Origin of the sequence: Thioalkalivibrio sp. ALE16, assembly GCF_000381305.1 — a bacterium.
Lineage (GTDB): Bacteria > Pseudomonadota > Gammaproteobacteria > Ectothiorhodospirales > Ectothiorhodospiraceae > Thioalkalivibrio.
On record NZ_KB906362.1, the window covers coordinates 56,016 to 113,103 of the forward strand.

Sequence of the window (57,088 nt, forward strand, 5' to 3'; positions counted from 1 at the left end):
GACTGCCGTGCAGTCACTCTGCACAAGGGAACCGCAACGCCGTTCCCACGCCAAAGCGGCCGAGCCCCTGCTTTCAATAGCTTGTGGGGTTGGAGCCCCCTGTTCCCCGATCCTGCGTTGCGCCGCTTGCGGGTAGAACCACTACCCGCTGCACGACGCGCCTTGTCTCGGAAAACAGGGGGCACCAACGCGGACGTGCGATTCAATCAGCGTCTCCCTAGGTCAGCCGCGCCAGGCGGCAATGGCCAACCCCGCCCAGCCGAGGATAAAGGCCGTCCCGCCGAGTGGCGCGATCGCCCCGAGGATGCGGGGCGCCCCGAGTGCGAGGGCGTACAGGCTGCCCGAGAACAGGAGGATGCCGATCACGAAGGCCACCGCGCTGGCGGCGGCCCAGCCGTTGGCCAGCTGCGCCCACAGGGCGGCGACCAGCAGCAGGGCCAGGGCGTGGATGAAGTGGTACTGAACGCCGGTGTGCCAGGTCGTCAGGGCGTGTTCCGAAAGGCGTTCCTGGAGGGCGTGGGCGCCGAAGGCGCCGAGCACGACCGCGATCCCGCCCAGCAGACTGGCGATGACGATCAGGGGGCGAATCAGGGGCTCGCCGGCGACCATCAGGCGTCGTCGCCCATCTCGCTATCGATGTCCTGTCCGGCGACCCAGCCGTGTTCCCGAGCGCGCTCGATCGCTTCCTGATGGATGCGTTCATGACGTTCACGAAGTTCCGGCGGGAGATTGCTGATACGCAGGTCGTACTTGTCCCATTCGGCATTGACCTGGTCGTGCAGCATCTGGATGCGCGAGACATCCCAGCCGTCGCAGGTTTCGGTCTCCGGGAGGATGCCGAACACCCAGGCATCACGGATGAAATTGCCGATGGGGGTCATGCCGCCGTACATGTCGTTGTACAGGCCGACGTAGGTGCGGTTGGAACGGTTGGGTCCTTTCATGCCGCATAGTGTAGGGGCGACTAGGGCTCAGGCAAAGCGTTTTCGCCGGTGGGCGAGAAAAACGGAGATCAGGGTGCAAACCGGGAACGATTCACTGACGCGGGTGCGGATCCGCGCGCTCATGAAGCTGATGGTGCTGGGGGCCGCATTGCTGCTGGTGGGGGTTATGCTGCGGTACGCATTTTCCGGATCGGTGGACACCCGTGGCGACACCCTTCGGGTGGACCTTGCGGAGATCGCGCCGGGCGAGGCGGGACGCTTTGTCCACGGGAACCGGCATGTCCTGGTGGTCCACCGGGATGCGGCCTGGCAGGGTGCGCTGGCGAGCGACGAGGAACTGGTCGATCCCGCTGCGCGCCGCGGTCAGCAGCCGGACGGGCTGGACCTGCCGCTGCGCAGCTTTCGCCCCGAATGGCTGGTGGTGATCGGTGAGGGGACGGACCTGGGCTGCGAGCTGGATCTGGTGCACCCGGACGAAGCCGATGGCTGGAGTGGCGGGTTCGTCGATCGTTGCCGGGGCGGACGCTATGACGGGGCGGGGCGGGTCTACGCGGATCAGAACGCCCGCCGTAACCTGCCCATCCCGGACTACCGGTTCGCGGGGGAGGACCGGCTGATCCTGGGCAGCCCCTGAAACGGGCGAGGAGCGATATCAGCCGGACGCCGCGGTCGCTTCGGCGGGCCCCGTGGCCGAATAGAGGTCGAAGCGCACGCTCTTGCCCTTGACGCTGGCCTGCGGGGCGTCCGGTCCGAGAGCCGGGGCGTGCAGCGGGCGTTTTACGATCACCCGGCGTTCCACGTGGCCGCGCAGGGCGGCCAGGGTCTGTTCGGCGTCGGCGTCGGGGTCGGCGTCGGCCGTATCCGCCATCAGCGCCTGGATCAGTTGCATGTCCTTCTTGACCGCGGCGCGTTTGGCGCGCTCCGGGAACATGGGGTCCAAGACCGCGGCCATCGCGGGTGTGCTCACGGCGGTGGGGTCGGCGACGCCCTCGAGCAGGGTAATGCGCTGGATGACCGGGGCCAGATCCGGGTGAGTTGCAGCGCGCGCCAGGGCATCGGCGAGCAGACGGTATACCACGGGGTGACGTTCCCAGGCGGTCACGCGAAAGCCGTGCGCGGCCAGCAGCAGGGTGTCGCGCCCGAGACCGGCGGAGGCATCCAGTACGTGGCCGTCGCGCGGGAGTTTGCCGAAGGCGCGCATCAGCCCCTCGCGCTGATGGCCGGCATGGGCCAGTCGATAGCCCTGGCGTCCGGCCGCGAAGTCGAGGTGCAGTCGCAGCGCCGGCTGGACGTCCTCGCGGATGAGCTGCAGGCCGTGATCGCCCGTTTCCAGGACCAGCCGAGCCGCGCCGCCGTGCCGGTAGCCGCGCGCCTCGAGGGCCTTGCGCAGTGCGTCGGCAGCGCTGTCGTAGCCGGGAGCCGCGCGTACGGTCAGCGCCATGGGGTCAGTAGTGCGGCGGGGGTGGTTCGGCGTCTTCTCGCCCGCCCCCGCGTTCCTCAAGCTCACGCAGGCGGTCGCGCAGCCACTGGACCTGCTGGCGCAGGTCGGCATTGGCCTGCTGCAGTTCCATCTGGATGCGGGCCTGCTCCTCCTGGGTGTATTCCTGGTGGGCCAGGCGGATCTCCAGGTCCTCGATTCGCTGTTGCAGGGGGTCGGTGTCCATGCGCGTCATTCCACCACGTTGCGCGGTGAACCGCATGCGAAGCTGCGGATGTTGTGCGTGACTTCGTCGATCACCCGCTGACGGGCGCTGCGCGCCGCCCAGGCGGTATGGGGGGTCAGCACGAGGCGCGGGATGTCGTCGGCCAGCAGCGGATGACCCGGTGGCGGGGGTTCCGGTTCCAGGACGTCGATGCCCGCGCCGCCGAGATGACCGCTGTGCAGGTGACGCGCCAGGGCCTCGGGGTCAACGAGACCGCCGCGGGCCGTGTTCAGCAGAATGCTTCCCGGCCGCATTCGGCGCAGTGCGTCGTCGTCGATGAGGTGGCGCGTGGCGGGCGTGAGCGGGCAATGCAGGCTGATCACATCGCACTCCGCAAGCAGGCGCTCCAGGGGCAGGCGATCCGCGTGCGTCCGCTGCGCGGGATCGTGACTCTGCGCAACCCGAACCTCCATGCCGAAGGCCTCGGCAACACGGGCGGTGGCCCGGCCCAGCACCCCCCACCCGATGATCCCGATGCGCATCCCGGCCAGGGTGCCGATCGGGTGGTCGAGGAGGCAGAACTGATCCGAGGCGCTCCAGCGTCCGGCGCGGATGTCGGCTCGGTAGTCATCCAGCCGCGTGACCAGCGTCAGGAGCAGGGCGAAGACATGCTGCACCACGGAGTCTGTGGCGTAGTCGCGCGCGTTGCTGACGACGATGCCTTGTCGGCGGGCGGCGGCCACGTCGATATTGTTGAAGCCGGTCGCGGCGGCGCAGATCAGTCGCAGGCGGGGCGCTACGGCCAGCAGATCGGCATCCAGTTCGACCTTGTTCGTGATCACGACATCGGCGTCCGCGATCCGTTCGGCGCACTGGTCGGGTCGCGTGCGGTCGTGGAAGGCCCACTCGGGCAGGCAGGCGCGGAGCTCGGTGAGGTCGAGGTCGTCCCGGTCAACCGTGTTCAGGTCGAGAAAGACACCGCGCTGGAGCTGGGTCATGGGCCGAAGTCCCCGAGAGTCTGTGTAAGCGGTGTCCAACGAAAAGGGCCCCGCGCGGCGGGGCCCTTGAACGAGTTCCTGCGGTTGGTGCTGGACCCTTAGTTGTCACCCATAAAGGCGTGGAACAGGTTCAGCAGGTGCAGGAACATCACGTAGAGGTTCGCGTACAGCGAGACGGTCATCACGATGTAGTTGGCCTCGGGGTCGTGAATCATCCGACTGGTGTCGAACAGGATGGCCGCGGACAGCAGCAGGACGACCGCGGCCGAGATGGCCAGCGAGAGCGCCGGGATCGCCAGGAACAGGTTGGCGACGATGGCCAGCAGGGCCACGATCAGGCCGACGACCAGGAAGCCGCCGAGGAAGCTGAAGTCCTTCTTGGTGGCGAGGGCGTAGCCGGAGAGCGTGACGAATGCGATGGCCGTGGCGGCGAAGGCGTTGCCGACGATCTGCGGGCCGTTGGGCAGGCCCAGATACATGCTCAGGATCGGGCCGAGGAAGAAGCCCAGCACGCCGGTGAAGGCGAAGGTCAGGACGATGCCCAGTGCCGAATTGCGCGCGGCGTGGATGGCGAACGGGCCGCCGATCAGCACGCCCAGCATGATGATCCAGTGTACCGGCGGCGCATTGACCGCCATGGCGATGAACGCGGTAACCGCGCTGAACGCCAGGGTGAGCGACAGCAGCATGTAGGTCTGCCGGATCACCTTGTTGGTGGAGATGGTCTCGCTGATGGAGCCAGTGCTGGACGGGTTGCGACTCGAGCGGACGATCTGGTCTCGGGACACGGGTCAACTCCTCAATGCATTCGAATAAGCCACAGTGTAGCGATAAGCGCGCCCGGTTGCAGTGTTTCCACAGCCGGTCCGGGAGATCCGGCCGGCCGTGGGGCAACGGGCGCTGGCGTCCCCTACTTGATGGGTTCGCCGACCTTTTCGGAGATCGTCTTCACGGCGTGATCGGTGGACTTGAAGATGTTGTCCTCGCCGATGATCTCGTCCAGCCCGGTGCGCTGCATCACCTCCATGACCTGCGCCTTCACCCCGGCGAACACCAGCGTGATCCCGCGCGCCTTGAGGCGATGCACCAGCTGATGGATGACCTCTTCGCCGGAGGCATCGATCTCGTTGATGCCCTTGCCGACCACGATCAGGTACTTGGCCTGCGGGTGCCGTGCTACCAGGTCGAGCACTGCGTCTTCAAAGTACGGCACGTTGGCGAAGTAGAGCGAGCCGTCGAAGCGCATCATGCCGACCTTCTCATTGGTCTCCAGGCCATAGCGCTGGGCCTCGCGCAGGGTGCCGTCCTCGTAGCGGGCCAGCTCCGATACGCGCGGCTGCATAGTGCGGTACAGGTAGAGCACGATGGCCAGGCCGGCACCGGTCAGGATGCCGTAGTCCAGGTTCGGGGCCATGGCGAGCGTGGCGATGAAGGTCACGATCGCGGCGGCGCCGTCGTGCTTGTTGGCCACCCACGCGTGCTTGATCGCCTTGAAGTTCACCAGGCCGGCCACTGCCATCATGATGATGGCTGCGAGGACCGCCTGCGGCAGGTGATAGATCAACGGAGTCAGGAACAGCAGCGCCAGGCCAATGATCACGGCGGTGAAGACCGACGAGAGTCCGGTCTTCGCGCCGGAATTAAGGTTCACGGCCGAGCGGGAGAACGAGCCGCTGACCGGGTACCCCTGGGTGAAGCCACCCGCGATATTCGCCAGGCCCTGACCCATCAGTTCCTTGCTGGGGTCCAGCCGCTGGCCGGTCCGGGCCGCCATGGCCTTGGCAATCGCGATGGCTTCGGTAAAGCCCACCAGGGCAATGACGAAGGCGGTGGTCAGGAGTGTCGTGAACGTGCCGAAGCTGATCTCCGGAATCGAGAAGCCGGGAAGGCCCTGAGGCACATTCCCGACCACGGCTCCGCCCCCGTTCAGGTGCACGGTGTCGTCGCCCACACGCTCGATGCGCCAGGCAGCCCGGTCGGCGCGCTCGCGTTCAGCGTCGGTCAGGTGTTCGTCGGCAATGAAGCGGGCGGGTTCGTCATCGGTGCCGGGCACCCGTCGCAGAGTGAGGTCGCGGATCTCGTCGCGCATGGTCGCCAGTTCTGGGCGCAGTTCCTCGCGCTCCAGGCGCAGCTGGTCGGCCTCGTGGCGCAGGCGGACGGCCTCGGCGCCTTCCTGTTGTTGCAGTTCGGCCTCCAGGCGTCGGATCTGGTCGTCGAGTTCGGCCAGGCGGGCACTTTCGCGCTCGATGTTCTGGGCAAGGGTCAGGACCTCGGCCGGGGCGATCTGCTCGATGGAGGTCTCGGCCTTTTGTTCGTAGCCGATCGCCCAGCTGGCGACGATCGCCACGACCACCGCGACCAGCACGCCGGGGATCTTGGGCGTGAAACGCTTCATCGCGACCATCAGGGCGATCGCGCCTATCCCGAACGCAAGGGTTGGCCAGTGCACGCTGCCCAGTTCCATGAGCACGCCCCAGAGACCGAGCATGAAATGGCCGCTGGTATCGATCGGCACGCCCAGAATCTTGTTTACCTGGGACAGGGCGATGATGATCGCGGCCGCATTCGTGAATCCGACGATCACCGGGTGCGAGATGAAGCTGACCAGCGCACCCAGCTTGAACAGCCCCAGCATCAACTGGATCACGCCAACGATGAACGCCAGGGCGATGGCGAGCATGATGAATTCGGAAGAGCCTTCGGCCGCCAGCGGTATCAGTGCCGAGGCTGTCAGCAGGGAAACTACCGCCACCGGACCGGTCGCCAGCTGATTCGAAGAGCCCCACAGGGCCGCCACCATGACAGGAAGCAGAGAAGCGTACAGCCCGTAGACCGGCGGGAGCCCCGCCAGTTGGGCATAGGCCATGGATTGCGGGATCAGGACCAGGGCGACCGAGATCCCGGCGATGAGATCCGCGTTGAGGGTTTGCTTGGTCGGGCGCCAGCCGAGAAAGGGAAACACTCGCAGCAGGATCGGATTCATCGGGTCACTCGCTTGGCCAGTTCGTGAGAAACGACGACGGCCGAAACCAGGGCTGGGGCGCCGGAAGGCATTCCGGGCCAGGGCGTGCCAGGGCCGTCGTCACAGAACTGGCAGCCGGAGCTGGGCCCGCTGGAGGTTCGCGGGCGCAAGCGGGAAAACGGCGCCGATTATAGTGCCTTCAGTCATTTTCTTCTATCTAACTTGTTCTATGTGAAACATGTTAGATGGGCTATGTGTGGGGTGCGGGGAGGGTGCGGCGAGTGGGGTGGGGGAATGGCGGAGAGGGAGGGATTACGGTGCCGCGGGCGCCGCCCTTCGGGCCGCCACCTCGCGGCGGCGTTCCGGCGTCGCTGTGCGTCGCCGGTCGAACCCGAGCGTTGGATCTCGAGGGTTCGAATCCCGGATTGGCGGGGTTGGCCATGCGTTAGATAGCATTTGGATTTCTTGCTGGAATCTGGCGGAGAGGGAGGGATTCGAACCCTCGAGGGGCTTTCACCCCTGCCGGTTTTCAAGACCGGTGCAATCAACCGCTCTGCCACCTCTCCGAGGTTGGGCATTGTCTGGTACGGGGCTCGGGCTGGCAACCGGTGGGCGCGCTGCGTGGCCTGGCGGCCACGAGAGGGAGGGATGGATTCGGCCCTGTGGGCCTCACCCTTCGGGCGTTACCTGACGGCAACGCCCGAAGGCGGCTGCGCCGCCCGATGGAGCCGAGGATCACGGGGAAATGCGGCACACAATGCTTGACGTTCGCTCGCGCGAACCCTAATCTTGTTCGCGCTCCGGGCGGTTAGCTCAGCGGTAGAGCACTGCCTTCACACGGCAGGGGTCACTAGTTCGAACCTAGTACCGCCCACCAGATTCGGATCAAAGAAAAGCGGCCTCGGGAAACCGGGCCGCTTTTTTTGTGCGCGTGGAGAGCCTGGCCGGACCGCCGGGTTGGAGGGTGCGGTTACCCGGCATGCCATGCCGCGCGTGAAATTCTCACCTGCGGTGAGGTTCCTGCATCGCTGCGCGCTGCCAGTCGAACCATCGTTTTCGATTCCTCGGGTTCGAATCCTGAAACCTCAGGGGCCAGACATGCGAAAGGGGCCACTCGGGCCCCTTTGCTTTGATCTGGCGGAGAGGTAGGGATTACGGCGACGTGGTCGCCGCCCTCCGGGCCGCCTTCGATGCGCTGCGGCGTTCCGGTGTCGCTGCGCGCCACCGGTCGAACCATCTTCTCGAATCCCTCGGGTTCGAATCCCAGAACGCTGGGGCTGTACATGCAAAAGGGGCCACGCGGGCCCCTTTGCTTTGATCTGGCGGAGAGGGAGGGATTCGAACCCTCGGTACTCGCGAGAGTACAACGGTTTTCGAGACCGCCCCGTTCGACCGCTCCGGCACCTCTCCGTACTTGCTGAACCGGGCGGGGTCGAGCCGCCACGGCGGAGCGAATCCTAGCAGATTCGGCCGGGGGAACGGTAGCGGCTGCCGGGGATGTCTATGGCATCAGGCGGGTGATCTCCCACTCGCTCCCTACGCGGTGGTACTGGAACCGGTCGTGCAGGCGATTGGCGCGCCCCTGCCAGAACTCGAACAGCTCCGGTTGCAGGCGATAGCCGATCCAGGCGGGGTCGCGCGGGATGTCGCCATCCGGATACTGCTGTTCCAGCGCGCGTACGCGCTGCTCCAGTTCATCGCGGTTCGCGACCGGGTGGCTCTGGGTGGAGGCGGCGGCGGCGAGCTGGCTGCCGCGTGGACGCTGGTGAAAATACTCGTCGGCGAGATCGGCGGGCAGGGCGGCGACAGGGCCCTCGACGCGGATCTGGCGTTCCGTTTCCGGCCAGTAGAACAGGAGCGCGGCGCGCGGGTTCTCGTTGAGGTCCTGGCCCTTGCGGCTGCGCGAGTCGGTGTACCAGGCAAGCCCGTCGGCATCCACATGCTTCAGGAGCACCGTGCGTGCGGACGGCTGGCCATCGGCATCGGCGGTGGCGAGGATCATGGCGGTCGGGTCGGGGTTGCCGGCCTCGCGCGCGGCCTCCAGCCAGTCGTTGAGCAGGCCGAGCGGGTTGGCCTGAAGGTCGCTGCGACGCAGTTCCGCGCGGGTGTAGTCGCGGCGGGTGTGGCGGTGGTCGGCGGTCGTCATGAGGGGCCTCGTGCTTGAGCGAGAGGCGCCCATCATACGGCGGCGCGCCGGATTCGGAAATTTGTCGCGGTTTCGCTGTCACACTGGGGGACGATCACAGAACGCAAGGAGCATACGATGGCCGAGCCGATTATCGCCGCAGTGGAACCCCGGGGTGTGGAGCTGAAAAAGGGCGAGGAGTACGCCTTCTGCCGCTGCGGGCGTTCGCAGGATCAGCCGTTCTGCGACGGTTCGCACCAGGGGACGGGCATCGAGCCTCTGGTATTCACCGCACAAGAGGATGGCGAGGCCTACCTGTGTCAGTGCAAGCAGTCCGGGAACCTGCCGTACTGTGACGGGACCCATGCGCAGTTCGAGGCCGATGCTGTCGGCGGGCCGGCGAGTGCCGCGGATGCTGACACCGAGGGCGAAGCACGTGACGCCGAGCCCGGGGATCGGGCGCCGAGCCCGCGCAACAGTGAGACGGAGCCGCATGTCGAGTGGATCCACGCGCTGGCGCGGGATGGACTGGAGGGTGTGGGACGACACGGGACCACGGTCGCCATGGGGGTCCCGCGGGACCGGCTGCCGAGCTGGGACGGGATGCAGTTGCTGGCGGCACAACTGGCCACGCGGCCGCTGGACGAGGGGGCCGAGATCGGGACATCGCTGGTGATCGGGCCGGAGGCGAAGCGGCCGCTGGAGCTGAAGATCCCGTTGCTGGTGTCCGACATGAGCTTTGGCGCGTTGTCGCGGGAGGCGAAGATCGCCCTGGCGCGCGGGGCCGAGCGCGCAGGGACGGGCATCTGCTCTGGCGAGGGCGGCATGCTGGATGCGGAGCAGGCGGAGAATTCCCGCTACCTGTTCGAGCTGGGTCCCGCCGGGTTTGGCTACTCCGACGCGGTATTGGACAAGGTCCAGGCGTTTCACTTCAAGGCCGGCCAGGCGGCGAAGACCGGTGTTGGGGGTGTCCTGCCGGGGAGCAAGGTGAGCGACGAGATCGCGCGGGTGCGCGGGATCGAGGCCGGCCAGGATGCCCATTCGCCCGCGGCGAACGCGGATCTGCAGACCCCGGCCGATTTCCGTCGGTTTGCCGATGCGGTGCGCGAGAAGACCGGCGGCGTGCCGGTGGGCTTCAAGCTCTCGGCGAACCACATCGAGGCGGACCTGGCGTTTGCCCTGGAGGCCGGGGCCGATTACCTGATCCTCGACGGCCGCGGAGGTGGCACGGGCGCGGCACCGGCCCTGCTGCGCGACCACATTAGCGTTCCGACCATCCCGGCGCTGGCCCGCGCGCGTCGATTCCTGGACGCGAACGGGGTCTCCGGTCGCGTGACACTGCTGGTGACGGGCGGCTTGCGCACCCCGGCGGACTTCGTGAAGGCCCTCGCGCTGGGGGCCGACGGTATCGCCCTGGCCAATTCGGCGATTCAGGCGGTGGGCTGCGTGGGCGCGCGGATGTGCCACACCAATCAGTGCCCCAGCGGCGTGGCCACGCAGGATCCCGCCCTGCGCGCCCGGCTGGATCCGCAGGAAGGAGCGGAACGTCTGGGTCGGTTTCTGGAGGGCTCCACGGAGTTGATGAAGGTGCTGGCGCGGGCCTGCGGGCATGCCAGCCTGGAGGACTTCGGGCCCAATGACCTGACCACGTTCGATCGCGACCTGGCGCGGCTGGCCGGTATCCAGTACGCGGGTGTGCTGGGGAGACACTGATTGAATCGCACGTCCGCGTTGGTGCCCCCTGTTTCCCGAGACAAGGCGTGTCGTGCAGCGGGTAGTGGTTCTACCCGCAAGCGGCGCAACGCAGGATCTGGGAACAGGGGGCACCAACCCCACAAGCCATTGAAAGCAGGGGCTCGGCCGCTTTTGCGCGGGAACGGCGTTGCGGTTCCTTTGTGCAGAATGACTGCACGGCAGTCACCGCGCCTTGTTCGCACGCAAAAGCGACTCGAGCGCGGACGTGTGATTCAATCAGCGTCTCCCTAGAAGGCAGTTGATAGCAGATGGTACTGCCCGGGGCTTGATCTGGATCAGCAACCGCCGGAGCAATCCCGTTACACTCGCGCATTTTCGGGACTGGGGGATCTGGATGAGCTACTCCGATGTGCACCAGAGCTACGGGCGTTGCCGGCGGGCCGGCAACTTCGTGGACCGCTTCTATGAACGCTTTCTCGCGGCGGACGAGCGGGTGGCGCAGGCCTTTACGACCACGAACTGGTCGCAGCAGAAGCGGGCCCTGGGGCAGGCGGTCTCCACCGCGATCAGCTACGCGGAGGGCGAGAGCTTTGTGGCGCCGACCATGGAGAAGATGGCCGAGGTGCACAGCCGTCATGGCCGGGTGCCGGTGGCGCCGGAGTTGTACGGGGTGTGGCTGGACTGCATGGTGGAGACGGCCCGCGAGGTGGACCCGCGCTGGGACGAATCCCTCGCGCAGCGCTGGCGCGGGGCGCTGAGCCCGGCCATCGACCTGTTCATTGAACGCTACTGACGCCAGGCGCGTACCCGGCGGGGACTGAAGGACGAAGCCCCGCCCGTGGGCATGCCCTGTTGATCTCGCTGCGCCCGGGGCGTGTAATGCGCGGATTTCCCGTTGCCGGCGCCCGCCGGAAGAAGCCTGGTGATGTCCGCAGCCCCCGAGACCCTGTTTGCCCGCAAGCCCTACTGGGCCAAGCGCTTTGGCACGGCACCGTTCTTGCCGACCACGCGCGAGGAGATGGACGCGCTCGGTTGGGACAGCTGTGACATCGTGCTGGTCACCGGCGACGCCTACGTCGATCACCCGAGCTTCGGTATGGCGATCATCGGGCGGCTGCTGGAGGCGCAGGGGTTCCGGGTCGGCATTCTCGCGCAGCCGGACTGGACGTCGGCCGAGCCCTTCCGCGCCCTGGGGCGGCCCAACCTGTTCTTTGGCGTGACCGCCGGGAACATGGACTCGATGGTCAATCACTACACCGCGGAGCGGAAGGTCCGCTCCAATGACGCCTACACCCCGGGGGACGTGCACGGCAAGCGCCCCGACCGGGCGGTGATCGTCTACGCCCAGCGGGTCCGCGAGGCGTACAGGGATGTGCCGGTGGTGGCCGGCGGTATCGAGGCCAGCCTGCGCCGGATCGCGCATTACGACTACTGGCAGGACAAGGTGCGCCGCTCCGTGCTGCTGGATTCGCGCGCGGACATCCTGCTGTTCGGCAATGCCGAACGGGCCCTGTTGGAGCTGGCGCATCGCGTGGCCGCGGGTGAGCACCCGCGCGACATCACGGATCTTCGTGGCACGGCCTTCCTGCGGGATGCGGTCCCCGCCGGCTTTGTCGAACTGGACTCCAGCGAGGTCGATACCCCGGGGCCGGTGGATGCCAACCCCGACCCCTACGCGATGGTCTCGCCGGCAACCTGTGCCGATGCCGAAGGGCAGGACAGCTCGGCGGTACAGGGCGAGCCGGGCACAAAGGTCGTGCGCTTTCAGCGGCAGATCCCGCGGGGTACGCCGCGCGACCAGACGGTGATCCGCATCCCTGCGTTTGAGCAGGTGAAGGGGGATGCAGTGCTGTATGCCCATGCCTCGCGGGTGCTGCATCTGGAGACTAATCCGGGCAACGCGCGGGCGATCGTGCAGCGCCATGGCGACAAGGAGGTCTGGCTCAACCCGCCGCCGATCCCGCTTTCCATCCCCGAGATGGACGCGGTGTTCGATCTGCCCTATGCACGGGCCCCGCATCCGTCCTATGGCGATGCCCGTATCCCGGCCTGGGAGATGATCCGCTTCTCGGTGAACATCATGCGCGGGTGCTTTGGTGGCTGTACCTTCTGTTCGATCACCGAACACGAGGGGCGGATCATCCAGAGCCGCTCCGAGGACAGCGTGCTGCGCGAGATAGAGGAGATCCGCGACAAGGTGGACGGGTTCACCGGTGTGATCTCGGACCTGGGCGGGCCGACGGCCAACATGTACCGCCTGGCCTGCAAGGACCCGAAGATCGAGCTGAGCTGCCGGCGGCTGTCCTGTGTGTACCCGGGTATCTGCAGTAACCTGGATACCGATCACGCCCCGCTCATCCGTCTCTACCGCAAGGCGCGCGCGCTACCGGGGATCAAGAAGATCCTGATCGCCTCGGGGCTGCGCTATGACCTGGCGATCGAGTCCCCGGAGTACGTGAAGGAGCTGGTCACCCACCATGTGGGTGGTTACCTGAAGATTGCGCCGGAACATACGGAAAAGGGCCCATTATCCCGGATGATGAAGCCGGGCATGGGCACCTATGACCGGTTCAAGGCCATGTTCGAGAAATACTCGAAAGCGGCAGGGAAGGAGCAGTACCTGATCCCGTATTTCATTGCCGCGCACCCGGGGACCACCGACCAGGACATGCTGCAGCTGGCGCTCTGGCTCAAGCGCAATGATTTTCGCGCCGACCAGGTGCAGGCGTTTTTGCCCAGCCCGATGGCACTCGCCACGGCCATGTGGCACTCGGGCCGGGATCCGTTGCGTGGCATCCGCCGCAAGGCGAGCGAACGGGTGCCGGTCGCCCGGGGCTTCCGCGCCCGCCGCCTGCACAAGGCCTTTCTGCGCTACCACGACCCGAACAACTGGCCGCTGCTGCGCGATGCCCTGCAGCGCATGGGGAGGGCCGATCTGATCGGGAACGGGAAGCACCATCTGGTGCCGACCTGGCAGCCGGCCGGGACGGGGCAGGGCGCGGCGCGCCCATCCACGGGCGGGCGGATGACCCGCGGCGGGAAGGCTCTGAAAAAGCGCGGCCAGACCTTCCAGACCCAGCACAACGGGGTGGAGGCCGCGGCCCGTCCGGGGGCGAAACCAAAGGCCGAGGCCGCGTCGGCGGGCAAGGCGGGCGGCCGTTCGCCGGCGCCCCACGGTGGCAAGCCGCGGGCTGGTGCCGGGAAGCTCCGCAAGAAGGGGCGCCCGGCCGGCAAGCGGCCGCGCGCCTGACGGCGCAGTGGCTCAGGCCGACGCGTCGGGCGTCGGTACCTGGCCTTCCAGGCTGAGGTTCAGGCCAGTGGTGGTGCGGTCGCCGGGGTCCAGGAAGTACAGGTAGGGGCCCACCACCGCCTCGGGTTCGGGCAGCAGTTCCGCGTTCTCACCCGGATAGTGGCCGGCCCGGAAACGGGTGCGCACGGGACCGGTGTCCACGCCATTGACGTGGATGAAGCGCGGCTCGTTGCGATGCTCATGGGACAGGATGTCGATCAGGGCGTCCTGCGCTGCCTTGGCCATCCCGAAGGCCCCCCAGAAGGCTTTGCGCGCGTTCTGGGTGGAGACCACCAGGCTTCCGGTCGGGCTGGCCTCCAGCAGGGGCAGCACAGCCTGGGTCAGGAAAAACGGGCCGTGCAGGTTGCTGTTGATGACCTTGAACCAGAGCTCCGGGTCGTAGTTCTTCATCGGCATCAGGGCCCCGGCCCAGCCGGCGTTCAGCACCAGGCCGTCGAGGCGACCCAGCGAGTCACGGATGTTCTCCGCCAGGTCGCCGTAATCCTTGACCGTAGCCCCCTCGAGATTCAGCGGGTAGATCGCGGGCTGGGGCTGGCCGGCCTGTTCGATCCGGTCGTAGACCGCCTCCAGGCCCTTCAGGTCCTTGTCCAGCAGGACCACCGTGGCGCCGGCGGCGGCGCAGGCCTCGGCGACTGCCCGGCCGATGCCGTCGGCGGCGCCGGTGACGAGGATCACGCGCTGGTCAAAGGCGCCCGGTTCGGGACGGTAGGCGAGGAGGCGAGGGATATCGAGGTCGGTCAAGGATGGTCCTCCAGGAACAGGTGCGCCGATTCTAGTCCAGATTGTATGGCCGCTTCGAGCGTCGACGGCAGTGCGTGGGTCAGGTAATCCCCTGACAGGTAGCAGTCGGGCCAGGGCGTGCGGGGCGGTGGACGGTGCCGATCCAGATCGACCCGGGCGTCCACCGTCGCGCGGCGCTCGCAGACGCAGTGACCGGCTGCGGGCTCCCCCAGCTCGGGAAAGGTCCGTGCCAGCGAGCGGGCGACGGTGCGCCATCGGGCATCCGCCGTCAACGGTTCGAGGTCGTCGGCGGCCGAGATCACGACAGCCAGCCAGTGCGGGGCGCCCGCGACGTGCCGGGGGATCAGCCACTGGCCATGCTGGCCGAGCAGCCCCTGGAGAGGGGGCCGGTCTGTCAACCGCCGCGGGTAGCGCAGGTAGACGGTGCAGATGCTGCGTGCGCCCATGGCCTTGAGCCCCTGATGCGTGGCGCCCCATCGAGCGTCCGCTGGCAACAGGCTGGCGGTGGCGGTGGGCGTGGTGGCCAGGATCAGCGCGCGGGCGTTGCTGGTGTCGCCCTGGCGATCGTGCAGTCGATAAGGGGCATCCGGGCGTGTCGCGTCGCGCTGGATCATCGTGATGCGGCGGCCAAGGTCCACGCGCGCACCCCGGGCCCGCAGCTCGCGGATGGCGGCGTCGGGGAACACCTCGCCCAGGGGCCGTGCAGGGATCAGCAGTCGGGCCGCCTCCGGCCCGTGATTCAGGGCCCGTCGCAGCACGTTCTGGAAGATCCGCGCGGAGGCCAGGCGAGTCGGGGTGTTCATCACCGCCAGGCACAGGGGGTCCCACAGCCGCTGGATCAGGGTTTCCGGCTGGTGGCGGCGCCGCAGCCAGTCGAGCACCGGGAGGTCGTGTCGCAGGGGACGGTGCAGCAGGGCCGCCGCGCCGAGCAGGGCGCGCAGCCGGATACCAGTGGCGTGGCCGGGGAGGGAACGATAGAGGGCCGTGGCCAGGGCCGGCAGCCGGGGCGAGCGGGGTTCGAGCGCGAAGGCCGGGGATGCTGGCCGGCGGTCGGGGTCGAACATCCGCAGCCCGAACGGGACGGCGTGAAAGGCCGAGTCGGGGTCGATACCGACCGCGCGGATCTGTTCCAGGGTCTGCTGGCAGGCCCCCACGAGGATGTGCTGGCCGTTGTCCAGTGGGGTGTGGTCCAGCTCCAGGCTGCGGGCGCGCCCGCCGGGGATCCGGCCGGCCTCGATCAGGTGTACGGGGTGTCCGGCGCGCGCCAGGGCGAGGGCTGCGGTCAGGCCGGCCCAGCCCGCGCCGACCACGGCGACAGGGTGCGCGGGAGGGCTGGAGGCCATGGCGTCAGGCCGCGCGGCGGCGATGCTCGCGCTTCAGGCGTCGGGCGGTGCGCCAGGCGATCCACAGCTTGCGGATCGGGGTCAGGCGTACGCGGTGTTCCAGAACACGGAAGCCGTCGTCCTCGATCTCGTCCAGCAGGGTGCGGTAGATCGCCGCCATGATCAGGCCCGGGCGCTGGGGATAGCGGTCGGCAGCGGGGAGGTGTTCCTCGGCACTGTCGTAGTAGCGCCGCGCCCGTTCGGCCTGTTCCGCGAACAGGGCGCGATGACGGTCATCGGTGATGTTGACTTGGAACTCCTCGGGTTTGACCTCGTGCTTGCGCAGCTCGTCGAGCGGGATATAGACGCGGCCGCGCATGGCGTCCTCGTGGACGTCGCGCAGGATGTTGGTGAGCTGCAGGGCCATGCCGAGGTCGTGGGCGTACTTCAGCGTGCGCCGGTCGCTGTAGCCGAAGATGTGGGCGGAGAGGATGCCGACCACGCTGGCGGCGCGATAGCAGTACAGCGACAGGGTGGTGAAATCCGGGTAGCTGTCGTAGTCGAGATCCATCTGCATGCCGTCGATGATCTCGTCGAAATATTCGCGGCCCAGATCGAAGGCGGCGATGTGGGGCTGCAGTGCCTGGGAGATGGGGTGACGGGGTTCGCCGGCGAATAGGCGCTCGATCTCCTGGCGCCACCAGTCCAGCTTGGTCCGGGCGACGCTCTCCTCACGGACCTCGTCGACGATGTCGTCCACTTCCCGGCAGAAGGCGTACAGCGCCGTGATGGCGCGGCGCCGGTCGGGCTCCAGAAAGCGAAAGGCGTAGTAGAAGCTGGAGCCGCTCTGTGCGGCCTTCTCCTCGCAATACTCGTCGGGGGACATGCGCTCTCGCGTGGCGGGTGTCGAACAGGGACGGGAAGGCTAGCACAGGCAGTGCGCGAGGCGGGAGATTGCCCCCGAAGGCGGATTGTTGACCTGTATCAAGCCCGCTACCGGGCCGTGGTCGTAGCCTGTGATGATCCGATGCCTAAAATGGGCGGTACACGCTCGAGGGGGACCCGATGGAGCAGCGCCTGGTATTTGATCCGGAGATCCTGCGTCGCTATGACGTGAGCGGACCTCGCTACACGTCGTATCCCACGGCACCCCAGTTCCACGAGGGTTTCAACGACCGCGCGTATGCCGAGGCGGCGCAGGCCACCAATGGGGCGGACCCGGCGCGTCCGCTGTCGCTTTACGTGCATGTCCCGTTCTGCGACACGGTCTGTTTCTATTGCGCCTGCAACAAGGTCATTACCGGCAACTACCAGCGGGCGCAGCGCTATCTCGCGTATCTGGAACGCGAGGCCGCGCTGCAGGGCGAGCTGTTTGACGCGGAGCGCACGGTGGGGCAGTTGCACTTCGGCGGGGGAACGCCGACCTATCTCGGGGACGAGGACCTGCGATCGGTGATGGCGTTGCTCGGGCGCCACTTCCGTCTCGATGCCAGTGCCGCGCGCGAATTCTCCATCGAGATCGACCCGCGCGCGGTGCGACCCGGGACGATACCGCTGCTGGGCGAACTGGGGTTCAACCGCATCAGCCTCGGGGTGCAGGACTTCGATCCGGATGTGCAGCGGGCGGTCAACCGCATCCAGCCCTTCGAGGTCACCGCGCGCGCCGTCGAGCAGGCCCGGGCCCATGGGTTCGAGTCCACCAACTTCGACCTGATCTACGGGCTTCCGCTGCAGACGGTGGAGACCTACACCCGCACCCTGGAACGTGCCCTCGAACTGCGCCCCGAACGCCTGGCGATCTACAACTACGCCCACCTGCCGCAGATGTTCAAGACGCAGCGCCAGATCCGCGAGGCGGACCTGCCTGATGCGGCCGAGAAGCTCGCGATCCTGGAGACGACCATCGAGCGGCTGACCGCGGCGGGCTACGTCTACATCGGGATGGATCACTTTGCCTTGCCGGACGACGAGCTGGCCGAGGCACAGAGAGCCGGGACGCTGCAGCGCAACTTCCAGGGCTATTCCACCCGTGCGGAGTACGACCTCGTGGCGCTGGGTCCCACGGCCATCGGGAAGGTCGGCGCGACCTACAGCCAGAACCTGCGCGAGCTGGATGCCTACTACGCCCGCATGGATGCGGGCCGCCTCCCGGTCTTTCGGGGGCTGGAGCTGAGTGCCGACGACCGCCTGCGGCGCGACGTGATCAGCGAGCTGATGTGCCACTCGCGGATCGACTTTGCCGCGATCGAGGCGCGCCACGGGATCGTGTTCGGCGAGGTCTTCGCGGATGCGCTGGGGCGCCTCGAGGGTATGCAGGACGACGGCTTGGTGCGGATCGAACAGGGCCGGCTGGATGTGCTGCCGCGCGGTCGCCTGCTCCTGCGCAATGTGGCCATGGCATTCGACGCCTATCTGGCGACCGAAGGCCAGCCGCGGTACAGCAAGGTGGTTTAGCGGGCTCGGGGGCGCCGACGCGGGCGCAGGCTGTGGCTCAGGATGATCCAGGCATCGCGGGTGCGCAGGCGCGGGCGGGCGAAGACGTCGTCCTGCTGGCGCAGGCGCCAGAGGATGCGGGCGCCGCCATTGATGATGGCGCGGATTTCCAGCCCCATGCGCCCGCGCAGCATCCCGCCCAGGGGCGCGCCGGCCCGTAGCAGGCGATCGGCGCGGGCGTACTGGAACTGCATCAAATTGCGTAGCTGGAACGTGGTCTTTTCGGCCGCGAGCATGGCCTCGGTGACGCCGTACTGGTCCATCTCCTCCTGCGGCAGGTAGATGCGGTTGTTCTCCTCCAGGTCCTGCTGCAGGTCCTGGTAGAAGTTGATCAGTTGCAGGGCCGAGCAGATGGCGTCGGAATGGCCCAGCATTTCCTCGGTCGGGTTCCCGTTCAGATGCAGCAGCAGCCGCCCGACCGGGTTGGCCGAACGCCGGCAGTAGTCCATCACCTCGCCAAAGGTCGCGTAGCGCGTCTGGTCGAGGTCCTGCAGGAAGGCATCGATCAGGTCGGAGAACGGTGCCGCCGGCAGGTGGAAACGGGCGCGGGCATCCGCCAGGGCGATCCATTCGGGATCGTGTTCCGCGGCCGGGTCCTCCAGGACCTGCACGCGTTCCTGCATGGCCAGCAGTGCCTGGCGGCGTTCTTCGACCGGGCGCGGGTCCTCGTCGGCCAGGTCGTCGGCGTCGCGGGCAAAGCAGTAGATCGCCGCCACCGGGTCGCGCAGGCGGCCGGGCAGCAACCAGGAGGCCACGGGGAAGTTCTCGTAGTGCGCCGCGGCACGCTGACGGCAGTGGCGATAGGCCTGGCGGATCCGGGGTTCCATCAACCATCAGCCCCCGCGGGGTGGCGGGCGTGATCAGCCGGCAAGGCTGCGCTCCGGGGCGGGGGCGCCGTTGTACCAGGCCCAGAAATCGTCGGGCTGTTCCAGGGCGCCGTCGGCGCCCCATTGATCCGGCTGCTGGTCCGCGTCGATGTAGCCCCAGTTGGCGATCAGGGTGGGCATGCCGGCGGCGCGTCCGGCCGCGATGTCGCGCTCGGCATCGCCCCAGTAGCAGTGGCGCTCCGGGGGCAGGCCGGTTTGCCGCGCCGCCAGCCACATGGGTTCGGGGTCAGGCTTGCGCTGGGGCAGGGTATCGCCGCTGACAACGGCCGCCATGCGTGCCCGCAGGCCAAGCGCCTCCAGCAGTGGATCGGTGAGCCAGCCCGGCTTGTTGGTGACCACGCCGACGGACCAGCCCCGGGCCTCGCAGCGGTCCAGGAGCTCGGCGAGCCCGGGGAACAGGGCGGTGGCCTGGCACACGTCGCGGGCGTAGATCTCCAGGTAGCGCTTCTTCAGATGTTCCGTGAAGTCGACATCAGCGTCGGGGAAGGCGAGCGCGACGAGGGCCTGCGAGCCGTGGGAGACATGGTTGCGCACCGCCTGGAAAGGGAGCGGCGCGCGGTCGTATTCGGCCATCAGGGTGACCAGTGCCGCGTGCATGTCCGGCGCGGTATCCAGCAGCGTCCCGTCGAGATCGAACAGGAGCGAACCCAGATGGCGCGTCATGCGGGGGTGTCGTCGCCCCGGCGGGCGGCCATGAGGTAGTTCACGTCGGTGCGCCCCACCAGGCGGTAGCGACCGCTGAGAGGCGAATAGGTCAGCCCGGTCATCGCGGTGACCTCGAACCCATGGCGGCGCAGCGCGGCGCCCAGTTCCGAGGGCCGGATGAAGCGGCCGTACTCGTGGGTGCCGGCGGGCAGCATGTTCAGCAGGTATTCGGCCCCGACGATCGCCTCGGCGAAGGCCCGCGGCGTGCGGTTGATCGTGGACAGGAACAGCCAGCCGCCGGGACGCACGAGCTTCACGAGCGCATCGATGACCGCTTCGGGGTCGGGCACGTGTTCCAGCATCTCCAGGCAGGTGACCACGTCGTAGTCGCCGGCGTGGTGTTCGGCATGGGCCTCGGCGGTGGTATGCAGGTAGTGGATCTCCAGCCCGGCCTCGTGGGCGTGCTCGCGGGCAACTTCCAGGTGTTCGGCACCGGCGTCCAGGGCGGTGACGTGCGCGCCGCGCACCGCCATCGCCTCGGACAGGATGCCGGCACCGCAGCCGACGTCCAGCACCTTCTTGCCGGTCAGGTCGGCCTGGGCGTCGATCCACTCCAGGCGCAGCGGATTGATCGCATGCAGCGTGGCGAAGGGGCCGTTGGGGTCCCACCATTCGCGGGCCCGGTGCGTGAACTTGTGGATCTCGGCGCTATCGACGTTGGCGTGCGTCTGCGAACGGGATTGAGTCTGCGGGCTCATGGGATCGGTTTCCCCTCAGGCAATGGGCTGCTGGGTTTCCAGCACCCGGATGCGCCAGTCATCGGCTTCGGCGCGGAGGTCCTGCACGTTCAGCGTAAGCAGTTCCCGGTCGCGCAGCAACGGGCGTCCGGCCACGTAGACGTCGCGTACGGCATCCCGCGTGGCGGCATACACGATTTGCGCGCTGGGGTCGTGCGCCGGCTGCAGCTCCAGGGCCTGCAGGTCCACCGCGACCACGTCCGCCTCCTTGCCGGGCTCCAGCGAACCGATGCGGTCGTCCAGCCCCAGGGCGCGGGCGCTGCCGAGAGTGGCCATCTCCAGGGCCGAGGCGGCGGGCAGCGCCGCGGCGTCGCCGCTGACGGCCTTGGCCAGCAGGGCGGCGGTGCGCATCTCGCCGATCATGTCCAGATCGTTGTTGGAGGCGGTGCCATCGGTGCCCAGGCCGACCGTGATCCCGGCTTCCTGCAGACGCGCGACGGGGCAGAACCCGGACGCCAGCTTCAGGTTGGATTCCGGGCAGTGGGCGACGGACACCGGCCGGTCGCGCAGCTGGTCGAGGTCGGATTCGTCCACCTGGGTCATGTGCACGGCGATGAAGGGCTGGTCCAGCATGCCGAGTCGGGCGAGGCGCGCCAAGGGCCGTTCGCCGTGGTCACGGACGGCGTCGGCGACCTCGCTGGCCGTCTCGTGGACATGCATGTGAATCGGGGCGTCGAGTTCGCGCGCGCGATCGGCCACGCGCTCCAGGCTCGCATCGCCAACGGTGTAGGGCGCGTGCGGGGCCACATTGAAGGCGATCCGTTCGTGTCGGCCCCAGGCGGTCACCACGTCGGCGCCGCGCTGGAAGTACTCGTCGGCCGTGCTCGCCCAGGGGGTGGGGAAATCGAACACGGTCAGGCCCAGGGAAGCGCGGATACCGGTCTCGTCGACCACTCGTGCCGCGTCCTCCACGAATAGGTACATGTCGCTGAAACAGGTGGTGCCGCCACGCAGCATCTCCGCGACCGAGAGGCGGGTGCCGGCGCGCACGAACTCGGGCGAGAGCAGCTTGCCTTCGGCCGGCCAGATGTAGCGCTTGAGCCAGTCCATCAAGGTGTGGTCGCTGCCGATGCCCCGCAGCAGGCTCATGCCCGAGTGGGTATGGGCATTGACCAGGCCGGGAATCAGGGCGTGCCCGGGATGGTCGCGGTACTCCGCATCGGGGTATCTGGCGCGTGCGGTCTCCGTGGGCTCGATCGCCTGGATGACGCCGTCGCGGATGATCAGGGCGTGATCCCGCAAGATGGTGTCGCGGGGGATGACCGGGAGAATCTGGGGGGCGCCGAGGATCAGCGTCTGGGTCTGGTTCATGGGACACGGTCTGCGCGGGATACAGGGTCGCGCATGGTACCCGAAAGGGGCGGCGTTGCGCCGCCCCGGGGCGTTAAGGAGACGCTGATTGAATCGCGCGTCCGCGCTCGAGTCGCTTTTGCGTGCGAACAAGGCGCGGTGACCGCCGTGCAGTCATTCTGCACAAGGGAGCCGCAACGCCGTGCGCGCGCAAAAGCGGCCGAGCCCGCTCTTTCAATCACTTGTCGGGTTGGTGCCCCCTGTTCCCCGAGCCTGCGTTGCGCCACTTGCGGGTAGAACCACTACCCGCTGCACGACGCGCCTTGTCTCGGAAAACAGGGGGCACCAACGCGGACGCGCGATTCAATCAGCGTCTCCTTTAGGGTTATTGGCGGTTGATCGCGAAACGGCCGGGGCCGGTCAGGGCCAGCGCGATGGCCGCGAACAGGAACATACCCTGCAGTTCCAGGGCCCAGCCGCCGTGGCCGGTGAGCTGGAAGACCTCGTGGGCATGCGCCAGAGCGATGGCAAAGACCATGTTGATCGCGATGAGTACGGCGCCGATGCGTGCATAGAGTCCGAGGATGACCAGGATCGGGGCCAGGATCTCGCCGACGTACACGCCGTAGGCCAGGATGGTCGGGAGTCCGGCGTCGGCCAGCATGCCTTCGATGCCGCTGATGCCACCGGTGATCTTCGCGATCCCGTGCAGCAGGATCATGATGCCGAGGGCCAGTCGCAGTATCAGCTTGCCGCTGTCGTCGAGGGTGTGGTCCATGTCGATACTCTCCTTGTAGCAGGGCGGGCCGGGCCCGCGTTAAGACCCGGGCATCTGCCCCGGGTCGGGTTCGGGGGGCATCACGATGAGGGCCCCTGGGTCGCGGACCGGTTCGGTCAGCCGGCCTCGCGCCCAAGGCGCTGGGCGCGGGCGACCTCCGCAACGTGCCGGCCCTGGGAGGCGGCCATGCCCAGTTCGCTCTCGCTCGGCTGGCGCGAGCCGTCGCCGGCGGCCAGCGTGGTGGCACCGTAGGGCGTGCCGCCGCAGACCTCGCTGACGTCGAGCATGCGCTTCTCGGTGTAGGGTAGACCAACCACGGTCATGCCGTAGTGCAGCAGATTGACGATGGTGGAGACCAGGGTCGTCTCCTGGCCGCCATGCTGCGATGCCGTGGAGCCGAACACGCTGCCGACCTTGCCGACCAGCTTGTCGCCGAACCACAGGGCGCCGGTCTGGTCGAGGAAGTTGGCCATCTGGGCGGCCATGCGGCCGTAGCGGGTCGGGGTGCCGATGATGATGGCGTCGTAGTCCGCCAGTTCCTCCGGCTTCGCGATGGGTGCGGCCTGGTCAAGCTTGGCGCCGGCGTTGCGGGCCACCTCGTCCGGCATCAGTTCCGGGACACGCTTGATCGTGACCTCGGTATCCGGGACTTCGCGGGCCCCCCGGGCCACGGCCTCCGCCATCTGCTCGATGTGGCCCCAGGTGGAGTAGTACAGGATCAGGATCTTGGTGCTCATGGTCGACGGGCCTCCGTTTGTCGGGAATCGAATATCCGTCAGCCTAGATCCGATTTATACGAAAGAAAATGCCGAAAAAAGCCCCTTAACGTTCGTTTAAATCGAACGGTTATCGGTGGGCGGCCGGTTGGTGGTTTCCCGCCTGGTGCAGGACCTGGGCCTCCAGGACGGCCAGAGTGTCGGGGTGACCGTACAGGTAGCCCTGGAAATGACGGCAGCCCAGGCCGAACAGGAAGGCGCGCTGATCGTCGTTCTCCACCCCTTCGGCGATCACGTCGAGGTCCAGGGTGTGGGCCAGATTGACCACCATCTGGGCAATCGCGGCATCGTTCGGGTCATCCAGCACATCGCGCACGAAGGACTGATCGATCTTCAGCTGGGCCAGGGGCAGGCGCTTGAGGTAGGCCAGCGACGAGTAACCGGTGCCGAAGTCGTCCAGGGAGAATTCGATCCCGAGCGTACGCAGGTCCTCGATGTGGGCAATGACCGTTTCCACGTTCTCCAGCAACATGCTTTCGGTCAGTTCCAGTTTCAGGCGTTCCCCGGGGGCGCCGGTTTCGTCCAGGATCGCCGCCAGGTCGCGGACGAAGTGGCGGTGGCGGAACTGGCGGGCGCTGACGTTGACCGACAGCGTCAGGTCACGGAAGGCCGGCTGGTGCTGCCAGGCGGCCAGTTGCTCGCAGGCCGCGCGCATGACCTTGCGTCCGATCGGGACGATCAGGCCGGTCTGTTCGGCGACCGGAATGAACTCGGCGGGGGAGATCGCGCCACGGGTTTCGTGCATCCAGCGCAGCAGGATCTCGGCGCCCATGACCGCGCCGGAGGCATCCACCTGCGGCTGGTAGTGCACGCTGAAGTGGTCCTGATCGAGCGCATGGCGCAGCTCGCTCTCGAGTTCGAAGCGGGCCTCGACCGCGCGGTGCAGGTCGGGGTCATAGAAGCGGACGGTGTTGCGCCCGGCGTTCTTGGCCCGATACATCGCCAGGTCCGCCTGTTTCAGGATCTCTTCCACGCCCAGACTGCGGCCGCTGAACAGCGTGGCGCCGATGCTCGGGGTGACATGGCGTTTCTGTCCGGCGAGCTCGAAGGGGTCGCGCAGGAGGTCGATCAGTTTGCGTCCCACCGCTTCCGCCTGGGTCGCGGCCCGCGCCGGGTCGGGGTGGAGGTCGTTGAGGATGACCACGAACTCGTCGCCCCCAAGTCGCGCCAGGGTATCGGCCTCGCGGACCGAGTCCTGCATGCGCTCGGCGACCTGCCGCAGCAGGTCGTCGCCCACGGCATGCCCCAGGGTGTCGTTGATGTCCTTGAAGTTGTCGAGGTCGATGAACAGGAGCGCGCCGTGCAAATGGCTGCGCTCGGTGTTCCCGAGCGTCTGGCTCAGTCGATCGTGCAGCAGGGTACGGTTGGGCAGATGGGTCAGGCCGTCGAAGAAGGCGAGACGGCGGATCTCGTCCTCGGCCTGCTTGCGGTCGGAGATGTCGGTCATCGTGCCGAAGGTCGCCGTGACCTCGCCGCGCTCATTGAACCGGGCACTGGCATAGACGCTGACCCAGCGGATGTCGCCTTCGCGGGTGCGCAGGCGGATCTCCTCGGACTGGGCATGGGACCCGCCCTCCAGCAGGGTGGCGCAGAAGCTGCGGGCGTCCTCGGTGTCCTCCGGGGCCACGAAGTCACACATCGGGCGGCCCAGGGTCTCCTCCACGTTGCAGCCGGTGAGGTGTTCCCAGGCGGGATTCAGGAGGGTCCAGCGACCGTCCGCATCGGTCCGGAAGATGACCTCGGAGATGTGGTCCACGACATCGCGGTAGCGATTCTCGCTTTCGGCCAGGGCATCGGTGGTGCGGCGATGGGCGGTGATATCCAGGGTCAGTCCACGCAGGCTCTCGCGGCCGTCACCGTCCGTGGCCCAGGACAGGATGTCGCGCAGCCAGATCCACTGGCCGTCGCGGTGGGCGAAGCGGTAGTCCACGGTGCGCGACTGGTTGCGGCTCTCGCGGGCGGCGTTCTGGACCCGCGGCAGGTCGCTCGGATGGATGTGGCGGGCCCGCAGTTCGCCGCGGCCCAGATTGCGCGCGGGAAAGCCGAGCAGGTGGCGGGTGTCGCCGGCGACGAACTCCCATTCGTGAGTGGCGGGGTTGGCCTCCCACAGGATGGCATTGGCCCCGCCCAGCATGGATTCCAGGCGCGCGACCGAGCGGTTGAGTTGCTGGTTTTGCTGTTCCAGCGTGGTCTGGGTTGTACCGAGATGGGCGGCGACGTCGTTGAAGGTGCGCGCGAGGTCGCCGAATTCGTCGTTCGAGCGCATCGGGATGCGATGGTCCAGGCGGCCGACCTGCAGGGCCTTCGCGCCCTGATTCAAAAGGCGCAGCCGGCGGGTGATCACCAGACTGAACACAATCGCGGCCACCATCGACAGTACCAGAACGCCCATGGCCAGCAGGACGTTGCGCTGCAGGAGGTCGGCGGACAGGGCATCAATGGCGTCCGTCGAATACCCGACCGCGAGGGTGCCCAGGGGCTGTCCGGCCAGTTCGATGTCCCGGAGGATCTCGATCTGTCCAGGGGCAGTGCGAATGCGGTCGCCGGATTCGGGGATTGCCTCCGGCGAGATGCCCACGGAGGCCATGGGCTGGTCCTGGGCATCGAGCACCACGGCGTAGAGCACGTGGGAGTCGTCCGCGACCAGGTCCAGCAGGTCCTGCAGCATCGCCGGATCGGCGTAGGCCAGCCCGGGAGTCAGCGCGCTGGACAGGAGGCGCCCCTGCTGCTCGGCAAATCGCTCCAGCATCTGCGACTGGTTCTGCTGCACCTGGGAGATGCCACTGAACATCAGCACCGCGACCATCGCCACCTGGATCGCGACGGTGCCAATGATGATCTGCCAGGCGAAATTCAGGCGCATGCGGGGCCTGGCTCGCGTACTCGCGGTGCCACCAGAAGGGTGGGGCCGAAGCTGGTTGGAGCCAGGCCGGAGCGGTTCATGGAAGGATTCCGGGTCGGGGGCTTGCCAGTGTGGGTGGTTGGTCAAAAGCCGAAAATGTCGGGCATATTCTACGGGACTGTTCCGTAGATGCCCATCGTGGCAACGTCGCCACACAGGCTCCTGGAGCCCACCTCATTCCTCCTTGGGTTCGAACGAATCGAATGCATTTTCGAACGCCTCCTGGCGAAAAGGCAGGAAGTCGGTGTCCTGAACGGCAACGAAACCTCGGTGGCGTATCGCGCGCAGGAGGTGCTGCCCCTGGGCGGTGTCTTCAAGGCTGATGAGCGAGCGGGTCAAATCACCGGCTTCCGCGACGACGGCGTTGCGTGCCAAAAGCGTCATGCCGGGGAAAGTGGGTGATGCCTCGATGACACGCACGAGAGTCCCATCCCCGAGTGACATCAGCATGGTCGTAGCACCCAGACGGGTGAGAGATTCCACCAGGTCACCATCCGTGACCAGAACCAGGGCCTCTGTTTCGCCGCGCACGAAGGTGGTTACGGCGGCGCTGTGATGGTGGTGGTGCTGGATGATCGGCCGGGATGCTCCGTCTGTCCATAGTTGCCTGGAGAGGGCGTGATCCAGGTAGGCCGATGCCAGGCTTTCCTCGAAGGGTGCGGCAATGCGTGCATTCGCCAGGTCCTCGACACTGTCGAATGGCGTTTCGGGTAGCACCGCAATCAGAATCGCCAGCCGGTCCCGGGTGGCCGCTATCGCCTGGTAGCGCGTCTCCGTTTCAAGGAATGGCACCACATGCGGCGAGGTGAACACCAGGTCGTAGCGTTCGGCAGCGAGTCTTTGGTGGAAGACGTCACGGGTTCGCGCAGATTCGATTCGAACCGGAACCTCGAGCTGCTCGCTCAGCCAGTCGCGCAACGGTGCGTATCGCTCGAAGAGGGCTGGGGGGCTGAGAAAGGGCTGGATGCCCAGGGACCGGGTCTGGGCATCGTTTGCCAGTGCTGGCAAACCGCCGAGCATCAGCAGAACCGGGATGAGCACCGCACTGGCCGGCCGCGTGATCCAGTGCGCGGCAGGAACACGTGCGGGGTTTGAGCGTGTTCTGGTCATGTCATTGCGCCCCTCTCTCGTTCATACGGCATTCCGAATATTGAGTAAAGCCCAACGCGACCGGAACGACCCGTCGTGAAACTGTTGGGGATGGCGGTGCCGGCAAGCTGACGATTTGAGCGAAGAGTTGTGTGACCCGCCTGGGAATCGTCAATAACTCGTCGGTTCTGGTGGGTGTCCAAGCGGCCTTGCCGCACCTTCGGCGAAACTGGCGCTTTTCTTGCTTGTTTGAACCGGCAGTACACAAGCGTGCCCGGGGTGCGGCAGGAGAATTCAGGATGGGAGTATTGGACAGGATCGCAGAGGCCTTGCTGGCGACACTACAGGGGCTCAGCCCGCTGACGGTGATTGGCCTGTTCGCGCTGGTGTTGTTCGCGTTGTTCCTGGTGGCCCTGGGCGCGACGGCGCTGCGGCGCGCGAAGGCCCTGCAGGGGGCCGCGCCCGCGTTGCTGACCACGCTCGGGATCCTCGGGACGTTCCTGGGGGTGGCGGTTGGCCTGCTGGACTTCGATGCGGGACGTGTGGAGGCGAGCATCCCCGCGTTGCTGGAGGGGCTCAAGCTGGCCTTTGTGACCAGTATCGTGGGCATCCTCCTCTCGGCGGTGCTGCGCATGGTGCAGGTGTTGACGCCCACCGCGGCTCTCGCGGAGCGCGAGGTTCCCGCCGAGGCGACAAACGGCATCAAAGATCCGGCGCAACTGGCCGCACAGCAGCGCGATGCCACGCTGGCGATGGTCGAGGCCGTGCGGACTCTGGACCAGCGCCTCGATGCCCGGCTGGAGCGGCAGCACCGGGAACTGACCGGGGCGCTGGACGGCATGGCCGAACGCATCACCGAAATGAGCAGCACGCATCTCGTCGAGGCGCTGGAGCGGGTGATCCACGATTTCAACCATCGTCTTGGCGAGCAGTTCGGGGAGAACTTCCGCCGCCTGGATGACTCGGTCGCGCGACTGCTGGAGTGGCAGGATCAGTACCGTCAGCAGATGGAAACCCTGCAGCGTGCCTTTGATCAGGCGCGCAGCGGGGTCGAGCAGACCGAGCAGACGCTGGAGCGCATGACGGGACAGGCCCTGCAGATCACGCGTCACGTGGAGGATCAGGAGTCGACGCTCTCCAGCCTGCGCCGCGAGACGGTCGAACTGGAGGCGCTGCTGGGCAGCATCGCGGCCCTGCGCGATCGTGCAACCGAGGCCTTCCCGGCCATGGATGCCCGCCTGGAGGCGATGCTCGAGAGCATCGAGAACGCCGTTCAGGCCGGACACGCGGCCGAGCAGCGCTGGAGCCGGCCGGTGGCATCAGCGGGCGGGCGTAACTGATGTTTGCGTGGATGGCGCGGCGCGGACGCCGGGGCGAGGGCCCCGGCAGCGAGGCGGACCAGGGCTCGCACTGGCTCGCGGTGGCGGATCTGATGGCGGCGTTGATGATGATCTTCCTGTTCCTCGCCCTGCTGCATATGGTGCAGGTGGAGCGCGAGAGTGCCGCGCACACGGAGGTGCGCAACGAGGCGGCCGCGCTGCGCGCGGCGATCTATTCGGTGCTCGAGGAGGAGTTCCGGGAGGATCTGCCGCGCTGGAACGCGGAGCTGGATCGCGACAGCCTGACGCTGCGTTTCCGTGAGCCGGAGGTCCTGTTCGAGCGCAGTTCAGCCTCCATCCGGCCGCGATTCGAGGCGATTCTGGCGGATTTCATGCCGCGCTATGCCGAACAGCTGCGCCCGTTCGCCGAGGTGATCCGGGAGGTACGGATCGAAGGCCACACGTCGAGTGAGTGGGCCGGGAGCGACGATCCCCTGGAGGCTTATTTCGGCAACATGGATCTTAGCCAGCGGCGCACGCGGGCGGTGCTGGAATACGCCTACCAGCTGGAACCCCTGCAGGAGGCGGACTGGTTTCGCTCGCGGGTCGCCGCCGTGGGCCTGTCATCTTCGCGGCGGGTGCTGGATGCACAGGGCGAGGAGGACCGCCGCGCCTCCCGACGGGTCGAATTCAGCGTGCTGACGGACTTTGAAACGCGCCTGCTGGGCGAGGCCTCGCCGGCGGCGCCGGACCCCTTGCCGCTGGAGGCGCGCGGGCGCTGATCGTAAGGGGAACACGTAATCAGTGTTTCCCTCGGCGTCAGAGGGCCTGAAGCAGGGCCTCGCGCAGTCGGGTCTGTGCCTCGGCGTCCAGCGGGGTGCGCCCGGGTCGGCTCAGCAGGAAGCTGTCTTCGACCTGTTCGCCGGCCGTGGCGATGCGGGCGGTGCGGACGTCGATACCCTGCTCGCCAAGGATATGCCCGATGGTGGACAGCAGGCCCGGTCGATCCAGGGCCCGCAGGCGCATGCGCGTGGCGTGGCCCCCGGGCGCCGGCTCGAATTCGATGCGGGTGTCCACGTCGAAGTGCTTGAGGCGTCGCGGTAGCTGACGCGTGGCGGGGTTGGGGGTGCGGCCCTGGCGGGCGAGTTCGTGCTCCAGAGCGTGGCGGATCTCGTCGGCGCGATAGCCGGCATCGACGGTCTGGCCGCCGCCGCTCTCCAGGACCAGGAAGGTATCTAGGGTGCGGCCAGCCGCCGTGGTGATGATGCGGGCGTCTACGATGTCGAGCCCGAGCTGGGTCAATGCGCTGGTGATGCGGGCGAAGATCTGCGGGTGATCCTCGGCATAGACGAAGATCTCGGTGCTGCCGCGCGAGGTCTTGGGGCGTACCAGGATCAGCGGGAGCGCGTCCGGTTCCAGCGGGAGCAGGGCCTGGGCATGCCAGGCGATCTCGTCGGCGGAATGGCGGAGGAAATACTCGTCGTCGAGTTCATCCCACAGCCGACGCGCCTGTTCCGGATCGAAGCCCTGTTGCTGCAGCCGCTCGAGCGCCTCGACGCGCGTCTGGTGGATCTGCTCGTCCATGTCCGGCGGGGTGTCCAGGCCGCGATCGAGGACGTTGCGCGTGGCGTGGTAGAGGGTCTGGAGCAGGGCATCCTTCCAGCTGTTCCATAGCTCCGGGTTGGTGCCGCGGATATCGGCTATCGTGAGCAGATAGAGAAAGTCCAGACGTTCGCCGGTGGCGACCTCCCGTGCGAAGCCGAGGACCACCTCGGGGTCCGAGATGTCCTTGCGCTGGGCCGTGAGGGACATCAGCAGGTGCGAGCGCACCAGCCAGGCGACCAGCCCGGCATCGGCGTCCGAGAGCCCGTGTTGCTGGCAGAAGTGCAGGGCGTCGTGGGCGCCCAGCTCGGAGTGGTCGCCGCCGCGACCCTTGGCGATGTCGTGAAACAGCGCGGCCAGGACCAGGCGTTCCGGCCGTTCCAGGCTCGCGTGGATGCGGTGCGCCAGGGGTTGTTCGTGGGCGAACTCGGGCAGCGCGAGCCGGCGCGCGTTGCGCACCACGTTCAGGGTGTGTTCGTCCACGGTGTAGGCGTGGAAGAGGTCATACTGCATGCGCCCGATGATGCGGCCGAAGGCCGGCAGATAGTTGCCCAGCACGCCATAGCGGTTCATCCGGCGGAGCTGGCTGGTGATGCCGCGCGGCGCGCGCAGGATGTCCATGAACAGCTCGCGGCAGACCGGGTTGCGTCGGAAGTGACCGTCGATCAGGTGGCGGTGGGCCCGGATCAGGCGGATGGTGGAGGCCCGTATGCCCTGGATCTCGGGGTGTTCCTGCAACAGGCGGAAGACCTCCAGCAGGGCCGGCGGGTAGATCATGAAGACCTGGTCGTGCGCGGCCTCGAGATAGCCGCCCCGGAGCTGGAAGCGCTGATGGATGCGCACCGGTTCCTGCAGGTTTTCGGGGTCGTCCAGGATGGCCTCGTTGAAGTGCTGCAGCAGCAGCTCGTTCAGGCGCTCGAGGTCGTTGATGGTGCGGAAGTAGCGCTGCATGAACTGCTCGACCGCCCGGTTGTGGTTCTGGTCGACGAAGCCGAAGGTGTTGGCCAGCTGGCGCTGCAGGTCGAACAGCAGGCGGTCCTCGCGGCGGCCGGTCAGCATGTGGAGGGCGAAGCGCACGCGCCAGAGGAAGTTCTGACCCTCCATCATCTCGCGGAATTCGCCCTCGCGCAGGAAGCCCAGCGAGACCAGTTCCTCGATGCGCTCGGCGCCGTAGTGGCGCTTGGTGACCCAGCCGATCATCTGGATGTCGCGCAGCCCGCCAGGGCCTTCCTTGACGTTTGGCTCCAGGCGGTAGGCGGTCTCGCCGAAGCGGCGATGCCGGGCCTGTTGTTCCGCCAGCTTGGCGGCGTAGAAACTGCGCGAGTCCCAGATGCGATCGGGTTCGATGGCCTGGCGGAAGTCGTTGAACAGACCCAGATGACCGGCCAGGTAGCGGGCCTCGATCAGGTTGGTCGCAACGGTGATGTCGTCGCGCGCCTCGCGGGTGCAGTCTTCGATGCTGCGCACGCTGTGTCCGACTTCGATGCCGATATCCCAGAGGAAGGTGACGAAATCGCTGATGCGGTCGAAGCGGGCACGGTCGTGCTCGCCCTCGAGGATGATCTGGATATCGATGTCGGAGGCGGGATGCAGTTCGCCGCGCCCGTAGCCCCCGACCGCAATCAGGCACAGCCGGTCGTCATCGGCCAGACCCTTCTGCGCCCAGATCAGCTTGAGCAGCTCGTCGATGCGCCGGGCATGGCCATGGATCAGTTCGGCGATGGGCATGCCGTCGCGAAAGCCCTGGTACTGCTGCTCCAGGATGGCGCGGCGGCGGTCCCGGAACAGGGCGATGTTCCCCGGGTTGCGGCTCAGGCGCTGGTAGTCCTCGCCCCAGTCGGCGGTGAAGGCCGGGGTATCGAGTTCGCCGGGGGTGCTGCCCGCAGGATTCATTGCAACTCCGTGGCGTTGTTGGTGCGAATCGGCGGGTAAGGGAGGCGAAAAGCCCGGATCAGGCCGCGATCTCCTGGGGCGGGGTTTCGTCCTTGCGCAGGGTCAGGATCTCGTAGCCATCCGCGGTCACCAGGATGGTGTGCTCCCACTGGGCCGAGGGGCTGTGATCCTTGGTCACGGCGGTCCAGCCGTCGGCGAGGATGCGCGTATGCCGGCGTCCGGCATTGATCATGGGTTCGATGGTGAAGCACATGCCTTCCTCCAGCGTCATGCCGGTGCCGGGCTTGCCGTAGTGCAGGACCTGTGGGTCCTCGTGAAAGCCGCGCCCGATCCCGTGACCGCAGAATTCCCGCACCACGGAGCAGCGCCGGGCCTCGGCGTATTCCTGGATGGCGTGTCCGATGTCGCCCAGCGTCGCCCCGGGGCGGACCTGCTGGATGCCGAGGTACATGCTGGTGCGCGCCACGTCGATCACCCGCTGGGCCTGGATGCCGGCCTTGCCGATCACGAACATGCGGCTGGTATCGCCGTGAAAGCCATTCTTGATGACGGTGATGTCAATGTTGAGGATGTCGCCGTTCTTCAGCTTCCGGTCGCCCGGGATGCCGTGGCAGACCTGGTGGTTCACCGAGGTGCAGATCGACTTGGGAAAGCCCCGGTAGTTGAGCGGGGCCGGGATCGCGTCCTGGGTGTTCACGATGTAGTCGTGGCAGATCCGGTCCAGCTCCCCGGTGGTCACGCCGGCCTGCACATGGGGCTCGATCATCTCGAGGACTTCGGCGGCCAGGCGGCCGGCGACGCGCATGTGTTCGATTTCTTCGGGGGTCTTGATGGAAACGGACATGGGGGCTCCCGCCGCGGCGCCCGGAGGGGCTCGGCGTTTGGTTCGGGTAAGCGTCCTATGCTATAAAGCGCGCGCCTCGCTGGCAATTCGGCGGGGCCGGATGCCGCCCTTTGCGGGGCCGGTGTTCGAAACCTAAATCCACACACGTATCGGCACGGTCTGTCGGGTGCCCGCTCGCGAAAGAAGATTCGGTTCGGGTTTCAGATCGGGATACGTGGAGGCTCAACCCGTTACAGGAGAAACCTCATGTCCCTCGTGACTATGCGACAGATGCTGGAGGCCGGCGTGCACTTCGGCCACCAGACGCGTTACTGGCATCCCAAGATGGCCCCGTACATCTTCGGGGAACGCAACAAGATTCATATCATCAACCTCGAGAAGTCCCTGCCGATGTTCAACGACGCGTTGAACTTCCTCGGCAAGCTCGCCGCCGACGGCGGCCAGATCCTGTTTGTCGGCACCAAGCGCTCGGCGCGCGACGTGGTGGCGGAAGAGGCACGTCGCTGCGGCATGCCGCACGTGAGCCACCGCTGGCTGGGCGGGATGCTGACCAACTTCAACACGGTCAAGCAGTCGATCAAGCGCCTGAAGGATCTCGAGACGATGGACGCCGACGGCAGCTTCCAGGTCCTGAACAAGCGCGAGGCCCTGAGCCGTCGCCGCGAGAAGGAAAAGCTGGATCGCAGCCTGGGCGGTATCAAGGACATGAACCGCATGCCCGACGCCATGTTCGTGATCGACGTGGGCTACGAAAAGATTGCCGTGGCCGAGGCGAAGAAGCGCGGCATCCCGGTGGTGGCAGTGGTCGATTCCAACCATTCCCCGGAAGGCGTGGACTACGTGATCCCGGGCAATGATGACGCGATGCGTGCCATCCAGCTCTACGTGGCCGCGATCGCCGACACGATCATCGAGGCCAAGGGCGCCGTGAGCACCGGTGGCGTGAGCGAAGAAGAGTTCGCCGAGCCGGCCGCGGCCGAAGGTTCCGACGACACCGCGTCGCCCGCCAACCCCGCTTGATAACCGGGACCGGCCGCCCGAGGCGGCCGGTCCGAGCATGATTCAGGAGCACCAACGATGCAGATTACTGCTGCACAAGTGAAAGAACTGCGCGAGCGCACTGGCGCCGGCATGATGGAATGCAAGAAGGCCCTGACCGAGACCGGGGGAGACCTGGAAGCGGCCGTGGAAGCCATGCGCAAGTCCGGCATGGCCAAGGCCGACAAGAAGGCGGATCGGGTTGCGGCCGAGGGCCGGGTCGAGATCGCCTGCGAGGGTTCGCAGGCCGTGATCGTCGAGATCAACTGCGAAACCGACTTCGTTGGCAATGACGACAACTTCCGTGCCTTCACCGGCACCTGCGCCAAGGTGGCGCTGAACACCGCAGCCGATTCTGTCGAGGGTCTGATGGCCGAGACCGTGGATGGCCAGACCCTGGAAGAGCAGCGCACCCAGCTGATCGCCAAGGTGGGCGAGAACGTCCAGGTACGTCGCTTCGAACGAATGAGCGCGGAAGGGGCCCTGGGCTTCTACCAGCATGGCGCCCGCATCGGTGTGCTGGTCGGCCTGAACGGCGGAGACGAGGCGCTGGCTAAGGACATTGCCATGCATATCGCGGCCAGCCACCCGGTGTGCGTGGACGAAAGCCAGGTGCCGACCGAGATGCTCGACAAGGAGCGCGCGATCTTCAAGGCGCAGGCCGAGGAGTCCGGCAAGCCCGAGAACATCATCGAGAAGATGATCGAGGGCCGGATCCGCAAGTACCTGGGCGAGATTACCCTGGTCGGCCAGCCGTTCGTGAAGGACCCCGATCAGACCGTCGGCCAGTTGCTGGAGAGCAAGGGTGCGTCGGTGTCCGGATTCATCCGCTATGAGGTGGGCGAGGGCATCGAGAAGAAGACCGAGAACTTCGCCGAAGAGGTCATGGCTCAGGCGCGCGGCGCCTGATCCAGCAGGATCCCGGGGCGGCCGCTTGAAGCGGCCGTTTCCGGATAAGAGGGCCAGAAAAAACTGGCAAGCGAGAATAACGAGCCCGAGATAAGGAACTCCATGAGTCAGGACAGCCAGCCCGCGTACCGGCGCATCCTTCTGAAGTTGAGCGGGGAGGCCCTGATGGGCCAGCAATCCTACGGGGTGGACCCGGATGTCCTGGCGCAGGTGGCCGAAGAGGTCTCGGAGCTCTCCCGCATGGGGGTAGAGGTCGGCATCGTGATCGGTGGCGGTAATATCTTCCGCGGTGCGGGTCTGGCGCAGGGCGGCATGGACCGGGTGACCGGTGATCACATGGGCATGCTGGCGACGGTGATCAACGCGCTGGCGCTGCAGGATGCGATCGAGCGGGCCGGGCGTTTCTCCCGCGTAATGTCGGCGATCCGGATCAACCAGGTCTGCGAGGACTACATCCGGCGCCGTGCGGTGCGCCATCTCGAGAAGGGGCGGATCGTGGTGTTCGCGGCCGGGACCGGTAATCCGTTCTTTACGACGGACTCCGCGGCCAGTCTGCGGGCGATCGAGATCAACGCCGATATCATGATCAAGGCGACCAAGGTCGACGGTGTCTACGATGCCGACCCGGTCAAGAGCAAGGATGCCCGACGCTTTGAACGCCTGACGTTCGATGATGCGCTGGAAAGGCGCCTGGGCGTGATGGATACCACGGCCCTGGTGATGTGCCGCGACAACGGCCTGCCGATTCGTGTAATGAACATGTTTGCCAGGGGCGACCTGCAGCGGCTCGTGATGGGCGAGGCGGTGGGTACCCTGGTCGAGGGATCCCGCAATGAGTGACGCCACCATCAAGGACGCGCGCGAGCGCATGGACAAGAGCCTGGAAGCGCTGCGCAACGAACTGTCGAAGATCCGCACGGGGCGGGCGCACCCCACGCTGCTCGAGCACGTGCACGTGGAGTACTACGGCATGGAAGTGCCGATCAACCAGGTCGCGAACATAACGGCCGAGGATGCGCGCACGCTGGCCGTGGTGCCGTACGAGAAGGACATGGTGGGTAAGGTCGAGAAGGCCATCATGACCTCCGATCTGGGGCTGAACCCGGCGAGCATGGGGACCGTGATCCGGGTGCCGCTGCCGGCGCTGACGGAAGAGCGCCGCCGCGAGCTGGTGAAGGTGGTGAAGGCGGAGGCCGAGCACGCACGGGTGGCCGTGCGCAATATCCGGCGTGACGCCAACAATGCCTTCAAGCAGCTGGTCAAGGACAAGGAGATGTCCGAGGACGACGAGCACAAGGCCCAGGAGCAGGTCCAAAAGCTGACCGACGACCACATCGCGAAGGTCGACGCGATGCTGGCGGACAAGGAAGCCGAGTTGATGGAAGTCTGACCGGCGCGCACGATGCCGGTTATCCCGAAACCCCGCGATGGGCTTCCCGCGCATGTGGCCATCATCATGGATGGCAACGGCCGCTGGGCCGAGGCGCGCGGTCTGAGCCGATCCGAAGGCCACCGCGCCGGGCTGGAGGCGACGCGCAACGCCGTGCGCTTCTTTGCCGAACAGGGCGTTGGCACCCTCACCCTGTTTGCCTTTAGCAGCGAGAACTGGGGCCGCCCCCGGGAAGAGGTCGAGGCCCTGTTCGACCTGTTTGTCTCCGCCATCGAGGCGGAGCTTCCGGAGCTCGTCGAGCGGGGTATCGTGCTGCGCTTTATCGGGGATCGCGCCACGTTCCCGTCCGATCTTCAGGCACGCATGACCGAGGCCGAGCAGGCCACCGCCGGGAACGACCGCATGTGCCTGGTGGTCGCGCTGGGTTATGGCGGGCGCTGGGACATCCTGCAGGCGGCCCGGCGCTGGGTGGCCGACAACGACCGCGGGGCGGACCCCGAGGCCGCCTTCTCCGGATATCTGAGTACGGCCGGCCTGCCGGACGTGGATCTGCTGATCCGCACCGGGGGTGAACACCGGGTCAGCAATTTCCTCTTGTGGCAGGCGGCCTACGCCGAACTGCTGTTCATCGAGACCTTCTGGCCGGATGTGACGAATACGGAGCTGGAGGAAGGGCTGACCTGGTACGCAAGCCGCCAGCGCCGCTTCGGGCGCGTGCCGGCCGCGGGCGACGCGGCCGCGCCGGGGGAGGCGACGGGTGCTTAGGCAACGGATCCTGACGGCGTCGGCCCTGGGCCTGCCGGCCCTGGCCCTGGTGGCCTGGGGCCCCAACTGGGCCGTGCTGCTCCTGGTGGTGCTGGTGCTCGGGCTGGCCACCTGGGAATGGGGCGGCCTGGCGGGACTGGTGGGCCACGGTGCCCGCGCCGCGCTGGTCGCGGCCGTGGGCGCCCCCGTGCTGGCGCTTGGAACTGCCCCTGCAGGGGCGCTGCACTACCTGATTCTGGGCCTGGCCCTGCTGTGGTGGCTGGTGATCCTGCTGGTGCTGCCGTTCTACCGGGAACACGAGGAGGGCGCGCGCGGCCGACATGGACCGCTGTTTGCGGTTGCGGCGATCCTCACGCTGGTGCCGGCCGGAATGGGCCTCGTCTGGCTGCACGCACTGGCCCCGTTGCTGGTGGTGTATCTGGTGGTGCTGGTGGGGCTCGCGGATACGGGCGCCTACTTCGCCGGCAAGGCCTTCGGCCGCAACCCGCTGGCGCCCCATATCAGCCCGGGAAAGACCCGCGAGGGGTTGTTCGGCGGCCTGCTCACGGTACTGGCCTTCGCGACCGTGGTGGCGATCGGGTGGGGGCTTGCCCCGATGGACGCGCTGGTCTTCCTGCTGCTGTCGGTACTGATCGGTCTGGTGTCGGTGGTCGGGGACCTGTTCGAGAGCATCCTGAAGCGCGAGGCCGGGGCCAAGGACAGTGGTTCCTTGCTGCCGGGTCACGGGGGTATTCTGGACCGGTTCGACAGTATGGTTGCAGCCGCCCCGGTGTTCCTGGCCGGGCTGTTGTGGCTGGCGCTGATACCGGCCTCGCCGGTGACGGGATAGCGCGCGCAGGCGCAGGTACTCATGAAGACGACGCAGCTCACCATTCTCGGATCGACCGGCAGTATCGGGCTGAGCACGCTGGACGTGGTGGCGCGTCAGCCGGAACGGTTCCGCGTCCATGCCCTGACGGCTCATCGCAATGTGGAACGCATGCGCGAGCAGTGCCTTCGGCACGCGCCGGACGTCGCGGTGATGGTCGATGCGGATGCCGCGGATGCCCTGCGCACGGCCCTGGCGGCGTCCGGGTCGCGCACGCAGGTGCACGCGGGCGCGGAGGCCCTGGCCGAGGTGGCTCGCGCGCCGCAGGTGGACGCGGTGATGGCCGCGATCGTGGGGGGCGCCGGGCTGTTGCCCACGCTGGCCGCGGCGGAGGCGGGCAAGCGGGTGTTGCTGGCGAACAAGGAGGCGCTGGTGATGTCCGGCGCGTTGCTGATGGATGCCGTGCGGCGCTCCGGGGCGTGCCTGCTGCCCATCGATTCCGAGCACAATGCGATCTTCCAGTGCCTGCCGAACGGGTACGTCTGTGCGGAGCCGGTCACACCGCACGGCGCCCGCCGGATCTGGCTGACCGCGTCGGGCGGGCCGTTTCGCGATCGTCCGCTGGATAGCTTTGCCGGCATCACCCCGGACGAGGCCTGCGCTCATCCCAACTGGGAGATGGGGCGCAAGATCTCGGTGGACTCCGCAACGATGATGAACAAGGGCCTGGAGGTGATCGAGGCCTGCTGGCTGTTCGCAGTACCGCCGGCGACGATCCAGGTGGTGCTGCATCCGCAGAGTATCGTGCACTCGATGGTGGCCTATGACGACGGCTCTGTGCTCGCGCAACTCGGGAATCCCGATATGCGAACACCGATTGCCCATGCCCTGGCCTGGCCCGAGCGCATGGAATCCGGGGTCGAGCCCCTGGACCTTCTGACCATGGGCCGGCTGGAGTTCTCCGAACCGGAAGCGGCGCGCTTCCCTGCGCTGGGGCTGGCCTATCAGGCCCTGGAGCGCGGGGGGACGGCGACGGCGGTGCTGAACGCGGCGAATGAGGTGGCGGTGGAGGCGTTTCTCGCCGAACGCCTGGCGTTCAGCGAGATCCCCGTGGTGATCGCCGCCACTCTCGATGCCATCGAGGCCGAGCCGGTGGACTCGCTGGAGCGGGTGTTGAGCGCTGACCGGAAGGCACGCGCGATCGCCGGGGAGCAGGTGGCGAACGCACGGCAAGTGGTGTCATGACCTTTCTGACGAGCCTGCTGGCATTTGCGGTGGCGATCGGCGTGCTCGTGACCGTGCACGAGTATGGACATTACCTGGCCGCGCGCCTGATGGGTGTCAAGGTGCTGCGGTTTTCGGTCGGTTTCGGGCGCCCGTTGTACAAGCGCTACTTCGGACGGGATCGGACGGAGTTCGTGATCGCCGCGCTGCCCCTGGGCGGCTACGTGAAGATGCTGGATGAGCGCGAGGGGGCCGTCGCGCCGGAGGAGGTCCCGCGCGCCTTCAACCAGAAGGGTCTCGGGGCCCGTACCTTTGTGGTGTCGGCGGGACCCGCGGCGAATTTCCTCCTGGCCATCGTGGTGTACGCCGTGATGTTTATGGTGGGCGTGGGAGGGGTCAAGCCGATTCTGGGCGAGGTGGCGCCGGAGACGCCGGCCGCCGAGGCCGGGCTCGAGCGCGGGCAGGAGATCCTGCGGGTGGGGGATCGCGCGGTCGTGGACTGGGAACAGGCCAACCTGCGGCTGCTGGATCATGCCGTGCGCGGCGAGGCCGTGACCCTGCTGGTGCGGGATGTGGAGGGTCGCGAGTTCGAGCGCGAGGTGGATCTGCGCGATCGCCAGGCGCTGCTGGGCGAGGGGCAGTTCCTCGACAAGCTGGGCTTGCAGCCGTATCGCCCCGCGCTGGAACCGCGTATCGGCGCGGTCGAGGCCGGGAGCCCCGCCGCGGCGGCGGGGCTGGAGCCGGGTGATCGCGTGCTGGCCGTGGATGGCGACGCGGTGACCGACTGGAACGACTGGGTCGAGCGCGTGCGTGCCCGTCCGGAGACGGACTTGCAGGTGACGGTCGAGCGGGATGGCCGAACCCTGGAGCTGCGCATGACGCCGGAGGCTGTGGATCATGAGGGCACGCGCATCGGCCGTATCGGTGCCGGGGTGGACCCGGATCAGCCGGCGGCGCGGGAGATGGCGGTCCTGGTGCGTCAGGGCCCGGTGTCGGCCTTTGTTTCCGGTGTCCAGCGCACGTGGGATGTCTCGGTCCTGACGCTCGGCATCCTGTGGCGAATGATCACCGGGGATGCGTCGGTTAAAAATATCAGCGGACCGGTTACCATAGCCGAGTTCGCGGGGGTCTCGGCGCTGATCGGGGTCTCGGCGTTTCTGGGTTTCCTGGGGCTGGTGAGCGTGTCCCTCGGGATCATCAACCTGCTGCCGATCCCGATGCTGGATGGCGGACATCTGCTGTATTACGCCGCCGAGGCGGTCAAGGGCAGCCCGGTGTCGGAGCGTACCCAGATCATCGGACAGCAGGTGGGGCTCCTGGCGATCGCGGGCCTGATGACACTGGCCCTGTACAATGATTTGACACGACTGTTTGGCTAGGCGTGGCGATGGGCCCCTCCGGATCGGGGGTCTTCGACGGGTCTGCCGAGCGGCCTTTTTCTGGCGGAGAGCATGGCGCGAAACAGCTTGAGAGGAATGGCCCTGATCGGCTTGCTGGGCCTGGCGGGGACGGCCTGGGGGCAGGCCTACGAGATCGAGGACATCGAGATCGAGGGGCTCGAGCGGATCACCGCCGGCACCGCGCTCAGCTATCTGCCCGTGCAGGTGGGCGATACCTTCGACGACAGTCGCAGTCCGGAGGTGATCCGCGAGCTGTTCCAGACCGGTTTCTTTGACGACGTCGAGATCGCGCGACGCGGTGACGTGCTGGTGGTGATCGTCTCGGAACGCCCCGCCATCAACGAAATCAACTTCTCCGGCAACCGCGACATCCCGGACGACGGGCTGCGGGAGGCCCTGAACTCCGCGGGCCTGCGCTCGGGGCGAGTGTTTAACCGGACTATGCTGGACCGTATCGAGAGCGAACTGCGCCAGCAATACTTCGCCCGTGGCCGCTACAACGTCCAGATCGATGTCGAGATCGTCGAGCTGCCGCGCAACCGCGTGGACGTAGAGATCGATATCGCGGAAGGGCCGGTGGCGAAGATCCGCCAGGTCAACGTGGTCGGCAACGAGAGCTACAGCACGCGCGAGCTGACCCGCGGTTTTGAATCCGGGGTGCCCCGCTGGTGGGCATTCTTCAGTCGCCGCGACAATTACTCCCGCGAAAAGCTCTCCGGAGACCTCGAGCAGTTGCGTTCGCATTACCTCGACCAGGGGTTCCTGGAGTTCGACATCGACTCCACGCAGGTCACCCTGACGCCCGATCGCAAGGACCTGTTCATCACCATCAACGTGGACGAGGGCGAGCGCTACACGGTGACTGGCGTGGATCTAGCTGGCGAGTTCGTGATCCCGCGCGAGGAGCTGGAAGACCTGATCGAGGTGGATATCGACGCGCCGTTCTCGCGCAGCCAGATCACCGAGTCGGCGGAGCGCATCAGCGAGCGGCTGACACGCGAGGGCTATGCCTTCGCCAACGTGAACCCGGTCCCCGATGTGGACGAGGACAACCGTGAGGTCGCGATTACCTTCTTCGTTGACCCAGGGCCGCGCGTGTATGTGCGCAACATCCGCATTACCGGCAACCAGAACACCGAGGAGCGGGTCTACCGCCGCGAGCTGCGCCAGATGGAGAGCGCCTGGTACAACGGCGCGCTGATCGAGCGCTCGCGGGTGCGCATCCAGCGCTTGCCGTTCGTGCAGAGCGTGAACGTGGAGACCGAGCGGGTCGCCGGTACGGATGACGAGGTGGACCTGAACATCACCGTGACCGAGCAGCAGTCGGGGGCCCTGTCCCTGGGGGCCGGCTTCTCGCAAAACCAGGGCCTGTTGCTGACCGCCAGTCTGACCCAGGACAACTTTCTCGGGACCGGGAACCGCTTCTCGACCGAGGTCAGTACCAGCAAGGTCAACCAGCTGTTCCGGATGAGCGTGACCAATCCGCACTTCACGCCGTCCGGCGCGAGCCGCGGATTCTCCGTGTTTTATCGCAAGATCGATGCCGAGGAGGCGAACATCTCGCGGTACTCGTCGAACCGCTTTGGCTTCGACGTGACCTACGGCATCCCGCTGTCGGAATTCGACCGCATCCAGGTCCGGCCCGGTTTCGAGAACATCGAAATCGAGACGGTCGAGGCGTCGGAGACGCGCATCGGGACGCCGGACGAGATCATTGACGAACTGGACGAATTCGGTGACACGGCCAATCTCTACAAGCTCGAGACCAGCTACGTCCATGATACTCGGGACAGCACGACCTTCGCCTCGGAAGGTCGGCGGCACCGGGTCGGACTGGAAGTGGCGATTCCGGGCAGTGACCGCGAGTTCTACAAGCTGACGTACTCGGGCCAGGAGATCTTCCGGCTGTCCGATCGCTATTCCTTCAGTCTGTCGGCCGGGCTGGCCTATGCGGACGGCTACGGGGGCGACGAGGTGCCGTTCTACGAACGGCTGTTCGCCGGCGGCATTCGCTCCGTGCGCGGGTATGAGGACAACCGCCTGGGCGACCTGCGCCCGCTGCGGGATGGCCAGCCCGCGACGCGTGATTCGAACGACGATCCCTACGGGGGTCGCTTCCGGACCACGCTGTCCGCGGAGCTGTTCTTCCCGATGCCGTTTGCCGCCGACAACGACGCGGTGCGCATGAGTACTTTCGTGGATGCCGGGAACGTGTTCGATCAGGTGTCGGATTTCGATAGTAGCGAGTTGCGCGCGTCGGCCGGGGTCGCGGTCACCTGGTTCTCCCCGGTGGGGCCGTTGAGCTTCAGTGTGGCCGAGCCGTTCAACGACCAGCCGGGTGATGATCTGCAGCGCTTCCAGTTCCTGCTGGGGGCCAGTTTCTGAAGATGGTCGATGCAAACGATGCCAGGGCATCGGGAGGCGGTATGAGATCCGGGCTCGCCTGGTGGGTGATCGTGATGATGGTCGTCAGCGGGTGGCTGGTGCTGCCGGCGGCGGCGGGCGCGCAGAACGTGGCCTTCGTCACCATGAACCGGATCCTCGAGGATTCGCCGCAGGCGGAGGAGGCGATGCGCGAGCTGGAGCGCGAATTCTCGCCGCGCGATTCCGAGCTGGTGGCGGAGCGCGAGGAGCTGCAGCGCCTGCGGGACCGGCTGGAGCGCGACGGGGACCTGATGAATCCGTCGGAACGGGCAGATCTGGAGCGCGAGTTCTCGCAGCGCTCGCGCGAGTTCCGGCGGGCCCAGGAAAGCTTCAGCGAGGACCTGAACGTGCGTCGCAACGAGGAGCTGGCCAAGCTCCAGCGGCGTATCAACGATGCCATTGTCGACCTCGCCCGCGAACGCGACATCGACCTGATCCTCACCGAGCGTAACGTGCTCTACGCCAGCGATCGCATCGACATCACGGACGACATCCTTGCCGCAATGCAGCGCGACTGACGGCGGGTATACCGCCCGCGAGCTGGCGGAAACCCTGGGCGGGCGGCTCGTCGGCGAGGGTGAGCGGCGGGTTGCGGGGCTGGCCCCGCTGGCCGCAGCCGGACCCGGGGATCTGACCTTCGTCACCGACCCGGACCGGCATGCCGAAGAAATCGAGAACTGTGCTGCGGGCGTGATCCTGGTGCCCGCAACCGCGGACCTGCCTGTGATTCCCGGGCGGTCCCTGATTGTGCTGCAGGATGTCTACCTGGGCTATGCACGTGCGAGTCAGTGCCTCGGCGCCCGCCGCCGCTTGCGGCCCGCGGGCGTACATCCGGGTGCGTTCGTCGATCCCGGTGCTTCGGTGGCGGCCGATGCAAGCGTCGCGGTCGGCGCCGTGATTGGTGCCGGGACGGTGATCGGCGCGGGGGCCGTGGTGTCCGCGCATTGTGTGGTCGGCGAGGGTGTCACCATTGGGGCCGGCACCTTCCTGCACCCGCGCGTGACGCTGCTAGACGGGGTGGAGGTCGGGGAACGGTGCATCCTGCAAAGCGGCTGCGTGATCGGCGCCGACGGCTTCGGCTTCGCATCGGCCGGCGGCAACGGCTGGGAGAAGATCGAGCAGCTGGGCCGCGTCGTGATCGGTTCGGATGTGGAAATCGGGGCCAATACCACCATTGATCGCGGGGCGCTGCAGGCGACGCGCATCGGCACCGGTGTGAAGATCGACAACCTCGTTCATGTTGCCCATAACGTCGAGATTGGCGACCATACTGCCATTGCCGGCTGTGTGGGCATTGCGGGGAGTGCCCGTATCGGGGCCCATTGCGCGATCGGGGGCGGCGCCGGGATCCTGGGGCATCTTTCCATTGCGGATCACGTGACGATCCACGCGATGACGCTGGTTACGCGCTCCATCGACCGGGCGGGTCACTACGCGTCCGGGGTGCCGCATCAGGAGGCGCGGCTGTGGAATCGCATGCTGGCACGGCTGCGACGCCTGGCACGTTAGGGGGACGATCCCGTCCCGGGAACAGCCGGTTCTGGCCCATGTACGGGCGAAGAACCGATCGAACGTCGTATTGCACGTCCGCGCAGCGGTCCGTATGCGGCATCTCAAGAATCAGAAAAAGGACACCGGCGTGAATGACTTTAACGTCCAGGAGATCATGCGCTACCTGCCGCATCGCTACCCGTTCCTGATGGTGGATCGGGTGCTGGAGTGGGAGGCGGGCAGCTATCTCACGGGGATCAAGAATGTCAGCATCAACGAGCCGTATTTTCAGGGCCATTTCCCGATCAAGCCGGTGATGCCGGGGGTCCTGATCCTCGAGGCCCTGGCCCAGGCGACCGGGCTCCTGGCATTCAAGACGGAAGAGGCGCGCAACGAGAATCAGGACAAGCAGCAGCTCTACCTGTTCGTCGGCATCGACGAGGCGCGTTTTCGACGTCAGGTGGTGCCCGGCGATCAGCTTCACCTGCGGGTCGATCTCAAGCGGACGGTGCGCGGGATCTGGCGCTTCGATGCGGTAGCGAAGGTCGGCGAGGATGTCTGCGCCACCGCACAACTGATGTGTTCCGGCCAGGAAATTCCGGCGTGATTGATCCGCGGGCCGACGTCCACCCCAGTGCCGAGATCGACTCCTCGGTGGAGATCGGACCGTTCTCGGTGATCGGTGCCAACGTGAAGATCGGCGCCGGGACCCGGGTCGGGCCGCACGTGGTGATTAACGGGCCCACGGAGATCGGGCGCGACAACCGGATCTTCCAGTTCTCCTCGCTCGGGGAGGAGCCGCAGGACACCAGCTATCGCGGCGAGCCGACCCGGCTGGTGATCGGTGACCGCAACGTGATCCGCGAATCGGTGACGCTGCACCGGGGCACCGAGAAGGGGCTGGGCGAAACGGTGATCGGGCACGACAACCTGATCATGGCGTACGTGCACATCGCCCACGACTGCACCATTGGCAACAGCATCATCTTCTCCAACGCCACTTCGCTGGCCGGGCATGTGGAGATCCAGGATCACGCAACACTGGGGGGGTTCACCCTGGTGCATCAGTTCTGCCGGGTGGGGACCTATGCCTTTACCAGCATGGGGGCCGCCCTGAACCGCGACCTGCCGCCGTACTGCCTGGCGAGCGGAAACTACGCGCGTCTGATCGGGATCAACAAGGTGGGGCTCAAGCGCAATGGCTTTTCCAACGAGGCCATCCAGGCGCTCCATCGGGTATTCATTCAGGGCATGCGCGGCCGGGCCGGCCGCGAGAGCCACCTCGACACGATGTTCGAGGAGACCGACGTCCCCGAGGTGCGCAACCTGATCGGGTTTGTCCGTGGCAGCCGGCGCGGCATCCTGCGCGGCGGCCGCCCCCACTGATCTTTGCGCTCCAACTCCCTCGGTCATTGAACCACAGAGGACACGGAGTGCACGGAGAAGGGCAAAGGCGATTCACAGGAAGGTCGGAAGGGGCGAAGAAATTCCGATTCAGATGGTTTCAGTAAACGGGCCTTTCTGGCGGACCGTTGCTGTAACCGCAAAGTGAATGGGCCATCACCGGTATGTGATCCGGGGGCGACCCATTCGTCATTTTCGGTCACAAAGCGACGTGGCGAACGGCGAGGGCGCCCCGTCTCACGGAACATAGTCGCGCTACGTTCGCAGCCACGCTCCCTCAGGAGCTCCCAGATGCCCCCGAGCCCACCGGCGCCTCACCCCTGTAACCCCTTCCTGCCTTCCCAGCTTCCTGTATACCGCCTTTGACCTTTCCCTTCTCCGTGCACTCCGTGTCCTCTGTGATTAAATCAGCGTCTCCCTAGTCAACAGATGGCCGTGCTGGAGGAGTTCCTGCGCCATTTCGGCGACGCGGCGGTCGGCCCCACCATCCCCCAGGCGTTCTCGCACGCGGGCCAGCCGTTCACGCATGGCCAACCGTTCCTCGGGGTGTGTGAGCAGGCTCATGGCATCCCGCGCGAGGCGCTCGGGGCTGGCATCTTCTTGCAGGTACTCGGGTACCAGGCGCTCGCCCCCGACGATATTGACCAGGGCGATGTTCTCGAGGCGAACGAGGCGCGAGAAGACAGCATGGCTCACGGCCCCCATCCGGTAGAAGACCAGCATCGGGGCCTGGAGCAGTCCGGCCTCGAGCGTGGCTGTGCCGGAGGCAATCAGCAGGAGATCCGCCCCGGCCATCAGGGAATGGGTTTGCGCATCACCTCCCACGAACTGCAGGGGCAGGTCGTCCCAGGCCGCGAGCTCGGTCAAGCGATCGGTCGTTACCCCGGGTGCCATCGAAACCACGAACCGTACATCCGGATGCGCGGCATGGATGCGCCGGACCGTGTCTACGAGCATGGGCCAGTGGCGCTTCAGTTCGCCGCTCCGGCTGCCGGGCAACAGGCCGACCAGTCGCGTCTCGGGCAGCAGGTCCAGCGTTTCCCGAATCGGTGTTTGCGGCGGTTGCACCCGGTCCACCAACGGGTTGCCGACATAGCGCACCGGTACGCCGGCGGTCTCGTAGACCTCGGTCTCGAACGGGAACAGGACCGCCATGGCGTCGACGCAGCGGCGAATGCGCTTGATGCGCCCGGAGCGCCAGGCCCAAAGCTGCGGGCTGACGTAGAACAGCACGCGAATCCCGAGGCGGCGGGCATGTGCCGCGAGGCGCAGGTTGAACTCCACGTAGTCGACCAGGACCAGCAGGTCCGGACGCTCGGTTTCGAGATGGCGGCTCATGCGCCGGAACAGCCGGCGCAGGCGCGGGTAGTTCACCAGCACATCGACCAGGCCGACCACCGCGAGCTCGGAGACGTCGATCAGCGTGTCGACGCCGGCGGCCCGCATCTGTGTCCCGCCCATGCCCGAGTAGCGCAGTCCGGGCTCGAGCGCGGAGAGCTCGTGGACCAGCCCCGCCCCGAGGGCGTCTCCCGAGCTTTCCCCGGCGCAGATCACCACATGCTGCGTCATTGCCGGAGCGGGGCTCCAGTCGGCGCGGGGCGGGGTGGCGTCATGCGAGGGCTTCGCGGATCTTCCCGCAGATCATGTCGATGGTCGCGTCCTCGAGTTCCGGGAACACGGGCAGCGACAGGCAGCGCGCGGCGATGTCTTCGGTGACGGGCAGCGATTCCGGGCGATTCTTCAGGTCGGCGAAGGCCTTCTGCTGGTGCAGGGGCACTGGGTAGTAGATCGCGCAGGCGACTTCGGCGGCCTTGAGGGCCCCCATGATGGTATCGCGGTGATCGGTCAGCAGCGTGTACTGATGGTAGACGTGGGTCCCGATACCGTCCTCGAACGGCACCTCCACGGGCAGGCCGGCCAGGCCGTCGCGGTAGCGCGCGGCGACCCGGCGGCGCTCCGCGTTGTAGGTATCGATGTGCGGCAGCTTCACCCGAAGGATCGCGGCCTGCATCTCGTCCAGCCGGCTGTTGTAGCCGATCTCGTCGTGGTAGTAGCGCTCGCTGGAACCGTGATTGCGCAGACGGCGCAGGGCCTCGGCGGACGACGGGCAGCTGGTGGTGACCAGGCCGCCGTCGCCGAAGGCCCCGAGGTTCTTGCTGGGGAAGAACGAGAAGCAGCCGAAGGCATTGCCCGCACCGGTCTGCACGCCGTCGACCGTCGCGCCAAAGGACTGCGCACAGTCCTCCACGATCATCACCTTGTGCTTCTCGGCGATGGCCTGCAGGCGTGGCATGTCGGCTGGCTGGCCGAACAGGTGCACCGGCAGGATCGCCCGGGTGCGTTCGGTGATCGCAGCCTCTACCTGATCCGGATCGATGTTGAAGGTGCGCGGGTCGATGTCCACGAAGATCGGGTCGGCCCCGACGTAGCGGATGGCCTCGGCCGTGGCGATGAAGGTGAACGGGGTGGTGATGACCTCGTCACCCGGGCCGATCCCGGCCGCGGCCAGGGCCAGATGCAGGGCATCGGTGCCCGACGCGCAGGTGATCGCGTGCTCGACGCCGAGGTAGTCGGCCAGTTCCTGTTCCAGGGTCTGCACATTGGGGCCCAGGATGAAACGGGCGCCGGCCAGCACGTCCTGAAGGGCGGCATCGATTTCGGGGCGCAGGCTCTGGTACTGGCGCTGCAGGTCGACCATCGGGATCACGGCTTGACTCCTGTGGGGTTCGCATCGAGGTGGCTGTGCGGGCCGTCGGCCCGGCTCATGATGTTCAGGTTTTCATAGACCAGGTCGGTGATGCGGCTGGCCGTCTCCAGAGCGCGCTGGCCGTCGCGGCCGCTGACGACGACCGGACCCTGGCCGCGGACCGCGGCCACGAAGGCCTGGATCTCGGCGAGCAGGGCATCGGCCTCGTCGAACACGCTCTCCTCGCGATGGATGGCCGGGGCACCGGTCTCCGGATCGGGGTCACCGATATGGTTCAGCGACAGGATGCGATTCTGGAAGTCGACGGATGCGTAGGCATGCGACTGAAAGATGCGCATGCGGCGCTCGGACTTGGTGCTGATGCGGCTGGAGGTGACATTGGCGACGCAGCCGTTCGCGAACTCCAGGCGGGCGTTGGCGATGTCGATGTCGCCGGTCAGCACCCGGGCACCGGAGGCGCGGATCTCGGTCAGCGGCGCGTCCACCAGCGACAGGATGATGTCGATGTCGTGGATCATCAGGTCCAGGACGACCGAGACATCGGTGGCGCGAGGCTTGTAGGGCGCCAGGCGATGGGACTCGATGAATCGGGGATGCAGCGGGCTCTCGGTCAGTCGGCGCAGGGCGGCATTGAAGCGTTCCAGATGCCCGACCTGGAGTACCACGCCCTGCTTCTCGGCGATCCGGTTCAGGGCCTCGGCCTGCTCCAGGGTCGCGGTGATGGGCTTCTCCACGAGCACGTGGCAGCCGGCCTCGAGGAAATCGCGGGCGATGTCGTAGTGAAGGGTGGTGGGGGCGGCGATGGAGACCGCATCGACCTGCCCGATCAGGGCGCGATGATCGGTCTCCGCGCGGCAGTCGTTGTCGGCCGCCACGCGTTGGGCGGTTTCGGGGTCGGCGTCGACCACGGCCACCAGCTCGGTATCCGGCAGCGCAGCGTACTTGGCGGCATGCCATCTGCCGAGGTGGCCCACGCCGATGGCGGCGCAGCGTAACGGGGATTGGGACATGGGTAGGCTCGGATCCGGAGGGGGTGTGCTAGGATTTTCGGCGCTATTGTAACGGATCCCCGGCGCGGCGCATGGTCGTGTTCGGATGATTGCCCGCAGTTCACCGTGGTGGAGACTCCATGACAGAGGCAGCGCAGCGCCACGTCGCCGGCGTGGACGAGGTCGGGCGCGGGCCGCTGGCCGGGCCGGTGGTCGCGGCGGCCGTGATTCTGCCGCAGGACTACGCCTGTCCCGGCCTGACCGACTCCAAAAAGCTGAGTGCCCGGCGCCGGGAGGCGCTGGACGTACAGATCCGCGCGGACGCGCTGGCGTGGTCGCTGGGGCGGGCCGAGGCCGCGGAGATCGACACACTGAATATCCACCGCGCCACTCTGCTGGCGATGCAGCGAGCCGTGGCCGGTCTGGCCCTGGCACCCGCGCACCTGCTGGTCGACGGGCGCTTTACCCCCGAGGGGCCCTGGACGGCCGAGGCCATCGTCGGCGGGGACGGTTCGGTGGCGGCCATCAGTGCAGCCTCGATCATCGCGAAGGTGGCCCGCGACGGCTGGTTGGGTGAACTCCACGGCGACTACCCCGAGTACGGCTTTGATCGGCACTCGGGCTATCCGACGGTGGCCCATCGCGAGGCCCTGGAGCGCCTGGGTCCGTGTCCCCAGCACCGGCGCAGCTTCGGGCCCGTAGCGCGTGCCATCGCCGCGCGGGAGCAGGAGGCCGGCGCATGAGCGAAGCCCATCCCGGCTTCGTGCACCTGCGGGTGCATTCGGAGTACTCCCTGGTCGACGGCCTGGTGCGGCTGAAGCCGCTGGTGAAGGCCGTCGTCGATGGCGGCATGCCGGCCGTCGCGGTCACCGATCATTGCAACCTGTTCGGGCTGGTGAAGTTCTACCGCGCCGCGATCGCACAGGGCGTGCAGCCGATTATCGGGGCGGACGTGCTGGTACGCGATGCGCGCGCCGACGGCAGCCTGGCACGGATGACGCTGCTGGCGCAGAACGATCCCGGCTACCGCAACCTGACGCGGCTGATCTCGCGGGCCTGGCAGGAAGGCCAGGAGAAGGGGATCCCGCGGGTGGACTGTGCCTGGCTGGACGCGGCGGCCGAGGGCCTGATCGCGCTGTCGGGGGGCATCGACGGGTTGTTCGTGAACGGTTCAGGGACCGCCCGCGCCCTGCTGGCCGAGGATCTGGAACCCTGGATGCGGCGCTTCCCGGGGCGCTTCTATTTCGAGCTGGTGCGCTCGGACCGGCCGGGCGAGGAGGCCTGGATCGAGCAGGCCCTGGCCGCGGCCGAGGCCTTCGACCTGCCGGTGGTGGCGACCAACGATGTCCGCTTCCTGCGTCCGGAAGATTTCGAGGCCCACGAGGCCCGGGTCTGCATTCACGACGGCGTGACCCTCGATGATCCGCGGCGGCCGCGGCGCTATTCGGAGGCGCAGTACCTGCGTTCGCCGGAGGAGATGGCGGAGCGGTTCGCGGATATTCCCGAGGCCCTGGCCAACAGCGTCGCGATCGCGCGGCGCTGTTCGGTCAGTCTGACCCTGGGCGAATCGGTGCTGCCGGACTTCCCGGTGCCCGAGGGGTACACGGTGGAGGATCACCTGCGCGAGACCTCGGCGAGGGGTCTGGCCGCCCGTCTGGAGCGCTTCTGCTTTGCGCCGCAGGAGGACTACGAGGCGCGGCTGCAGCGGGAACTGGACGTGATCTGCCAGATGGGGTTCCCCGGGTACTTCCTGATCGTGGCGGATTTCATCCAGTGGGCCAAGGACAACGGCATCCCCGTGGGCCCGGGCCGTGGCTCGGGCGCCGGCTCGCTGGTGGCGTATGCGCTGGGTATTACCGACCTGGATCCATTGCGTTACGAGCTTCTCTTCGAGCGGTTTCTGAATCCTGAGCGCGTCTCCATGCCCGACTTCGATGTCGATTTCTGCATGGAGAAGCGCGACGACGTGATCGACTACGTCGCCGAACGCTACGGTCGCGACAAGGTGTCGCAGATCATCACCCACGGGACCATGGCCGCGAAGGCCGTGGTGCGCGATGTCGGGCGCGTGCTGGGCCATGGCTATGGCTTCGTCGACCGGATCGCCAAGCTGATCCCGTTCGAACTGGGCATGACCCTGCAAAAGGCCCTGACCGAGAGCGAGGACCTGAAGGCGCTGTACGACGAGGACGAGGAGGTCCGCGCGATCATCGACCTCGCGCAGAAGCTCGAGGGCCTGACCCGCAACGCCGGCAAGCATGCGGGCGGGGTGGTGATCGCACCCTCCGCGCTCACCGATTTCTCGCCACTGTACTGCGAAGACGATGGCGCATCGCTGGTGACCCACTTCGACAAGGACGATGTCGAGGCGGTCGGCCTGGTCAAGTTCGACTTCCTCGGCCTGCGCACGCTCACCATCATCGACTGGGCGGTCGAGAACGTCCGCAAGATGGATGCCGAGGAGCGGGTCGACCTGGACGCGATCCCGCTGGATGATCCGGACACCTTCCGCCTGCTGAAGGATTACCAGACCACCGCGGTGTTCCAGCTGGAATCCGGCGGGATGAAGGATCTGATCAAGCGTCTGCAGCCCGACAGCTTCGAGGAGATCATCGCGCTGGTGGCGCTCTACCGGCCGGGGCCGCTGCAGTCGGGCATGGTGGACGACTTCATCGACCGCAAGCACGGTCGTGCCCAGGTCGAGTACCCGCATCCGGATCTGGAACCGATCCTGAAGCCGACCTACGGCGTCATCCTGTACCAGGAGCAGGTGATGCAGATTGCCCAGGTGCTGGGCAACTACACCCTGGGCGGCGCGGACCTGCTGCGGCGCGCGATGGGCAAGAAAAAGCCCGAGGAGATGGCCAAGCAGCGCGAGATATTCCTCGAGGGCGCGCTCGGGCGCGGGGTCGACGAAGGGGTCGCGACCTACATCTTCGACCTGATGGAGAAGTTCGCGGGCTACGGCTTCAACAAGTCGCACTCGGCGGCGTATGCCCTGGTGGCCTACCAGACGGCGTGGCTCAAGGCGCATTATCCGGCCCCGTTCATGGCGGCGGTGCTGTCCGCGGACATGGACAACACCGACAAGGTCGTCGGGCTGATCGAGGAATGCCGCAACATGGGGCTGGAAGTCCTGCCGCCGGACGTGAACCAGTCCGATTACCGCTTTACCTGTCGTGACGCGCAGACCGTCGTCTACGGCCTGGGGGCGATCAAGGGCGTCGGCGAGTCCGCAATCGATACGCTGCTGAAGGCGCGCGGGGAGGGCGGCGACTTCCACGGGCTGGTGGACCTGTGCCAGCGGGTGGATCTGGGCAAGCTGAACAAGCGCGTGCTGGAGACGCTGGTGCGCGCCGGGGCCATGGATGGTCTGGGCGCGAATCGCGCGACGCTGCTGAACGATATCCCCATGGCCGTGGCGGCCGCGGAGCAAACGGAGCGCAACGCCAGCCTGGGGGTGGTCGACCTGTTTGGCGACCCCGCCGCGGCCGTCATCCCGGAGAGCGCCACCCTCGAGGAGATGGACGATGACGAACGCCTGCGGGGCGAGAAGGACACCCTGGGGCTCTATCTGACCGGCCACCCGGTGGAGCGCTATCGGGCGGAGCTGCTGCGCCTGACCGGGACCACCCTGCAGGCCCTGGAGGCCAAACTGGAGGATCGCCCCGACGAGACGCAGGGCCAGAAATGGCGCGGTAAGCAGGAGACCGTGCGCATCGCGGGCCTGATTGTCGGCGTGCGCGTGCGCAACACGCAGAGCGGGCGCATGGGGATCGTTACCCTGGACGACCGCAGCGGGCGGGCCGAGGTGGTGCTGTTCAACGACGACTTCACCCAGTACAAGGATCGCCTGGAGCCGGACGCGCTGCTGGTCGCGGAAGGCACCGTCACGCTGGACGACTATGCCGGGGGTACCCGCATGCGGGCGCGGGCCGTCTACAGCCTGGACGAGGCGCGCGCGCAGTGGGCGCGGGCGCTGCACCTGTGCCTGGAGGGCGTGGTGCCGGAACAGGTCGCCCACCTGCGAGGGCTGATGGAGGCGCATCGCGAGGGGCCCTGCCGTGTGCACATGTGCTACCGCCGGGACGGGCTGGAGGCCGATATCAGCCTGCCGGAGGGCTGGACGATCCGGCCGGACGAACGCCTGTTGCGCGGCATCCAGCAGTCGCTGGGGCCGGACTGCGAGGCGCAGGTGCTGTACGGTCGATAGACCGCTGCGCATCGGCACGGGAGCGGCGCGCGCCGCGATTGGTTACAATTCGCGTCTTTCGCTGGCCTCCACCAACAAGCCTTCGGGACTCTGCATGAATCCGGACTTTCTCGACTTCGAACAGCCCATTGCCGAACTGGAGGCGAAGATCGGCGATTTGCGCTATGTCGGCGACGACGCCGAGGTCAACATCCAGGAAGAGATCCAGCGCCTGGAGGACAAGTGCCGGTCGCTGACCGAGAGCATCTTCGCCAAGCTCACGCCGTGGCAGGTCGCGCAGATGTCGCGGCATCCGCGGCGTCCCTACACGCTGGACTACATCCCCGATCTGTTCGACGAGTTCGAGGAGCTGCACGGGGACCGCGCATTTGGCGACGACCCGGCGATCGTGGGCGGGGTGGCGCGTCTGGATGGCCGCCCGGTGATGCTCATCGGACATCAGAAGGGGCGCCAGACGCGGGACAAGGTGTACCGCAACTTCGGCATGCCGCGGCCGGAGGGGTATCGCAAGGCCCTGCGTCTGATGGAGATGGCGGAGCGCTTCCGCATGCCGGTGCTGACCTTCATCGATACCCCCGGCGCCTATCCGGGCGTCGGTGCGGAAGAGCGCGGGCAGAGCGAGGCCATCGCGCGCAACCTGCGGGTGATGGCGCGCCTGGATACGCCCATCATCGCCACGGTGATCGGCGAGGGCGGATCCGGCGGGGCGCTGGCCATCGGCGTCGGGGACGCCACGCTGATGCTGCAGTATTCGACGTATTCGGTCATCTCGCCCGAGGGCTGTGCCTCCATCCTCTGGAAGAGCGCGGAGAAGGCCTCGGAAGCGGCCGAGGCGCTGGGAATCACCTCCGAGCGCCTGAAGGAGCTGGGGCTGGTGGACCGGATCGTGCCGGAACCTCTGGGCGGTGCCCATCGCGACCCGGAGGCGATGTCGACGCGCCTGCGTACCGCGCTCCTGGAGACCCTGGACGGCCTCGAGGGACTGGATCCGGGCAAGCGTCTCGAGCGGCGCTATCGCCGCCTGATGGACTACGGTGCCTTCCAGGAAGCCGCTTCCTGAGCGGGGCGCCCCGGCGCCCGATCCCGTAGCCACCGCGCTGCGGGCATTTCTCGAACCCCCTCCTGCCCGCCGGCGGGTGCGCATTGCCTTCAGTGGCGGCCTGGACTCCACCGTCCTGCTGCACGCGGCGGTGCGTCTGGGCATTCCCGGTCTCGAAGCCATGCACGTGGACCACGGTCTGCGGGCCGACTCCGGGCGCCAGGCCGAGCATTGCCGTGCGGTGGCCCGGGCGCTGAACTGCCCGTTCCGGACCTGCAGGCTGGAACCGCTTGATCCGCGCCCGTCGGGGCTGGAGGCCGCCGCGCGCGAGGCGCGCTACATAGCATTGCGCGACGGGCTGGAGGAGACGGATATCCTCCTCGCCGCGCAGCACGCGGACGATCAGGCCGAGACCTTCCTGTTGGCGGCCCTGCGCGGCAGTGGACCCGACGGGTTGCGGGGGATGCGCCCACTGCGACGGGAAGGGGCCACCTGGCTGGGCCGGCCGCTGCTGGACCTTCCCCGGGCGGCGCTGGTCGAGTATGCCCGGCGCGAGGGTCTCGACTGGTACGACGATCCGAGCAATCGCGATGCGCGCTTTGATCGCAATTTCCTTCGCCAGTCGGTCCTGCCGCTGTTGCGCGAACGCTTCGGGGCTGTGACCGGCCTGGCGCGGGCCGCCGGCTGGCAGCGGGAGGTCGCCGGTCAGCTGCGGACGCATTTCGCCGATCACATGGAGGCGGCACGGGACCCGGAGTCCGGTGGGCTGGACCTTGCTCACGTGCGCAGGCTGGATAACGGGTCCGCCCGCGGGCTGGTGCGGCACTGGCTGCAGGCACAGGGGCTGCGGCCGCCGGGTCACGCACGCCTGGGGGAATTCCTGCGCCAGGTGGTGGCGGACAACCCCGACGCCAGCCCGCGGGTGGAATGGGAAGACGGCTGGATGCGCCGCTACCGCGATCAGCTATGGGCCGGGCCGCGGCAGGAGGGGCGCGAAGGGCAGAAGCCTCCGCCCGATCAGGAGTGGCCCGCGGACCAGCCGGAACTGCGGCTCGCGGACGGGCGGCGCCTGACGCGTTCGGGCCTGCGGGAGCTCGGCGTCGCGCCCGATGCCCCCCTGACCGTTAGCTATCGCCGTGGGGGCGAGCGGGTCGCGACGCCGGCCGGCCACCGCCCGCTGAAGAAGCTGATGCAGGAGCGCGGGATCCCGCCCTGGGCGCGTCAGCGGATTCCGTTGTTGCGTCAGGCGGATGGCGTGATTGTCGCAGTCCTCTGGCCGGACCGAGCTAACGCGCGGAGTTGACGGAGCCGTCCGAATCGGACAATTCTTGGGCCGTCTTCATGGGTTTCGGGTGAGCGGCGCGTGACAGGTTTCGCGGCACAGTGCGGGCGACGTACGGGCACGGCCTTGCTGGCGGCCGCGGCGTTTCTGGCGGCGCCGCTGGCAGCCGACACGTTAACGCTGACCACCGAGAGCTATCCCCCCTTCAATTTCGAGACCGAATCCGGGGAGCTGGACGGGATCTCCATCCGCGTGATGGATCAGCTCCTGGAGGCCGCGGGAGTGGACGCGGAGATCCGGCTGCTGCCCTGGAGCCGCGCCTATGCCGAGGCCCAGTCGGTCCCCGGTACCTGCGTGTTTTCAACGACGCGCACGCAGGAGCGCGAGGATCTTTTTACCTGGGTCGGGCCTCTGGTCGAGAACCAGTGGCATGCGTTCGTGCTGAAGGGTGCGGAGGTGCAGGCGGCGTCCCTGGAGGACCTGGAACACTACCGCGTCGGCGGCTATCGCGACGATGCCGTGGCCCTGCATGTCGAACGTCAGGGGATTCCGGTGGATACCGCGCCTAACGATCGGCTGAACGCGCGCAAGCTGGCGGCCAACCGGATCGATGTCTGGGTAAGCGGTGAGCTCCTGGCGCCATGGTATGCGCGCCTGGAAGGGATCGGGGAACTCGAATCCCTGTTCGCGTTCAACGATACGGTGATGTCGCTCGCCTGCCACCCGGAGACCGAGCGCGGACCGCTGGACCGCATGCAGGAAGAACTGGATGCGATGCGCGCCGACGGACGCTACGCGGCGATCGTCGAGGCCGTACTGAACAGCAATGGAGAGCGAGATGAGTGAGGCAGCCGAGGCGCAGGCGGCGTCATCGACCCTGATTGCCGAAGAGGTGCTGGGGTTTCAGCGCAACATGACCCGGCGTGGCATCATCTTTTCGTTCACCGGTT

Annotated in this window: 50 protein-coding genes and 3 tRNA genes (1 of these 53 running past the window's edge); 27 read left to right on the forward strand and 26 right to left on the reverse strand. The window is 67.1% G+C overall.

Annotated features, from left to right (window positions below):
• Window positions 1-222: 222 nt before the first annotated feature.
• Window positions 223-609 (reverse strand): DUF423 domain-containing protein, encoded by a 387-nt coding sequence (locus F627_RS0108935; protein ID WP_018867023.1) that lies wholly within the window; start codon window positions 607-609, stop codon window positions 223-225.
• Window positions 609-944, reverse strand: coding sequence for a hypothetical protein (locus F627_RS0108940; RefSeq protein WP_018875615.1), 336 nt, complete (start codon window positions 942-944; stop codon window positions 609-611). The genes F627_RS0108935 and F627_RS0108940 overlap by 1 nt, the downstream gene beginning before the upstream one ends.
• Before the next feature lie 73 nt (window positions 945-1,017).
• On the opposite strand from F627_RS0108940, the gene F627_RS0108945 reads away from it, so the two are divergent.
• Window positions 1,018-1,578 carry a hypothetical protein gene (locus F627_RS0108945; RefSeq protein ID WP_018880310.1) on the forward strand — a complete coding sequence of 187 codons (561 nt, stop codon included), beginning with the start codon at window positions 1,018-1,020 and terminating at the stop codon, window positions 1,576-1,578.
• Window positions 1,579-1,596: 18 nt separating this feature from the next.
• Here F627_RS0108945 and F627_RS0108950 read toward each other — a convergent pair whose 3' ends face one another.
• The 6 genes from F627_RS0108950 to F627_RS0108975 form a co-directional block, all read right to left on the reverse strand.
• Window positions 1,597-2,385: a class I SAM-dependent methyltransferase gene (locus F627_RS0108950; RefSeq protein WP_019583878.1), complete on the reverse strand. Its 789-nt coding sequence runs from the start codon at window positions 2,383-2,385 to the stop codon at window positions 1,597-1,599.
• Between the two features lie 4 nt (window positions 2,386-2,389).
• A complete protein-coding gene (locus F627_RS0108955) occupies window positions 2,390-2,608 on the reverse strand; it encodes a SlyX family protein (protein WP_018867019.1) in 219 nt (72 codons plus the stop codon).
• 5 nt (window positions 2,609-2,613) lie between these two features.
• Window positions 2,614-3,585: a D-2-hydroxyacid dehydrogenase gene (locus F627_RS0108960; RefSeq protein ID WP_019583879.1), complete on the reverse strand. Its 972-nt coding sequence runs from the start codon at window positions 3,583-3,585 to the stop codon at window positions 2,614-2,616.
• Between the two features lie 98 nt (window positions 3,586-3,683).
• Entirely contained in the window at window positions 3,684-4,373 is a 690-nt protein-coding gene (locus F627_RS0108965) for a Bax inhibitor-1/YccA family protein (RefSeq protein WP_017941768.1), read from the reverse strand.
• 122 nt (window positions 4,374-4,495) lie between these two features.
• Window positions 4,496-6,568, reverse strand: coding sequence for a SulP family inorganic anion transporter (locus F627_RS0108970; protein ID WP_018867017.1), 2,073 nt, complete (start codon window positions 6,566-6,568; stop codon window positions 4,496-4,498).
• Window positions 6,569-7,023: 455 nt separating this feature from the next.
• Window positions 7,024-7,113 (reverse strand) — tRNA-Ser (locus tag F627_RS0108975).
• A 236-nt stretch (window positions 7,114-7,349) separates the two neighbouring features.
• Here F627_RS0108975 and F627_RS0108980 point away from each other — a divergent pair.
• A tRNA-Val gene (locus F627_RS0108980) sits at window positions 7,350-7,424 on the forward strand.
• Window positions 7,425-7,867: 443 nt separating this feature from the next.
• On the opposite strand, the gene F627_RS0108985 is transcribed toward F627_RS0108980, so the two are convergent.
• Together F627_RS0108985 and pdxH are read right to left on the reverse strand one after the other, a co-directional pair.
• Window positions 7,868-7,957, reverse strand: a tRNA-Ser gene (locus F627_RS0108985).
• Between the two features lie 91 nt (window positions 7,958-8,048).
• Window positions 8,049-8,693 (reverse strand): pyridoxamine 5'-phosphate oxidase, encoded by a 645-nt coding sequence (gene pdxH / locus F627_RS0108990; RefSeq protein WP_018880319.1) that lies wholly within the window; start codon window positions 8,691-8,693, stop codon window positions 8,049-8,051.
• Window positions 8,694-8,810: 117 nt separating this feature from the next.
• Between pdxH and F627_RS0108995 the strand changes: the two genes are divergently transcribed.
• From F627_RS0108995 to F627_RS0109005, 3 genes are all read left to right on the forward strand, one after another.
• On the forward strand, window positions 8,811-10,385 hold the full coding sequence (locus F627_RS0108995; RefSeq protein WP_019583880.1) for a glutamate synthase-related protein: 1,575 nt from the start codon (window positions 8,811-8,813) through the stop codon (window positions 10,383-10,385).
• Between the two features lie 376 nt (window positions 10,386-10,761).
• A complete protein-coding gene (locus tag F627_RS0109000; RefSeq protein WP_018875608.1) occupies window positions 10,762-11,160 on the forward strand; it encodes a globin in 399 nt (132 codons plus the stop codon).
• A 132-nt stretch (window positions 11,161-11,292) separates the two neighbouring features.
• Window positions 11,293-13,617, forward strand: a complete 2,325-nt coding sequence (locus F627_RS0109005) for a YgiQ family radical SAM protein (protein ID WP_019583881.1) — start codon at window positions 11,293-11,295, stop codon at window positions 13,615-13,617.
• Window positions 13,618-13,629: 12 nt separating this feature from the next.
• Here F627_RS0109005 and F627_RS0109010 read toward each other — a convergent pair whose 3' ends face one another.
• From F627_RS0109010 to hpnD, 3 genes are read right to left on the reverse strand one after another with little or no spacing between them, the layout of a single operon-like run.
• A complete protein-coding gene (locus F627_RS0109010; protein ID WP_018880322.1) occupies window positions 13,630-14,418 on the reverse strand; it encodes an SDR family NAD(P)-dependent oxidoreductase in 789 nt (262 codons plus the stop codon).
• Window positions 14,415-15,761: a hydroxysqualene dehydroxylase HpnE gene (gene hpnE, locus F627_RS0109015; protein ID WP_019583882.1), complete on the reverse strand. Its 1,347-nt coding sequence runs from the start codon at window positions 15,759-15,761 to the stop codon at window positions 14,415-14,417. The genes F627_RS0109010 and hpnE overlap by 4 nt, the downstream gene beginning before the upstream one ends.
• Window positions 15,762-15,765: 4 nt before the next feature.
• On the reverse strand, window positions 15,766-16,626 hold the full coding sequence (gene hpnD, locus F627_RS0109020) for a presqualene diphosphate synthase HpnD (RefSeq protein WP_018867010.1): 861 nt from the start codon (window positions 16,624-16,626) through the stop codon (window positions 15,766-15,768).
• Between the two features lie 179 nt (window positions 16,627-16,805).
• On the opposite strand from hpnD, the gene hemN reads away from it, so the two are divergent.
• Complete coding sequence (gene hemN / locus F627_RS0109025; RefSeq protein WP_019583883.1) at window positions 16,806-18,194, forward strand: oxygen-independent coproporphyrinogen III oxidase; 1,389 nt, start codon at window positions 16,806-16,808, stop codon at window positions 18,192-18,194.
• Here hemN and hpnC read toward each other — a convergent pair.
• The 8 genes from hpnC to F627_RS0109065 all read right to left on the reverse strand — a co-directional run bounded on the left by hpnC (window position 18,191) and on the right by F627_RS0109065 (window position 27,349).
• Complete coding sequence (gene hpnC, locus F627_RS0109030) at window positions 18,191-19,060, reverse strand: squalene synthase HpnC (RefSeq protein WP_019583884.1); 870 nt, start codon at window positions 19,058-19,060, stop codon at window positions 18,191-18,193. The genes hemN and hpnC overlap by 4 nt on opposite strands.
• A gap of 33 nt (window positions 19,061-19,093) precedes the next feature.
• Window positions 19,094-19,783 carry a phosphoglycolate phosphatase gene (gph, locus tag F627_RS0109035; RefSeq protein ID WP_019583885.1) on the reverse strand — a complete coding sequence of 230 codons (690 nt, stop codon included), beginning with the start codon at window positions 19,781-19,783 and terminating at the stop codon, window positions 19,094-19,096.
• Entirely contained in the window at window positions 19,780-20,523 is a 744-nt protein-coding gene (gene ubiG / locus F627_RS0109040) for a bifunctional 2-polyprenyl-6-hydroxyphenol methylase/3-demethylubiquinol 3-O-methyltransferase UbiG (RefSeq protein WP_018875598.1), read from the reverse strand. The genes gph and ubiG overlap by 4 nt, the downstream gene beginning before the upstream one ends.
• A gap of 15 nt (window positions 20,524-20,538) precedes the next feature.
• Window positions 20,539-21,873, reverse strand: a complete 1,335-nt coding sequence (locus F627_RS0109045) for a TRZ/ATZ family hydrolase (protein WP_018875597.1) — start codon at window positions 21,871-21,873, stop codon at window positions 20,539-20,541.
• 364 nt (window positions 21,874-22,237) lie between these two features.
• Window positions 22,238-22,630, reverse strand: coding sequence for a DoxX family protein (locus F627_RS0109050; protein ID WP_018867004.1), 393 nt, complete (start codon window positions 22,628-22,630; stop codon window positions 22,238-22,240).
• A 116-nt stretch (window positions 22,631-22,746) separates the two neighbouring features.
• Complete coding sequence (gene wrbA, locus F627_RS0109055; RefSeq protein ID WP_019583886.1) at window positions 22,747-23,367, reverse strand: NAD(P)H:quinone oxidoreductase; 621 nt, start codon at window positions 23,365-23,367, stop codon at window positions 22,747-22,749.
• Between the two features lie 109 nt (window positions 23,368-23,476).
• Window positions 23,477-26,269: an EAL domain-containing protein gene (locus F627_RS0109060; protein ID WP_019583887.1), complete on the reverse strand. Its 2,793-nt coding sequence runs from the start codon at window positions 26,267-26,269 to the stop codon at window positions 23,477-23,479.
• 213 nt (window positions 26,270-26,482) lie between these two features.
• Entirely contained in the window at window positions 26,483-27,349 is an 867-nt protein-coding gene (locus F627_RS0109065; protein WP_018867001.1) for a PhnD/SsuA/transferrin family substrate-binding protein, read from the reverse strand.
• Window positions 27,350-27,696: 347 nt separating this feature from the next.
• Here F627_RS0109065 and F627_RS0109070 point away from each other — a divergent pair, with 347 nt between their 5' ends.
• The gene (locus F627_RS0109070; protein WP_042835213.1) at window positions 27,697-28,737 is read left to right on the forward strand and encodes a hypothetical protein; all 1,041 of its coding nucleotides are present in this window, start codon (window positions 27,697-27,699) and stop codon (window positions 28,735-28,737) included.
• Window positions 28,737-29,498 (forward strand): OmpA family protein, encoded by a 762-nt coding sequence (locus F627_RS0109075; protein ID WP_019583889.1) that lies wholly within the window; start codon window positions 28,737-28,739, stop codon window positions 29,496-29,498. Before F627_RS0109070 ends, F627_RS0109075 begins: the two co-directional genes overlap by 1 nt.
• A gap of 37 nt (window positions 29,499-29,535) precedes the next feature.
• Here the strand turns inward: F627_RS0109075 and glnD are convergent, their stop codons facing one another.
• Both glnD and map read right to left on the reverse strand, forming a co-directional pair.
• On the reverse strand, window positions 29,536-32,211 hold the full coding sequence (gene glnD / locus F627_RS0109080) for a [protein-PII] uridylyltransferase (protein WP_019583890.1): 2,676 nt from the start codon (window positions 32,209-32,211) through the stop codon (window positions 29,536-29,538).
• Window positions 32,212-32,269: 58 nt separating this feature from the next.
• Window positions 32,270-33,055, reverse strand: a complete 786-nt coding sequence (gene map, locus F627_RS0109085; protein WP_018866997.1) for a type I methionyl aminopeptidase — start codon at window positions 33,053-33,055, stop codon at window positions 32,270-32,272.
• Between the two features lie 246 nt (window positions 33,056-33,301).
• On the opposite strand from map, the gene rpsB reads away from it, so the two are divergent.
• From rpsB to lpxA, 13 genes are all read left to right on the forward strand, one after another.
• On the forward strand, window positions 33,302-34,075 hold the full coding sequence (gene rpsB, locus F627_RS0109090) for a 30S ribosomal protein S2 (RefSeq protein WP_018866996.1): 774 nt from the start codon (window positions 33,302-33,304) through the stop codon (window positions 34,073-34,075).
• A gap of 57 nt (window positions 34,076-34,132) precedes the next feature.
• Window positions 34,133-35,002 carry a translation elongation factor Ts gene (gene tsf / locus F627_RS0109095; protein WP_018880223.1) on the forward strand — a complete coding sequence of 290 codons (870 nt, stop codon included), beginning with the start codon at window positions 34,133-34,135 and terminating at the stop codon, window positions 35,000-35,002.
• Window positions 35,003-35,104: 102 nt separating this feature from the next.
• Window positions 35,105-35,842: a UMP kinase gene (pyrH, locus tag F627_RS0109105; RefSeq protein ID WP_018866994.1), complete on the forward strand. Its 738-nt coding sequence runs from the start codon at window positions 35,105-35,107 to the stop codon at window positions 35,840-35,842.
• Window positions 35,835-36,392 carry a ribosome recycling factor gene (frr, locus tag F627_RS0109110; RefSeq protein ID WP_018880571.1) on the forward strand — a complete coding sequence of 186 codons (558 nt, stop codon included), beginning with the start codon at window positions 35,835-35,837 and terminating at the stop codon, window positions 36,390-36,392. The genes pyrH and frr overlap by 8 nt, the downstream gene beginning before the upstream one ends.
• 12 nt (window positions 36,393-36,404) lie before the next feature.
• Entirely contained in the window at window positions 36,405-37,157 is a 753-nt protein-coding gene (gene uppS / locus F627_RS0109115) for a polyprenyl diphosphate synthase (RefSeq protein WP_019583891.1), read from the forward strand.
• The gene (locus tag F627_RS0109120; protein ID WP_018875562.1) at window positions 37,150-37,986 is read left to right on the forward strand and encodes a phosphatidate cytidylyltransferase; all 837 of its coding nucleotides are present in this window, start codon (window positions 37,150-37,152) and stop codon (window positions 37,984-37,986) included. The genes uppS and F627_RS0109120 overlap by 8 nt, the downstream gene beginning before the upstream one ends.
• Before the next feature lie 21 nt (window positions 37,987-38,007).
• The gene (gene ispC / locus F627_RS0109125; protein WP_019583892.1) at window positions 38,008-39,210 is read left to right on the forward strand and encodes a 1-deoxy-D-xylulose-5-phosphate reductoisomerase; all 1,203 of its coding nucleotides are present in this window, start codon (window positions 38,008-38,010) and stop codon (window positions 39,208-39,210) included.
• On the forward strand, window positions 39,207-40,568 hold the full coding sequence (rseP, locus tag F627_RS0109130; RefSeq protein ID WP_018877462.1) for an RIP metalloprotease RseP: 1,362 nt from the start codon (window positions 39,207-39,209) through the stop codon (window positions 40,566-40,568). The genes ispC and rseP overlap by 4 nt, the downstream gene beginning before the upstream one ends.
• 72 nt (window positions 40,569-40,640) lie before the next feature.
• Entirely contained in the window at window positions 40,641-42,974 is a 2,334-nt protein-coding gene (gene bamA, locus F627_RS0109135) for an outer membrane protein assembly factor BamA (RefSeq protein ID WP_369771499.1), read from the forward strand.
• 41 nt (window positions 42,975-43,015) lie between these two features.
• Window positions 43,016-43,531 (forward strand): OmpH family outer membrane protein, encoded by a 516-nt coding sequence (locus F627_RS0109140; RefSeq protein ID WP_018866987.1) that lies wholly within the window; start codon window positions 43,016-43,018, stop codon window positions 43,529-43,531.
• Window positions 43,509-44,522, forward strand: coding sequence for a UDP-3-O-(3-hydroxymyristoyl)glucosamine N-acyltransferase (lpxD, locus tag F627_RS0109145; RefSeq protein ID WP_019583893.1), 1,014 nt, complete (start codon window positions 43,509-43,511; stop codon window positions 44,520-44,522). Before F627_RS0109140 ends, lpxD begins: the two co-directional genes overlap by 23 nt.
• 94 nt (window positions 44,523-44,616) lie before the next feature.
• On the forward strand, window positions 44,617-45,111 hold the full coding sequence (gene fabZ, locus F627_RS0109150) for a 3-hydroxyacyl-ACP dehydratase FabZ (protein WP_019583894.1): 495 nt from the start codon (window positions 44,617-44,619) through the stop codon (window positions 45,109-45,111).
• Window positions 45,108-45,890 (forward strand): acyl-ACP--UDP-N-acetylglucosamine O-acyltransferase, encoded by a 783-nt coding sequence (gene lpxA, locus F627_RS0109155; RefSeq protein WP_018866984.1) that lies wholly within the window; start codon window positions 45,108-45,110, stop codon window positions 45,888-45,890. Before fabZ ends, lpxA begins: the two co-directional genes overlap by 4 nt.
• Before the next feature lie 420 nt (window positions 45,891-46,310).
• Here the strand turns inward: lpxA and lpxB are convergent, their stop codons facing one another.
• Genes lpxB through F627_RS0109170 form a run of 3 tightly spaced genes read right to left on the reverse strand, consistent with a single transcriptional unit; the run spans window position 46,311 to window position 49,625 of the window.
• Window positions 46,311-47,477 carry a lipid-A-disaccharide synthase gene (gene lpxB, locus F627_RS0109160; RefSeq protein WP_018875556.1) on the reverse strand — a complete coding sequence of 389 codons (1,167 nt, stop codon included), beginning with the start codon at window positions 47,475-47,477 and terminating at the stop codon, window positions 46,311-46,313.
• Between the two features lie 40 nt (window positions 47,478-47,517).
• Window positions 47,518-48,615 (reverse strand): DegT/DnrJ/EryC1/StrS aminotransferase family protein, encoded by a 1,098-nt coding sequence (locus tag F627_RS0109165; protein ID WP_019583895.1) that lies wholly within the window; start codon window positions 48,613-48,615, stop codon window positions 47,518-47,520.
• Entirely contained in the window at window positions 48,612-49,625 is a 1,014-nt protein-coding gene (locus F627_RS0109170; protein WP_018866981.1) for a Gfo/Idh/MocA family protein, read from the reverse strand. The genes F627_RS0109165 and F627_RS0109170 overlap by 4 nt, the downstream gene beginning before the upstream one ends.
• 119 nt (window positions 49,626-49,744) lie before the next feature.
• On the opposite strand from F627_RS0109170, the gene rnhB reads away from it, so the two are divergent.
• The 6 genes from rnhB to F627_RS0109200 form a co-directional block, all read left to right on the forward strand.
• A complete protein-coding gene (rnhB, locus tag F627_RS0109175; protein ID WP_019583896.1) occupies window positions 49,745-50,347 on the forward strand; it encodes a ribonuclease HII in 603 nt (200 codons plus the stop codon).
• Window positions 50,344-53,817: a DNA polymerase III subunit alpha gene (gene dnaE, locus F627_RS0109180; RefSeq protein ID WP_019583897.1), complete on the forward strand. Its 3,474-nt coding sequence runs from the start codon at window positions 50,344-50,346 to the stop codon at window positions 53,815-53,817. Before rnhB ends, dnaE begins: the two co-directional genes overlap by 4 nt.
• Before the next feature lie 94 nt (window positions 53,818-53,911).
• Window positions 53,912-54,877: an acetyl-CoA carboxylase carboxyltransferase subunit alpha gene (locus F627_RS0109185; protein ID WP_018866978.1), complete on the forward strand. Its 966-nt coding sequence runs from the start codon at window positions 53,912-53,914 to the stop codon at window positions 54,875-54,877.
• A gap of 76 nt (window positions 54,878-54,953) precedes the next feature.
• Window positions 54,954-56,159, forward strand: coding sequence for a tRNA lysidine(34) synthetase TilS (tilS, locus tag F627_RS0109190; RefSeq protein WP_019583898.1), 1,206 nt, complete (start codon window positions 54,954-54,956; stop codon window positions 56,157-56,159).
• A gap of 105 nt (window positions 56,160-56,264) precedes the next feature.
• Window positions 56,265-56,984: an ABC transporter substrate-binding protein gene (locus tag F627_RS0109195; RefSeq protein WP_019583899.1), complete on the forward strand. Its 720-nt coding sequence runs from the start codon at window positions 56,265-56,267 to the stop codon at window positions 56,982-56,984.
• A protein-coding gene (locus tag F627_RS0109200; RefSeq protein ID WP_019583900.1) for a SiaB family protein kinase crosses the window boundary here: on the forward strand, window positions 56,977-57,088 show its 5' end (the start). 479 nt of this gene lie beyond the right edge of the window; 112 of the gene's 591 nt are visible here — the first part of the coding sequence; the start codon lies at window positions 56,977-56,979; the stop codon falls past the right edge of the window. Before F627_RS0109195 ends, F627_RS0109200 begins: the two co-directional genes overlap by 8 nt.

Bases quoted from the DNA above. Each gene is read 5' to 3' on its own strand.
- glnD (WP_019583890.1), bottom strand. From the start codon at position 32,211: ATGAATCCTGCGGGCAGCACCCCCGGCGAACTCGATACCCCGGCCTTC.
- fabZ (WP_019583894.1), top strand. From the start codon at position 44,617: ATGCGGCATCTCAAGAATCAGAAAAAGGACACCGGCGTGAATGACTTT.
- hemN (WP_019583883.1), top strand. From the start codon at position 16,806: ATGGAGCAGCGCCTGGTATTTGATCCGGAGATCCTGCGTCGCTATGAC.
- uppS (WP_019583891.1), top strand. From the start codon at position 36,405: ATGCCGGTTATCCCGAAACCCCGCGATGGGCTTCCCGCGCATGTGGCC.
- F627_RS0109060 (WP_019583887.1), bottom strand. From the start codon at position 26,269: ATGCGCCTGAATTTCGCCTGGCAGATCATCATTGGCACCGTCGCGATC.
- tsf (WP_018880223.1), top strand. From the start codon at position 34,133: ATGCAGATTACTGCTGCACAAGTGAAAGAACTGCGCGAGCGCACTGGC.
- F627_RS0109185 (WP_018866978.1), top strand. From the start codon at position 53,912: ATGAATCCGGACTTTCTCGACTTCGAACAGCCCATTGCCGAACTGGAG.
- ispC (WP_019583892.1), top strand. From the start codon at position 38,008: ATGAAGACGACGCAGCTCACCATTCTCGGATCGACCGGCAGTATCGGG.
- F627_RS0108960 (WP_019583879.1), bottom strand. From the start codon at position 3,585: ATGACCCAGCTCCAGCGCGGTGTCTTTCTCGACCTGAACACGGTTGAC.
- hpnD (WP_018867010.1), bottom strand. From the start codon at position 16,626: ATGTCCCCCGACGAGTATTGCGAGGAGAAGGCCGCACAGAGCGGCTCC.
- F627_RS0109140 (WP_018866987.1), top strand. From the start codon at position 43,016: ATGAGATCCGGGCTCGCCTGGTGGGTGATCGTGATGATGGTCGTCAGC.
- F627_RS0108955 (WP_018867019.1), bottom strand. From the start codon at position 2,608: ATGGACACCGACCCCCTGCAACAGCGAATCGAGGACCTGGAGATCCGC.
- lpxB (WP_018875556.1), bottom strand. From the start codon at position 47,477: ATGACGCAGCATGTGGTGATCTGCGCCGGGGAAAGCTCGGGAGACGCC.
- ubiG (WP_018875598.1), bottom strand. From the start codon at position 20,523: ATGAGCCCGCAGACTCAATCCCGTTCGCAGACGCACGCCAACGTCGAT.
- rpsB (WP_018866996.1), top strand. From the start codon at position 33,302: ATGTCCCTCGTGACTATGCGACAGATGCTGGAGGCCGGCGTGCACTTC.
- pyrH (WP_018866994.1), top strand. From the start codon at position 35,105: ATGAGTCAGGACAGCCAGCCCGCGTACCGGCGCATCCTTCTGAAGTTG.
- F627_RS0108970 (WP_018867017.1), bottom strand. From the start codon at position 6,568: ATGAATCCGATCCTGCTGCGAGTGTTTCCCTTTCTCGGCTGGCGCCCG.
- F627_RS0108950 (WP_019583878.1), bottom strand. From the start codon at position 2,385: ATGGCGCTGACCGTACGCGCGGCTCCCGGCTACGACAGCGCTGCCGAC.
- F627_RS0109005 (WP_019583881.1), top strand. From the start codon at position 11,293: ATGTCCGCAGCCCCCGAGACCCTGTTTGCCCGCAAGCCCTACTGGGCC.
- gph (WP_019583885.1), bottom strand. From the start codon at position 19,783: ATGACGCGCCATCTGGGTTCGCTCCTGTTCGATCTCGACGGGACGCTG.
- F627_RS0108995 (WP_019583880.1), top strand. From the start codon at position 8,811: ATGGCCGAGCCGATTATCGCCGCAGTGGAACCCCGGGGTGTGGAGCTG.
- F627_RS0109075 (WP_019583889.1), top strand. From the start codon at position 28,737: ATGTTTGCGTGGATGGCGCGGCGCGGACGCCGGGGCGAGGGCCCCGGC.
- F627_RS0109070 (WP_042835213.1), top strand. From the start codon at position 27,697: ATGGGAGTATTGGACAGGATCGCAGAGGCCTTGCTGGCGACACTACAG.
- F627_RS0109050 (WP_018867004.1), bottom strand. From the start codon at position 22,630: ATGGACCACACCCTCGACGACAGCGGCAAGCTGATACTGCGACTGGCC.
- bamA (WP_369771499.1), top strand. From the start codon at position 40,641: ATGGCGCGAAACAGCTTGAGAGGAATGGCCCTGATCGGCTTGCTGGGC.
- pdxH (WP_018880319.1), bottom strand. From the start codon at position 8,693: ATGACGACCGCCGACCACCGCCACACCCGCCGCGACTACACCCGCGCG.
- wrbA (WP_019583886.1), bottom strand. From the start codon at position 23,367: ATGAGCACCAAGATCCTGATCCTGTACTACTCCACCTGGGGCCACATC.
- F627_RS0109000 (WP_018875608.1), top strand. From the start codon at position 10,762: ATGAGCTACTCCGATGTGCACCAGAGCTACGGGCGTTGCCGGCGGGCC.
- dnaE (WP_019583897.1), top strand. From the start codon at position 50,344: ATGAGCGAAGCCCATCCCGGCTTCGTGCACCTGCGGGTGCATTCGGAG.
- frr (WP_018880571.1), top strand. From the start codon at position 35,835: ATGAGTGACGCCACCATCAAGGACGCGCGCGAGCGCATGGACAAGAGC.
- F627_RS0108940 (WP_018875615.1), bottom strand. From the start codon at position 944: ATGAAAGGACCCAACCGTTCCAACCGCACCTACGTCGGCCTGTACAAC.
- hpnC (WP_019583884.1), bottom strand. From the start codon at position 19,060: ATGGAACCCCGGATCCGCCAGGCCTATCGCCACTGCCGTCAGCGTGCC.
- F627_RS0109045 (WP_018875597.1), bottom strand. From the start codon at position 21,873: ATGAACCAGACCCAGACGCTGATCCTCGGCGCCCCCCAGATTCTCCCG.
- hpnE (WP_019583882.1), bottom strand. From the start codon at position 15,761: ATGGCCTCCAGCCCTCCCGCGCACCCTGTCGCCGTGGTCGGCGCGGGC.
- rnhB (WP_019583896.1), top strand. From the start codon at position 49,745: ATGACAGAGGCAGCGCAGCGCCACGTCGCCGGCGTGGACGAGGTCGGG.
- F627_RS0108935 (WP_018867023.1), bottom strand. From the start codon at position 609: ATGGTCGCCGGCGAGCCCCTGATTCGCCCCCTGATCGTCATCGCCAGT.
- map (WP_018866997.1), bottom strand. From the start codon at position 33,055: ATGTCCGTTTCCATCAAGACCCCCGAAGAAATCGAACACATGCGCGTC.
- rseP (WP_018877462.1), top strand. From the start codon at position 39,207: ATGACCTTTCTGACGAGCCTGCTGGCATTTGCGGTGGCGATCGGCGTG.
- F627_RS0109170 (WP_018866981.1), bottom strand. From the start codon at position 49,625: ATGTCCCAATCCCCGTTACGCTGCGCCGCCATCGGCGTGGGCCACCTC.